Origin of the sequence: Arthrobacter sp. FW306-06-A, assembly GCF_021870055.1 — a bacterium.
In the GTDB taxonomy this organism is placed as follows: Bacteria; Actinomycetota; Actinomycetes; order Actinomycetales; family Micrococcaceae; genus Arthrobacter.
The window spans coordinates 4,488,064-4,530,269 of record NZ_CP084552.1 but is presented as its reverse complement, the minus strand read 5'-3'; the positions used below and the strand labels follow the sequence as shown (position 1 = coordinate 4,530,269).

The window sequence follows — 42,206 nt, the reverse complement described above, 5'->3', positions numbered from 1 at the left end:
CAATCGGTTCCCTCAAAACTTGCTTTGCCTGCATTGCCTGCAGCCAAGTCCGGAACCAGGGTCCTGGCCCAACTTCATCCACAGGGTTATGCACAACCCGTGGATAATCGGCTACTGGGACACTCTAGGGGATGAAAAGCCTAGAAGATAGCTGGCTATCCGGCTGTGGATAATTACACTGTTGTGGTTCTCCGGAAGGCCCTGTGAGCCACTTCATCCACAGGCTGTTGGGGATACTTAGGCACAGCTGGGGACAGCTCGGGAGGCAGCTTCCGGTTTGACTCCGGGCTGCGGATTGCCCTAACGTTGTGAAGTCCTTTGTGTCCGCTTTTTGGCCCCGTATGAACTTTCCAGTCGCAGTGCGCCTGGTCAGCTGGGGGAAGCGTGCATATACAAAACTTAGCGTCGGCCAGTTCTTCCCCATACTGATCGGGTGGGCGCACCTTTGATCCACTGGAGTAACTAACGTGAGCAAGCGGACTTTTCAGCCGAATAACCGCCGTCGAGCCAAGAAGCACGGCTTCCGCCTTCGTATGCGTACCCGTGCCGGCCGTGCCATCCTGGCAGCCCGTCGTGGCAAGGGCCGCACCGAACTGTCGGCCTAAATTACTGGCTCGTCGGTAGACATCCCCTTGCGAGTTTAAGGTGCTGGCCGCCCGCAACCGCCTGAGGACCTCAACCGATTTTTCAACAACTGTACGTTCCGGTGTCCGCAATGGGCGCCGGAACGTAGTGTTATATGCGGCAGCTATTGCTGCCGACGAACCCAGCCGGATCGGGTTCATTGTTTCCAAGAGTGTAGGGAACGCTGTAGTCAGGAACCTCGTTAAGAGGAGACTGAGAGAAGCAGCTGCTGCGTCGCTGCGCGAGCACGGTACGGGCCTCGCCATCGTGGTGCGGGCGCTTCCTGCGTCTGCCACTGCCAGCTGGGACCAGCTGCTGTCGGACTACAACGCTGCACTGGGATCTGCGCTGAACCGGCTGGCCGGCCGCCCTTCGCGGGCTGCCGCCAAAGGTTCGGCCGGTACAACACAGGAGGGGACAACGCGTGCCTAACGCCACTGCCGTCGTCGTCCGTTCCCACAGAGTGTTGGCCGCCGTCGGGAGGTTCCTCTGGAACCTGCCCCGGAACATCCTCATTCTCCTGCTGATCGCTTACCGCAAGGTGGTTTCTCCCTTGTATGGTCCGGTCTGCCGATTTTTCCCTTCATGCTCGGCGTATGCCCTTGAAGCGGTCACTGTCCACGGGGCAGTCAAGGGAAGCTGGCTCGCAGTCCGGCGCCTTGGTCATTGCCACCCATGGAACGCCGGCGGAGTGGACCACGTCCCCGCCGGCCGCCGGGAATGGCCGGAAGGCCAGACCCCCACAATTGTTGTGCTGAACAATCCGGACATTTACCTGGTTGCTCGGACTGATGAAGAAGGCCGCAGTGCGGCCTGACGAATAGGGATAAGTATGGACTTCTTTGGAACAATCATGGCCCCGTTCAAGTGGCTGGTTTCCATCATCATGATTGGATTCCACGATGGCTTGAGTGCTATCGGGATGCCCGCCGCGAATGGCTGGACCTGGACGCTGTCCATCATTGGGCTGGTGCTGGTGATCCGTGCCGCCCTGATCCCGGTGTTCGTCAAGCAGATCAAGGCCCAGCGCGGCATGCAGTTGCTGCAGCCGGACCTCAAGAAGCTCCAGGACAAATACAAAGGCAAGACTGACCAGTTGTCCCGGCAGGCCATGGCCCAGGAACAGATGGCCATGTACAAGAAGCACGGCACCAACCCGTTCTCCGCCTGCTTGCCCATGCTGATCCAGATGCCGTTCTTCTTCGCGCTGTTCCAGGTGCTGTCAGGAATCACGGCCGCACGCCAGACCGGTGCCGGCATCGGGGCGATGAGCCACGAACAAGTGGTGCAGTTCGACGAATCCAGCATTTTCGGTGCGCCCCTGTCTGCATCCCTGCTGCATGGCGGCGGCGGCAACCAGATGGCTGTCTGGATCCTGTCCATCGTGATGATTCTGGCCATGACGGCCTCGCAGTTCATCACCCAGAAGCAGATCATGGCCAAGAACATGTCCGAAGAAGCCATGGCCAGCCCGTTCATGCGCCAGCAGAAGATGATGCTGTACATCTTGCCGATTGTCTTCGGTGTGGGTGGCATCAACTTCCCCATCGGTGTCCTCATCTACTGGACCACCACCAACCTTTGGACCATGGGCCAGCAGTTCTTCGTCATCCGCCGCATGCCGACGCCGGGATCCCCCGCAGCCAAGGCCCTCGCCGAGCGCCGTGCCGCCAAGGGCCTGCCCGCACTTTCCGTCCTGAGCGGCAAGCGGGAAGAGGCAGCCGACGACGCCGCGGCCGCCGCAGTTGAGATTAAGGGACAGCGCGTCCAGCCCCAGCGCAAGAACAGGAAGAAGAAGTAATGTCTGCCGAGAGCACCGAGCACGCCTTTTCTGAAGAGATCGAAGATCAGGACGATTCCGTGAACCAGGATGCTTCCGCCGCCAAGGTTTCCGCCGCCAGCCGCCTCGAGGAAGAGGGGGACGTCGCTGCAGACTACTTGGAGGAACTGCTGGACATCGCCGATATCGACGGCGACATCGACATTGAAGTCCGCAACGGCCGCACCTACATCTCCATCGTGGCCGACGAGGAAGCCGAAGGGCTCGAAGGCCTGGTTGGCGAAGACGGTGAGGTCCTTGAAGCGCTCCAGGAGCTGACCCGACTGGCAGTCCTTTCAGCCACGGAAAACCGGTCCCGGCTTGTTTTGGACATCAACGGCTACCGGCAGGAGCGCACTGGCCACCTGCAGAAGATTGCCGAAGATGCTGCAGCGTCCGTAAAGGAAACCGGCAAGTCGGTGGCACTGGAACCGATGAGCGCCTACGAACGCAAGATCGTCCACGACGCCGTGGCCGACCTTGGCTTGGTCAGCGAGTCCGAGGGCGAAGGCGCCGACCGACACATCGTTGTATCCGCGGACTAGGGAAGCTGACCCGATAATCATGGTTGACATCACGGCAGCAGAACTCCGCGCTGCTGAGAAAATCTTCGGTGACCGGCTGGACCTGGCCAAGCGGTACGTGGAGCATCTGGCCACGTCCGGAACCGAGCGCGGCCTTATTGGGCCGCGGGAGGTTCCCAGGCTGTGGAGCCGGCACGTCCTCAATTGTGCGGTCATCGAAAGCGAAATTGCCCAGGGAAGCCATGTTGCCGATGTCGGAAGCGGCGCCGGACTGCCTGGACTATGCCTGGCCATCGCACGACCGGACCTTGAGCTGACGCTCATCGAACCGTTGGAACGCCGCGTGATCTGGCTCCAGGAAGTGGTGGATGACCTGGGACTGGACAATGTCACGGTTATGCGCACACGCGCGGAGCTGGCCGTAGGACAGGTTGAGGCTGACGTGGTAACCGCCCGTGCCGTTTCGGCCTTGACCAACCTGGCCGGCCTGACCATCCCGCTCCTCGGCGGCCACGGTGAAGTGGTGGCCATCAAGGGACGCAGCGCCGGGGAGGAAATCGAGAAGGCGGCCAAGACCATCCGTAAGCTGGGTGGCGTGGAGACCTCGGTGGTGACAGCAGGTGACAACCTCCTCGAGGAGCCCACTACCGTGGTCCGCATCGTGGTGAACAAGTCCCAAAAGAAGTCCTGACCCGGGCCCGCTGACGGCTGTCAGCAGGCAGGAGCGGCTAGGCTAGACAACGGCAGCAAAATTGGCTGAACGAGAGTGAGTGTGCCCCAGTGACCAGTAGTGAAGCCTCCGCACAACGGATCCCGCCGTTTGTGTCTTTGGGGTCGGCACGTTCTGTCGCTGGGTCCGGGCTTGCCGGTGTCGGCACGGCTCCTGCCCGGGGTGGAAATCATCCGAAAACGGGTGTCTCTGCAGCGTCTGGTAAGGCAGTTTCACGTGAAACAACCGGTGGCGGTCGGTCCAACGTCATTGACGCTATCGATGATTCCAGCCCCATCGCACGGGAGCTTGCCCATGAGACGAAGCGCCGTGAACGCCTAATGGGGCGCCAGCTCCCTCGCCCTGAAAAGACTCGGATCTTTACGGTGTCCAATCAGAAGGGCGGCGTGGGCAAGACCACCACCACGGTCAACATCGCAGCCGCCTTGGCAGCTGCGGGACTCAATGTGCTGGTCATCGATATCGATCCCCAGGGCAATGCCTCCACGGCTTTGGGCATCGAGCACCACGCTGACGTGGACAGCATCTATGACGTCCTGATCAACGATGTCCCTCTTGCCGACGTCGTAGCCCCGTGCCCGGATATTGGAAAACTCATCTGTGCGCCGGCCACGATCCACCTTGCAGGGGCCGAAATTGAGCTCGTGTCCCTTGTGGCCCGTGAGCAGCGGCTGCGCCGGGCCATTGATGTCTATGCCAAGGAACGCGAGAAGAGCGGCGAGGAGCGGCTGGACTATGTGTTCATCGACTGCCCGCCCAGCCTCGGCCTGCTGACCGTAAACGCTTTTTGTGCAGCCAGCGAGGTACTGATCCCCATTCAGTGCGAGTACTACGCGTTGGAGGGCCTGAGCCAGCTCCTGAAGAACATCGAGATGATCCAGAAGCACCTCAACGCGGACCTCGTTGTGTCAACCATCCTGCTCACCATGTATGACGGCCGTACCAACCTTGCTGCCCAGGTTGCCGCGGAGGTACGCCAGCACTTCCCCGAACAGGTTCTCTCCGCCGTGGTTCCGCGGTCTGTCCGGATCTCCGAAGCCCCCAGCTACCAGCAGACGGTCATGACGTACGATCCGTCCTCAAGTGGTGCCCTGTCCTATTTGGAAGCCGCCGCTGAAATAGCGGAACGCTAAAATCTTCAATACCGCAACGCACGGAGCGAGGCCCAGCCTGGCTCTACCACTGGAGGGATTTACCCATGAGCGAGAAGCGACGGGGCCTAGGCCGCGGTCTTGGCGCGCTGATTCCAAGTTCCGCCGCAACCAATGGTTCCGGTAACGGTGGGGCGGTATCGCGGCCTGTGGACTTGTTCTTTCCGGAGGGCCGCAGGAAGACAGAACCCACGGAGCAGCCAACAGCCGCAGCAGCGACCAGGACGCAGGAGGCGGAAACGCCTACTACCCCTCCGTCTTCGGTTAAGCCAGCTGCCTCCAAGGCTCCTGCCGGCAAGAGCAGCGATGATAAGAAGGCCCCTGCGGCTGCGCCCGCTCCGGCAAAGAAGGCTCCTGCCAGGAAGTCCCCCGCCGCGGCATCCAAGGCTGCTGCCGCTGAACCTTCTGCCATCGTGGAAGATCCGGAAGTGCCAAAACGGGACGACCCCCTAGGCCCTGAGGAGCCGGCTGAGACTGGTGCGGCCCCCGACTCCGGTGTTGAGCTGGTGGAAGTCCCCGGTGCCCGTTTCGCTGAAATCCCGGTCTCGGACATCCACCCGAACCGGAAGCAGCCCCGCAATGTCTTCGATGAAGACGACATGGCCGAATTGGTGCACTCGGTTCGTGAAATCGGCGTTCTCCAGCCAATCGTGGTTCGCACGTCAACCGAAACCGGTAGCGAACCCTACGAACTCGTCATGGGCGAACGCCGCTGGCGTGCAGTCCAGGCCGCAGGGCTGGACACCATTCCGGCGATCATCCGAGACACGACGGATGATGACCTTCTCCGTGACGCGCTTCTCGAAAACCTCCACCGCAGCCAGCTGAACCCGCTGGAAGAGGCGGCGGCGTACCAGCAGCTCTTGGAGGATTTTGGTACCACCCATGAGCAATTGGCGGATCGCATTGGCCGTTCCAGACCGCAGGTATCCAACACTCTTCGCCTGCTGAAGTTGCCGCCGTTGGTGCAGCGACGGGTTGCTGCCGGAGTGCTCTCCGCAGGTCACGCACGCGCCCTTTTGTCGCTTCCCGACGCTGCAGCAATGGAACGGCTGGCGCAGCGAATCGTTGCAGAGGGTATGTCTGTGCGAGCCACAGAAGAGGCGGTCACCCTGTACCAGGATCCTGCAAAGCCTGCCAAGAACAACATTCCCCGCCCCGGCGCCCGGCATGAGCGCTTGGACTACCTGGCGTCTTCGCTCTCCGACCGCCTGGACACCAACGTCAAGATCTCCCTTGGCGTAAGGAAAGGTAAGGTAAGCATCGAGTTTGCCAGCGTTGAGGACCTGAACCGCATCATGGATGTTTTGGCTCCTGGGTCCACCAACTAATCGCCACAGCAAAAGGGTCCGGTTCGTCGTGAACCGGGCCCTTTTCGTTGCTCCTCGAATCCCTGCTCGCTGGTGTTAGCGTCGGACCGCTGAGTGACCGCCGAGCCGCTTAAGGGTGCAAAGCATCTTCAGTTAGCGTGCTGTTTGCGTAGCCGCCGGTGTAGTTCAAAATTCTCAGTGGGTATTAGTCGGGGTATCCATCGGGAAGGCTGCTCGGTAGCGGCGGCAGTCAAGTCGCGGGGTGCTCGGCAGCAGTGAGGGTGGTTATCTCCTTCTTTGGGGAACCGTTGGCGGCCGCCCGCACCAGCGGGTGACATAGGGCGCAAAAATCCCATCAAAGGGGCGGCGTTCTCTTGCACGCGGGCAGCAAATGACGGGTATGAACATGCGATTCGTTACGGATAAACGCCGTATTCACGATTAGAAGATGTACGCGCGAGTTGTCGGTCTTACTCCCAAGGCCCAACGCCTTGTGTTTCACGTGAAACGATGCCAACGGGAGGCTTGCATACGCGCTAGTCCCTCATTCGCAGATACCACGCCCACAACGCCTTTGCTGACGCGCGACGGTTCAACGTTTGCCGCATGTGCTAGTCGACCGCGTTCGCGTGGCCGTCGCATGGAGCAGCGCCGGCCCCATCCGTGATGATTGAATCGTAGTGCGAGGGCGCAAGAATCTCGTGGCTGGCGGTCCATTCGCAAGTTCCATCCAGCGGAACAACTAAGCGAATAAGCGATACGGAGGCGAGTGGCTCTTGGTGGATACAGCCCCGCTGCCTCTTCATACAACCGGAGCACTAGGCGAAGTCGCACGCGAGAAGTCGTGCGCGCGGGATTCGAGGCGGGTTTATGGTCCAGGCTCGCATCTTGATCAGTGGCTTTGAGGAATCCACTCGGCAGCGTGCTCTTCGCAAACTGACTGCCCCAGTGGGAATCGACGTTGCTGCACTCAGCCCAGTCTGCTGCTCCGTAGCTGCCGACACGGCAAGTCCATCCAATGCGCTCTGACCTGCGCGCCTAGCTGCCGGGACTTCATTTTTATGCCTGTCCCCATTCCAGCGTTCCAGGCTGTCAGAGACATGCGGGTAACGCTTGCAGCAGACGTGGGCTTGCCGGCCCTGCAGTTGACGCGTCGGTTTCACGTGAAACATAAGGAGCACCCTACAAGCTTGGTTTGTTTTCATTGGCGGCGGGCTGGTTCACCGCTGCTAGGGGTACCCTTTCAGTTTCCAAGGCCCGTGTGAGGGCGACGAAGCGCTCCCCCAGGCACGGACACGCTGGCCGAACCTGTTTCACGTGAAACTCTTCCACCGCCGTTCCCGACCTCCTCGGTAGCCGTAGTCGCCGGCTACTGTGAGGGATGACATTGCGGCGCTGCCCGATCTCAGCGTGGGCCTGGACATCGGTTCGCCGCACTTGTGATGGAGCCGGATGTCCGTGGGAGGCACAGCAGACCGTCTCTGGCAATCGCCGTGTTTAGGAGTTTTGTGTAGCGATGGACGGTCACCATGTCCCTCTGGGTCACACTTTCGGTGTCTCTATTCGGTGGTCGCCCGGCACAGACCCGTGGTTGCCTCAGTCGGATGCAGGTACCGATGCCACCGTAGTAGAGGTCCTGCGTCTGCTCGAGGAAGAGCGGTCACGCCGTTCAAACCTTCCCCCTTCGGAAGGGCTGCCAGTACACACGATAGTGGGCCATCGCCTCAGCCATGTGGATCCCGAGGCACAGCGGGGATTCCTGTCCATACGCACTAGTTGCTGGAGTAGGGGGTCCACTTCAACCGGCATCTGCCAAACTTTTGGCCTGCGTGTCGAGCAAGACTTTCGGCTCCCTACTCCTTTTGCGACGCGTCGGGGCGTGGGTGGCTTCAAGTAATCAGCGGCGCGCCGACGCCCAACTCGTCCTAGTCTGTCGACTCACGAGCTTCCTGGGTTGGACTGGTATGAGTACAGGTCTAGAGGCTCTTCGTTATCAGACGCTCGCGTGCACGAGCCCCGCGTGGGCGGTAGATAGCGCTGTGGATAACTCTGTGGATAGGCTCACAGATGGATCGGGTCGCTCCAGGTCGCCCTGCGTCTCGGGAGGCGCTGCCCAGACGAATTCTCGTCTGTATGCTTCCAGCTTGCTTGCAAGACGTTCCTACGTTTCACGTGAAACAAAGGAAGTGGTCAGGCGTATAGGAGGCCGGAATACCTGCTGAGACGTATAGCAGTTGCTAAATCTCACCTAGCGGGTGCTGGAGCCGCTCTTGCGAACAGCACCGGCGGCTTCAAGGTTGGTAGTTGCCGTATTTGAGCAGCAGGCATCCACTGGACTGGCTTCCGCTAGCCGCACGTCTGCCAGCGATCGGCCCGCCTGAGCCTGTGGACAACGCTGTGGATACTGATCCGCGACCCTGTGGATAAGGCTGGGGAAAAAGCCAGCTGCGGCAGTCTGCCTTCGCCCCATCCTCCTCCCCCGTCCTGTCGCTAGTGACTGCAGTAGACGCTGTGTACTCGCGCATGTTGGCGCCGCTCATTCGGTGTCTCAATCTACATCGCATGGATCCCTACACGGCCCATAATCCGTGGGCGCTCCTAGGTGGCGACTAGCCATGAGGATGGCAAGAACCCCGAGAGGTTGGACTGGGTCGCATTCCACATCCCCTCCCTTGGAATCATCGCAGCCAGTTCGGTAATCAGTAGTGGCCGCGGCGGCTGGCATGCTTCGCCAGACATGTCGCTGCCCTTAAATACGAGGCCGCAAGCCGGAGGATTCCCAACCGTATCTGCGCCGACCAGAGCAGTCATCTATAGCTGAGCTGGGGTACGGTCAATCTGCATGTGAAGCAGCCCTGCCTCTACCTGAAGCTCATACGCCCGAAGGCTGCTCCACCCAAGCCGTTTCACGTGAAACAGCACATCAAAAGCGCTGCCTGTTTCACGTGAAACAAGCACCATCGCGGCGGCAAGCGCTGCTTGGAGTGGTCCCCCATGCTGAATGGCCGCTCTGGTGGGGCTGCTCCTCCATGCCTGGCAATCGCTCTGTTCGCCGGGTCTTCCTGTGGGCAGGATGCACGTGGGTGGGTGTGCGACCGGTGTATCTCTGCAGCTCCCTTGGTGTGGGCAATGTCGCCGCAAGCGCTTGCTACCGGACTGGCGTGGCTCGAGCTCATTGCAGGCTCCATCAACATCAAAACGGATCGGATCCGTGCCCTGTGAAGGGCCAGGGCCTCGGCTGTGGGGGCGCCCGGCTAGGGAGTGCCTACCATTCGCGCCGCTCACCACGGCTTGCTTGTGTGTAGGTATCGTGCGGCGGCTTGGACATAGTGCCTCTCAGTCTTCGAGCGAGGTCGCGTCGACAGTTGGACGAGGAACGTAGAACTACTGAAGCTGTTCCCGTAGGCGCGGTTCCAGCGGACGAGGAGGGCGGCTCGATAGACCCTAGTTGTCCGGCTGACGGTCAACGAGTCGGAACCGAGATGGCGATTCCTTGTACGGTAAGAGGCCAGTGTGCAGCCAGCGCGGAGTTCAAGCGTGGTGATGAGCCTAGTCTGCAACCCGCCCTAAAACTCCGCGCCCAGGATTTGAAAACCTGTGGAATGCCAAATGCAGCGACTGCCATAGAACAGTGCAATTCACAGCTGCTGCTCTTGAGTGGCGCGACGGTCTGTACGCGCAACGCATCTGGGTCAATTCTTGGGCCCGAGCCCACGGCCGCCCTTGAGTATCTAGTCGAGAGTATGTTGCCGTGGTATGTTCGCGTGTGCCCTCCCGCCATACGGGCTGTGGCTAGGCACTTGGTTTCACGTGAAACATCGGGTGACCGCGGCAGGCGGGACGGTGCGCAATCGAAGCGAGCTACTTACAGTTGATGCGATGGCTTCAGTACGTTCACGAGGCGCATATACCCGACTCGACCTGGATTTTGGTTTGTCGTGTAGATGGGGTCCCTAAAACCACAGGAACATGACGGTCATGTCGATGTCGTAGGCCCGGGTCGTTCAATTCAGAGGGCGCATCCCACTAGCACTCACCCTTGCAACCAACGGTGCACATCAGCCAGGGGCAAGGAGGCATGTTTCACGTGAAACAGGCACCCCTGGTAGCTACCGCCGCTGGCAGCGGCACCGCAGCGTATGAGGAGGGTACTCGACCCCGTACAAATAGAACCCAAACAGGCACCGAACGCCCTGCACATAAAAGAGTGGCCACCGCCTCCCGGCGATGGCCACTCCTACTGGAAACCCCTGTTCACCATGGGCGCTCTAGCCTAGGACAGGACGTTAGCAAATTCCTTCTCGAAAAACTGCTTCGGCTTTGCTCCGATGACGGTGCTCTTCACCTGGCCACCCTGGAAGAGGTAAACGGCAGGAATGGAGGTGATTCCGTACTCCGCAGCGATCGCGGGGTTGTCGTCAACGTTTACCTTGACGACGTCCACCTTTTCACCGTACTCGACGGAAATCTCATCCAGAATGGGGCCCAGCTTGCGGCAGGGGCCGCACCATTCCGCCCAGAAATCCACGATTACCGGCTTCTCGGCCGACAAAACGTCAGTGCCGAAACTTGCGTCAGTTACATCTTTAGCGTTGCTCATAACCTATCTTTCTCTTCGGATAACAGTGCGCGGATCAAACCGGCAGGTCTGCCAGGTAGTGTTCGACGTCGATTGCTGCGACACATCCGGAACCAGAAGCGGTAATCGCTTGGCGGTAGGTGGGATCCACAACGTCGCCGGCAGCAAATACGCCGGGAAGGCTTGTCTTGGAGCTTCGACCCTCTACTGCAATGGTCCCTTCCGCGGTCAGGTCGAGGACGTTCTTGACCAGGTCAGTTCGCGGGTCGTTGCCGATCGCCACGAAGACACCTGTAACGGCAAGCTCCGACTCCGTGCCGTCCAGCAAATTCTTCAACCGAAGACCGGTGACCTTGTCGGTTCCCAGCACGTCAGCAACAGTGCTGTTCCAGATGAAACTGATCTTTTCGTGGGCCAAGGCTCGGTCAGCCATGATTTTGGAAGCCTTGAGGGTGTCGCGACGGTGGACAACCGTGACCGATTTCGCAAACTTCGTAAGGAAGAGGGCTTCTTCCATGGCGGAGTCACCACCGCCGATGACAGCGATGTCCTGATTCTTGAAAAAGAAACCGTCACAGGTTGCACACCAGCTAACACCATGACCGGACAGCCGCTTCTCATTGGGCAGTCCCAGCTCCCGGTATGCAGAGCCGGTGGAGAGGATGACGGCCTTCGCCTTGAAGGTCTCCCCCGTGGCGATGGTGACCGTCTTGACCGGCCCCTCCAGCTCCAGCGCGGTTACATCCTCAAACTGGATCTCCGTCCCAAAGCGGGCGGCCTGCTTCTCGAAGTTCTCCATCAGGTCCGGGCCCATGATTCCCTCTGGGAAACCAGGATAGTTCTCCACGTCCGTGGTGTTCATTAGCTCGCCGCCGGCAGTAACCGACCCGGCCAACAACAGTGGCTTGAGGTCCGCCCTGGCGGTATAGACGGCCGCCGTATAGCCCGCCGGGCCCGAGCCCACAATGATGACGTCGCGAACATCCGACGCCGTCTTCTCTTCGATGGTCACTGGACCGTGAACCTCTTCCTTGTTCGACTCGCCTCCCTGTGGAGGCCGGCCACATGGCACAACTGCGTCCGCGTGCTGAATATTCCAGCGCCTGGGCAAGGCAAACCCCCGACAGCATGAGAGATAGTTGCAGTCAGGGCGCACTTTCCAGACTACATTCCCAGCCAGGCTGGTTCGCGCCCGGCAGCAACATGCGGAGTCGTAAAGCCGCCCAGGCTCCCGCCCTACTGGACCTTGATCTCAGCCAGCCGGAGGCCGTAGCCGTAACGGGTCTTGGGTGCCGCGAGCTTGGGCAGTGAGTTGATGGACACAATGACATACTGTGCCTGCACGGGCTCCGGGAGGGGCATGTTCAGGTCCGTGGACGTGAAGCTGTTGGTCCCAACCAGCTTGGCACCGTCCGTGGTGGGCTGGTCATTGGTGTACACGCTGATGTTGCCGCCCGATCCCCCAAGCTGGGAGAGCGTGATGGAGGAGACAGTGGACTGGCTCTTCAGCTTCACCACGAGGGGAACACCCTGCGGGGCCAGGCCGCCCCAGTTCTCCGTGGCGAACTCCATGTCGGACCAGTAGCTTGCGGCGTTGCCGTCGTACGCCTTGATCAAGTCGCGGTCGAAAGTGGCGGCAAAGTCGAAGTTACCCTGCCTGCTGACACTCTCGATGGCCGGCGGAACTACCGGTGGTTTTGAGGGAGCTGCCTGCGTTGCCGGCGCGGATGCCTGCGGTGCAGTGGTGCTCGCTGCCGGTGCGGCCGTTGGCTGGGCCTGTGGTTCGGAGGTGAATAGGCTGCCCAGGTTGGTGACGGCAAAAATCAGGCCAGCAATCAGAACCACGGCCAGCAAACCCCCAACCAGCCAACGCATGGAACGGGGCTGGTTCTGGGATTCATCCCGGTCATCGTCGTAGTCGTCCCGGTCAGCGAAGGAGACTCCCGCGGAAGCGGGTGCTGCCGCGCGGGCGAACAGGGCAGATTTGCTCTTGACCGGCCGCGGCTCCTGCTGTGCTTCGTCGGTGTCCTCGTAGCGGTCCTGGTCCCCCGCGTGTGTGTAGTCGTCGTCGGACCACAGGGAAACCTTTGGCTTGCGCTGCTCCGCGGCAGGGTGGGCCTGGGTGCTGCCGACGGCCGCCGTATCGTTCGGGCCCGTGTCTGTCTCCGCGGAACCAGCACGTTCAGACGGAGAAGGAGCACGATTGGTTACCGGCTGGGCGGCGGTGGCATCCGGGTCGACCCGGGAGGCTCCCAACCCCGTCTTTGATGCTGCGGCACCGGAAGCAGCGGCAGCACCAGCAACACCGGCGGCTGCACCCGCAGCAGCTCCGGCACCGCGGTGGCCGTTCGAGGCAGGCGGCTGAGAGGCAGGCTGCTGAGAGCCAGCCTGCTGCGGACCAGGTTGCTGTGCTGCGGGGCGAACGGAAGGCCGGGGCGGTACAGCGGGACCGGAACGGTAGGGATCAACCTGGCTGGGGTGCGAATCGGCGTAATTGATGTACCCGGCCTCGACGTGGTCTTCCTCGTCGTACGGCTCAGGCTCGTGGGACCGGGGCTGGCCAAAGATTTCACTGCCCAGGGTGTCCGTAAAGAAGGGCTCAACGTAGGGCGGATTCGAGGTAACCACCAGATCCAGCAGGTCGGCAGCGGACGTGTGGTTGGTGATGAGGTAGGTGGTGTCCTCGGTCACGCCAAGGTCCAGGACCTGCACGGTGCCAGGGCGTTCGCCGGTGGCCACTTCGCGGGCGCTCTGGGCAACCTGTTCGGTGTTTTCCGGTCCGGCAACCAGGATGCTGACCGGGCGGTTGAGGACCTGGTCCACACCGTCCAGCACCAGATCGTGGTCATGCGAGGCCAACACTGTGGCGGTGACCTTGTAGCGGCCGCCCAGTACTGATCCGACATCGATCGGGTTGGACACGTGTTCCTCCTAGACTGTCCGGGATTGCCGGCCTCTATGACGCAACCGCCGTTCAGGCGCCGCGCACGGCCAACCCTGAATGCAACTACCCCTGTACCTGTTCGATCCTAGCTGATCTGCCCCGGACGGCCGCGGAGAAGACGGGCTCCGGGGCACATTCGCGTTACTTTTTGCGCTTGCGCCGGCTGCTGAAATACGGGTTTTCGCCGGCTTTCCCCTGGTAGGTCCGGCGGCCGGGGAGCGGGATCCGTTCGCTGAGCAGGCCGCCCCGAGCCGTGCTTGGCTGGTCCTCGACCGGCAGGTAGCCGCCCTCGGCACCTTGCTGGCTGCCGCCGTCGTACGTTTCCTGGCGGCGGGAACCCCGCTCCGGATCGGGGCCCGCACGGAAGGAGACGGCATCGAACTCGCCGGAAATCCGGGGGATGAGGCCGGTGTCCACGGAGGTGGTGGCCCGTTCAGGACGGTGCCCGGAGGAACCTTCGGCAGGAGCGGACGACGGCGCGTCCCCGGCTTCCGGCGCAGGGGCCTGGCCGCCGCGGCCAAGCCGTCCCAGCAGGGGCCGGAGCATGTCGCTCAGCTCCGAGACGCGGAACAGCCGCAGCAGCAGGAAGTAGACGGCCAGCATGACCGGCCCTGCGATGGCTACCGTCACCAGCGCTTGGAGGCGCCCGCTCCACGCGAAACCGTCCGGGTTGTAGCTGCCCATCAGCCACAGGGCGCCGGCGCCGGCAATGGCCGAACCCAGGGCTGCGTACCCCATCCGGATGTACGAGTTGGCAATCCGCGGCCCGTCGAGGCTGCCCAGCATGCGCCGCAGGAAGAACGCGCTGATGACCACCGAGAGGATGTTGCCCACCATGTACAGGACGGCAATGGCATAGATGATCTGTCCCACCGGCAGGAACTGGATGACGAACGCACCGGCCACGTACACGACTGCGAGAAGCAGCTGCACGTAGAAAGGCGTGCGGGCGTCCTCGTTGGCGTAGAAGACGCGGGACATCATGAAGTTGGCGCTCATGAACGGCGTGCTGAGGGCCAGGATGGTGAGCGTCTGGGCCAGCATGACGCCGTCCTGGCGCAGGCCGCCGGAGAAAAACATGCCCAGCGGACCGGCCAGGGCGAACAGTGCCAGGGCACCGAAAACAGTGGCCACGGCCATAGTCCGCAGGCCGTGCGAGAGGGCGTCGCGCAGTTCCGCGCGGTTGCCGTCCTGCGACGCCCTGGTCATCCGGTTAAAGAGGACAGTGGCCAGGGACAGCGCGATGATTGAGTGCGGCAGCAGGTACAGCTGGCTGGCAACCTCGAGCACGGCATTGCCGGGAAGGGTGGAGGCGGACGGGTCCCCCGCCTCCTGCAGCCGGATGCGTTCGGCGCCGGGGATGGTGGCGATGCGCATGACGTACAGGAAGGCGAGCTGCCCGACGGCGGCCGTCAGGAGGGTCCAGACGCTCAGCCGGGCAGCGTGGCCCAGTCCCACGCCCCGCCACCCGAACCGGGGACGGAGACCCAGCTTCAACCGGAAAACTGGAACCAGCAGGATGGCGGTCTGGGACAGCACGCCGATAGTGGAGAACCCGGCCACCAGGAGCGTCTGGGTGGGCCCCCAGTTGTCCAGGGTGTGGGGGCTGACCTTGTTCGTGCCGAAGATCCAAATGAACATGCCCAACCCTGCGATCGACACCAGGTTGTTCAGGATAGGCGCCCACATGGCAGGTCCGAACGCGCCATTGGCGTTCAGGACCTGGGTGAGCAGGGCGTAGAGGCCATAAAAGAAGATCTGCGGCAGGCACCAGAAGGCGAACGCGACCGCCAGTGCCTTCTGCTGCGGCGAGTAGCCCTGGGTGGTCAGCTCAATGACCCCCGGGGCCGCCAGGGTGACCAGTGCCGTCAGGCCGAACAGGAGCAGGACAGCCAGCGTCAGCAGCCGGCTGATGTAATCCGCTCCCCTGTCCGGAGCCTTGCTCGCCTTGATGATCTGCGGAACCAGCACCGCATTGAACACGCCGCCGGCCACCAGCAGGAAAATCAGGTTGGGCAGGTTGTTGGCGTTGATGAACGTGTCATTGACCGTTGAGCCAAGGCCCAGGGCTGTTCCCAGCATCCAGGTCTTGCCGAAGCCCAGGAAACGCGACACCAGCGTGCCCGCAGCCATGATGGCGCTGGAACGCGTCTCGCTGGCTCCCGCTGCTGCGGGCTGGTCGATGTCCGGCGCAGCTGGCTCGGGGGGCACGCCGTCGGGTGCCGAATCATCGGGCCGGCCGGACCGGTCGGAAGGAAAGTTGGTAGCTGACATCGACTTCATCGTCTCACCCGCAGGCACTTAACACCGCAATGACGACGGCGGCGTCCGGGCTTAGAGGTGTCCCGGCAGGACTTCGCGGGCGAGGTCGGCGATGCGGCGTTCGTTGGGAAAGGACAGCTTCCGGGCCAGTTCCTGGATGGGCACCCAGGCGACGTCCACGGCTTCCTGGTCCGGATCGTTCTCGATGGTGAGCTCGCCGCCGGTGGCGCGCAGGAGGTAGTGGTGCACGGTCTTGTGCACCCGGTGTCCGCTGACGGTGAACCAATAGTCGATGCTGCCCAGGGGGGCCAGGATGATGCCCTCGATGCCGGTTTCCTCGGCAATTTCCCGGACCGCGGCCTCTTCGTTGTTTTCCTTGCCCTCCGGATGGCCCTTGGGCAGGCACCACTCGAGCCGGCCACCCCGGTTAAGGCGGGCGATGATCGCCACCCTCAGTTCGGCGTCGGACGTGTCCACCACGACGCCGCCGGCGGAGACTTCCTCCACCGTGGGCAAGGACGCCGGCGCCGATTGCTGGGCAGGGGCAACGTGCGCCCCGATTGCCGACGGCAACGGTGCGTTTGTCCTCCTGCCTGGAGCGCTCGGTACTGGATGGGCCATGGAGTCCACTCTAACGACTGTTGCCCTCCTGTGATGACCGGAACATGACACGAAGATGGACGGGATATGACGTACTTTTTGGCGGGGAAGGCGAATCAGCGCGGATCGTGACGCTTTTTTGGACTGCCGCCGCGCTGGTTTCTGCCAAGCTTAAGGAACTATGTCGCACGCACATCACAAGATTGATACCCACACCGTCGACTTCAAGGTGGATCCGGTGGTCCTGGAGCTCGGGCAGCGCTTCGTGGACGCCGGCCACGAGTTGTCCCTTGTGGGTGGTCCCGTGCGTGATCTGTTCCTTGGCCGGACCTCCCCCGACCTGGACTTCACCACCGACGCCACACCCGACCAGACCGTAGCCCTGATCAAGAAATGGGCTGACAATTTCTGGGAGATCGGCAAGGCCTTCGGCACCATCGGCATGCGCAAGGCCGGTTTCCAGATCGAGATCACCACCTATCGTGCGGAGGCCTACGATCCCGAGTCCCGCAAGCCCGTGGTGGCGTTCGGTTCCTCCCTGACGGATGATCTGCTGCGCCGCGACTTCACCATCAATGCCATGGCGCTGAAGCTGCCTTCCATGGAATTGGTGGATCCCTTCGGTGGCGTACGCGACCTGCACGCTTCCCTGCTGGCCACGCCCGGTTCTCCGGAGGCGTCCTTCTCCGATGACCCTCTGCGGATGATGCGGGCCGCCCGGTTCGCCGCGCAGCTGGGGGTCTCCGTCCGGGACGACGTCCGTGAGGCCATGGCCAACATGGCGGACCGGATCAAGATCATTTCCGCCGAACGGGTGCGCGACGAGCTGGTCAAGATGGTGTGTGGGGCGCGGCCGCGGACAGGCATCGACCTGCTGGTGGACACCGGGTTGGCCGAGCACGTGTTGCCGGAGGTTTCCGCCCTCCGCCTCGAATCCGACGAGCACCACCGGCACAAGGACGTCTACCAGCATTCCCTCCAGGTCCTGGAGCAGGCGGCCCGGCTTGAAACCGATGCGGAGGGCCCCGTGCCCGGGCCGGACTTCGTGCTGCGCTTTGCTGCATTAATGCACGACGTCGGCAAGCCGGCTACGCGACGCTTCGAACCGGGCGGAGCGGTGAGCTTCCGCCACCACGACATGGTGGGTGCCAAGCTCACCACCAAGAGGATGAAGGCGCTGCGGTTCGACAATGACACCACCAAGGCCGTGGCACGGCTGGTGGAACTTCACATGCGCTTCTATGGCTACGGCGACGCCGGCTGGAGCGACTCGGCCGTCCGGCGCTACGTGACCGATGCCGGTCCGCTGCTGGAGCGGCTGCACCGGCTGACCCGCTCCGACGTCACCACCCGCAACCAGCGCAAGGCCGACCGGCTGTCCTTTGCCTACGACGATCTGGAAGAACGGATCGCCGCACTCCGCGAACAGGAGTCCCTGGATGCGGTGCGCCCAGACCTGGACGGAGCCGCGATCATGGCGCTGCTGGGGCTCAAGCCGGGCCCCGTGGTGGGCCGCGCCTACAAGTTCCTCCTCAACGAGCGGATGGAACACGGACCGCTGCCCACCGAGGAAGCGGAGGCGCGCCTGCTCCGCTGGTGGGCCGAACAGCCTGAATCTGCACCTGCCGGACCGGGGGCAGAAGCCTCTTCCGCCGTCGTCGAACGTTCACCCGTTGAGGAGCCCAAGTGACTAATTCCGCCTTTGCCCCGCGCCCCCAGCTCTGGATCCTTCGCCACGGTGAGACCGAATGGTCAAAGAGCGGGCAGTACACGGGCCTGACCGACCTTCCCCTGACAGTGGAAGGCGAGCAGCAGGCCGTGGAGGCCCGCAAGGTGCTGGACGGCGTCGACTTCGACCTGGTGCTCACCTCTCCGCTGCGGCGCGCACGGCGGACGGCCGAACTGGCCGGATTCCCTGACGCCCGGCACGAGCCGCTCGCCGTGGAATGGAACTACGGCGACTACGAGGGCATCAGCTCGGACCTGATCCGCAAGGACAACCCCGATTACCTGATCTGGACACACGGCGTGCCCAACGGTGAAACGCTGGACGAGGTGGCCGCGCGGGCGGACAAGATCATTGGACGGATCCTGGAATCCGGGATGGACAACGTGCTGATCGTGGCACACGGCCATTTCTCCCGGATCCTCACCGCCCGTTGGCTGGAATTGCCACCCACGGAAGGCCGGCACTTTGTCCTGGGCACCGCCAAGGTCTGCACCCTGGGATGGGATAAAAAGACGCCCGCTATTGTGCGCTGGGGCCTCTAAATCTTCTTTTTGAATAAACTTCTTACCTTTTTACGGGAATTGCTGGCCTTTCGCTGATTCCTGGGGTAACTTTATTCCTGACCCCACGGTGATCTGCCCGGGTCCCAGACCGCAACGCAACCCACGCAGCGGACAGCAGAAAAGGAGGTTGGGATAATGATGACTTTGACTGGCGAATGGAATGCCCCCATCAATGCGTTCCCGGCCTTTGCTGATGACGCACGCATAGCTCCGGTCTACTCCGGTTCCCGCCGCCCAGCCGCCCTCGCGGGCTTGCTGCGGCGCCGCTAACCGGCACCTGCATCCGCTCACCCGCCAGGACTCCTTCCAAGGCTTCGGCCCTGGCTCTCGGCCTGCCCGGAATGCTGCGCTTCTTCGCTGACTTCCCGGAAAAGCTTTTGGCATAGCCCCCGCTCTTTCTTCGAATAGTCCCTGCTCGGAGAATTTTGCATCCGGCTTTGTGGTCTCACTTCAGCTTCGCCATAGTCAGGCACCCCTGGAATTGCGCTTTCTTGTGCGATTCCGATTAATTCCCTGGTGGAATTTATGCACCCTTTTTACTGCACTTTCCCGCGCACAAAAACAGCGCTAATTCGCCGTGCCCTTTTGCACCTAATGATCAACGAAAGGAGGTGGTTCCCTTGATGCGAATGATCATGGGACTCCTGTCCCGCCCCCTGCAGCGCCGCAGTTCCTTCAACAGCGCCCTGCTGGAGCAGCACCGGAACGATGTTTTCGTGCTCATGCACCAGCAGCTGGGCGGCCTGCGCTGACGGCCGGCCCCGATCCTGCCGGACACTGATCTCCTGGGACGGGGCCGGCGGTAAGCTCGATGCCATGCACGAGACCCAGCCGCCGGAGGATGAACGACGGCCCCGCATCGTGGTGCCCAGCCGCAGTGATGACGTGTTGCGGAATTTCACGGAGGTGCTCGGTGGCCCGCTGGGGACCAGGACAGCGCCCGGTGTGGTCTCCCCCGGCATCTTCACCGTTGAACGGGTGCTGATTGTCCTCACGGCGCTGGCAGCCTTGGTGGGAATCCTGCTGAAGGGATACTGCAGGGCCAACGGCTGGGAGACGCCCACACAGTTCTACGCCACCTGCTACTCGGACTTCCCGGAGCTGTTCCGGAACCGCGGCATGGCAGCGGGGATGTTCCCCATCCTGGGCAGCGGCAGCCAGTTCGAATACCCGGTGCTCATAGGACTCATCGCAGGGGTTACGGCCTGGTTGGTGCCGGGCGGAGACCCCAAAACCATGGCCCTTGCCTACTTCGACATCAACGCCGTGCTGCTGGCGGCAGTGGCCATGGTCACCGTGGTGGTGGTTGCCCGCATGCCAGGCAGGCGGCCCTGGGACGCGGCCATGGTGGCCGTGGCCCCGGGGATCGTGCTGGCCGGCACCATCAACTGGGATCTTTGGGCCGCCTGCCTGCTTGCCATGGGCATGTACCTCTTTGCCCGGAAGCGGCTTGTCCTTGCAGGGGTGCTGATCGGGCTGGCCACCGCCACCAAGCTGTATCCGGTGCTGGTACTCGGAGCCATCCTGCTGCTCGCCGTCCGGTCGGGCAGGTGGCGACCGTTGCTGGTAACCGGCGCCAGTGCAGCGGCCACGTGGGTGCTGGTTAATCTGCCGTTCGCGCTGATGAACCCTTCCGGCTGGGCCTATTTCTTCCAGTACAGTGCCGACCGGGGCGCCGGCTACAGCTCGGCATGGTTCGCCTACAACCTGGTGGCGGGCAGGCTGGGCTGGTCCGGGCTGGGCGCCGAAGGCGTCAGCATCCTGTCTGCCGGGTTCTTCGTGCTGGCCTGTGCCGGGATTGCCGCCGTCGCCCTGACCGCGCCCCGCCGTCCCCGCCTGGCCCAGCTGGCATTCCTGATCGTCGGGGCCTTCATCCTCACCAGCAAGGTCTATTCGCCGCAATACGTGGTGTGGTTGATCCCGCTCCTGGCCCTGGCCCGGCCGCGCTGGCGCGACTTCCTGATGTGGCAGGGCATCGAAGCCCTGCATTGGGCCGCGATCTGGATGTACCTTGGACAGGTGACCAGCGCAGGTTCCTCGCAACACAACCTGGACATGCCGTACTACGTCCTCGCCGTTGCCGTGCACATGGCCGCGGTGGCGTACCTCATGGCGCGCGTCACCTGGGACATCTACAACCCCGCATACGACCCCATCCGAAGGCACCACCTCGATGACCCGCACGGCGGGCCCTTCGCGGACGCACCGGACCGGTTCCGCTGGCGCATCCGGCGGCGCGCCGCTTCGGCCCTCCCTTCCAAAGCTTCACCCTCACTTTGAAAGAAGGTCCCATGGTTGATGTTGCGGTAGTAGGTTCCGGGCCCAATGGGCTCTCGGCGGCAGCGGTCATGGCACGTGCCGGGCTGTCGGTGGAGGTCTTCGAGGCAGCATCGACGATCGGCGGCGGCACGCGGACCACCGAGTTGATGCAGCCCGGCCACCTCCATGACGTCTGCTCCGCGGTGCATCCCATGGCCGTTGCATCCCCCTTTTTCCGCGCCTTCGAGCTGTCCCGGAGGGTTGACCTGATAACCCCGGACGTGTCCTTCGGGTCCCCGCTGGAGGGTGGCCGTGCTGCATTGGCCTACAAGTCCCTGGACAAGACCGCGGAAGCCCTGGGGCAGGACGGCCCGGCGTACCGGCGGCTGATGGAACCGCTGGTCCGCCATGTCGCTGACGTCATGGACTTCACCCAGAACCAGATCCTCCGGATCCCCCGGAACCCGCTCGTGGCCGGCATCTACGGGCTGCGGACCCTGGAACAGGGAACCGGCCTGTGGAACCTCCGGTTCAGGGAAGAACTTGCCCCGGCCCTGCTCAGCGGGGTGGCGGCCCACGCCATCTCACACCTGCCGTCCCTGGCCGCGTCCGGGGCCGGGCTCATGCTGGGCGCCCTGGGGCATGCGGGCGGATGGCCCATCCCCCGTGGCGGCTCGGCATCAATCGCGGCAGCACTGGCTGATGACATCCGCGCCCATGGCGGCGTGATTCACACCGGAACACCGATAGACCGGCTGGAGCAGCTTCCGGCGGCCCGGGCCACCCTGCTGGACGTGGCGCCGCGCGGTCTCCTGGACATTTCAGGGGAATCACTTCCGGGCCACTACCGGCGGGCACTGGACCGCTTCCGCTACGGCAACGGCTCCTGCAAGGTGGATTTCATCCTGTCCGGGCCGGTGCCATGGCAGGCCGAAGGACTTTCCGAATCCGGTACCGTCCACGTGGGCGGCACACGGGCCGAACTGGCGCGTTCAGAAAATGAGGTCAGCGCCGGACGCCACCCTGAACGGCCCTACGTGCTCGTGGCCCAACCGTCCCGTTTCGACCCGAGCCGGGCGCCCGCAGGCAGGCACATCCTCTGGACCTACTGCCATGTTCCCTCGGGCTCCACAAAGGACATGACCAACCAAATTGTGGCCCAGCTGGAACGGTTCGCTCCGGGCTTCCGCGACCTGGTGGTGGAATCACATGTCATCACCGCTGCGGAGCTGGCCGAGTACAACCGCAACTACATCGGGGGCGACTTCAGTGCCGGCGTCATGGATGTCCGGGGGCTTATCCAGAAGCCTGTGATATCCCCCGTCCCGTGGCGGACGCCGCTGCTGGGCGTCTACCTCTGCTCGTCGTCAACCCCACCGGGGCCGGGGGTGACAGGCATGCCGGGCATGCATGCGGCAAGGCAGGCCCTCAATGATGTCTTCAAGCTGCCGGTCCCTGACCTTGGCATCGCCTAGGTTCCAGGCATGGCCGGCGCTTGGTTGGGCCGTCCGCTGCTTACACAGTTGCGCAGCAGGCGGCCGGCCCGGGGGATAATGGCGCGATGGGGAAATCAACAAAACTTTCGCTTGCCGTAGCTGCGCTCATTCTCGGAACCTCGCTGGTGGCCTGCGACGACGGGAAGTCCGGGGCGGAAGCCGCCGCGCAACAACTGGCCGGCGCGGTCTCGGCGCTGGATGTGGGATCTGTGGCCTTTGAGGGCAAGGATGCTGCGGCAGCCAACGACCAGCTCCACCAGGTCTTCGCGGCCCTGGATCCGCAAAAGCCGCAGGTCCAGGCAGGCGGGCTTACGCTCGACGGCGACAAAGCATCCGCCCCACTGAATTACACGTGGAAGTTTGGCGACGCCGAGTGGAAGTACACCATCGCGGCAAACTTCAAGAAGTCCGGCGACAAGTGGCTCACTGTCTGGGACCCGGCCATGCTGGCACCCGGCCTGGCGGACAGCGAGATCGTGACCAAGGGCTCACAGTCGCCCAAACGCGCGGACATCCTTGGTGCCGGGGACGTCCCGCTGGTCACCTACCGTCCCGTGGTGAACGTGGGGATCGACAAGCCCCAGCTCGGTGGCGCGGACCCGGCCGATTCCGCCGGCAAGCTGGCCGCACTGGTGGGAGTGGATCCTGCCGCCTATGTACAGCAGGTCAAGGCTGCCGGTGAACAGGCCTTCGTTTCCGCGATCACCCTGCGGGAAGAAGGCCGGACCATCTCCGACCAGCAGATCCAGGCCATTCCGGGTGCCCGGGGGATACCGGCGTCGATTCCGCTGGCGCCGAGCCGGACGTTCGCCCGTGCCGTTCTTGGGTCGGTGGGTGAAGCATCCGCAGAGCAGATCGAGGCATCCAACGGTGCCCTTGTGGCAGGTGACGTGACCGGCGTCGGCGGTCTCCAGCAGCAGTACGATGAACAGCTCCGCGGCTCGGACGCTGTCGTCATCCGTGCACAGCGGGCCGACCTGACCCGCGAACAAATCCAGTCCGCCGGCACCGACCCCCGCCGCGTCCTCTTCCAAGTGGACCCCAAGCCCGGAACCCCGCTGAAAACCACCCTCGATCCGCGGCTGCAGACCCTGGCGGAAAGCACCCTGGAGGGCGTGAAACCGGCGTCGGCGATCGTTGCCCTGCGTCCCTCCACCGGCGCAGTCCTGGCAGCTGCATCCGGACCCGGCAGCAACGGCTACAACACCGCCATGCTGGGACAGTACGCGCCCGGCTCCATTTTCAAAATGGTGGACTCGCTCGCCATGTTCCGCAATGGGATGACGCCCGATTCCACCGTCCAGTGCACTCCCACCCTTACGGTGGACGGCCGCACGTTCAAGAACTCCGAGGGCTACCCCGAGACCTCCCTGGGCGCGGTAACGCTGCGGGACGCCTTTGCACACTCCTGCAACACGGCCTTCATCTCGCAGCGGGACTCGGTGTCACAGGGCCAGCTTGAAGCCGCCGCCACGTCCATGGGTGTCGCGGTGGAAGCGCCGAAGCTTGGTGCTGAAGCCTTCCTGGGTTCCGTACCCGGCCAGGCCCAGGGCACCGAGCACGCGGCCTCCATGATCGGACAGGGAAAGGTGCTGCTGTCCCCGCTGGCGGCGGCAATCATGGCCGGGTCCGTCGCCAAGGGCGCCCCGGTCTCGGCGCAGCTGGTCCTCAACGCCGACGCCGGTGCTCCCGCCGCCGGAACGACAGCAGGGTCCACCGCCCCCGCAGCAGAACCGACGGCCACAGCCACGGCCGAGGCGCCGTCCACGGCCTCTGACAAGCCCATCACCGCAGCGGAGGCGGCATCGCTCGCAGACATGATGCGCGCCGTCGTCACCTCCGGACACGCAGGATTCCTCTCCAGCGTCCCCGGTGCCCCGGTGGGGGCCAAGACGGGAACCGCCGAATTCGGCACCGAGAACCCGCCGAAGACCCACGCGTGGATCGTGGCCGTGCATGGCGACCTGGCAGTGGCCGTCTTCGTGGAGGACGGCGGCCTGGGTGCCACCACCTCTGGCCCGCTGCTGAAGCAGTTCCTCACCGCCGCCGGCTAGGGAGCGGCGTGGGAGGATTGACGGTGTGGCCCATATTGACGTTTCCGGCATCGACTACTTCCTCTCCGACGGCACCCAGCTCCTGAACGGGGTCACCTTCAAGGTCCCGGACGGCACCAAGACCGCCCTGATCGGGCCCAACGGCACCGGCAAGACCACGCTGTTCCGAATCATCGCGGGAGACCTGGTTCCGGACGAGGGCGTGGTGGGCCGTTCCGGGACCATGGGCATCATGCGACAGTTCGTGGGCCAGGTGCGGGACGGTTCCACGGTCCGGGACCTCCTGGTCTCCGCCGCTCCCCCGGCGCTGGCGGCGGCTGCGCGCGAGGTTGATGAGGCGGAGCTGGCCATGATGGAGCACGACGACGAACCCACCCAGATGCGGTACGCCCAGGCCATCGTGGACTGGGGGGACGCGGGCGGCTACGACGTCGAAACTGTCTGGGACGAGGTCTGTATGGCCGCGCTGGGACTGCCCTTTGACCGCGCGCAGCACCGTCCGGCGTCGACCCTTTCCGGTGGTGAGCAGAAACGGCTGGTACTGGAGGCGCTGTTTGCCGGCCCGGACGATCTCCTGCTCCTGGACGAGCCGGACAACTACCTGGACGTCCCCGGGAAGCGCTGGCTCGAGGAAAAACTGAACGAGTCCAGGAAGACGGTCTTCTTCATCAGCCACGACCGCGAACTGTTGAATAACGCTGCTGGACGCATCGTGACCTTGGAGCCGGGCATCAACGGGGCTGCGGCCTGGATCCACGGCGGCGGCTTCGGCTCCTATGTTGAGGCACGCGCAGACCGGAACGCGCGCTTCGAGGAACTGCGCAAACGCTGGGACGAGGAGCACATCAAGCTCAAGGAGCTCGTCAACATGTACAAGAACAAGGCCGCGTTCCGTTCCGACATGGCCAACCGCTACCACGCTGCCCAAACGCGGCTGGCGAAGTTCCTCGAAATTGGGCCGCCGGAGGCGCTGCCCATCGAGCAGAACGTCCAGATGCGGCTCAAGGGCGGGCGGACCGCCAAGCGCGCCATCGTGGCGGAGCGGCTGGAGCTGACCGGCCTCATGAAGCCGTTTTCCACTGAAGTATGGTTCGGTGACCGCGTGGGCGTCCTGGGCTCCAACGGTTCCGGCAAGTCCCACTTCCTGCGGCTGCTGGCCACCGGTGGCACTGACCCCGAACGGGAGCACCTGCCGGTTTCCGATGTGCAGATCGCTGAGGTGCCGCATGAAGGGACGGTGAAGCTGGGTGCGCGTATCCGGCCCGGCTTCTTTGCACAGACGCACGTCCGGCCCGACCTGCTGGGGAAGACTCTGCTGGAGATCCTGCACCGCGGCGACGAGCACCGTTCCGGGCTGGGCCGTGAGGCCGCCGCCGGCGCGCTGGACGGCTACGGCCTGGCGGGGCAGTCGGAGCAGAAGTACGAGTCCCTCTCCGGCGGCCAGCAGGCACGGTTCCAGATCCTGCTCCTGCAGCTCAGCGGTGCCACCCTGCTCCTGCTGGACGAGCCCACGGACAACCTGGACCTGCATTCGGCCGAGGCCCTGGAACGCGCCATTGACCACTTCGAGGGGACCGTCCTGGCTGTCACCCACGACCGCTGGTTCGCCCGGACCTTCGACCGGTTCCTGGTTTTCGGATCCGACGGAAAAGTCTACGAGTCCGCCGAGCCCGTGTGGGATGAGCAAAGGGTGGACCGCGTCCGCTGAGAGGTTGCTCCATCAGATATCGCTGTTCCACCCGCGGTTTGGCAGCCGCAACTGATAGAGCAACTCGAGAGTTGCTCTTTTGCAGTGATCAAGTGATCAGAGACTGTTAGCATTTGCTCATGAAGACCGATGAACGGCACCGCACAATTGCCGAAATCCTTCGGCAGCAGTCGGAAGCGAGCGTCGAACAGCTGATGCAGGCGTGCGGTGCCTCGGGCGCCACCATCCGGCGCGACCTTGAGATCCTCTCAGGCCACGGCGTCCTCCGCAGGTTCCACGGCGGTGCCAGGAGCCTGATCGGGCAGGGGCAAAATCCCGGCTACGGGCAGCGTGAGCTGGAGGACCGGGATGCCAAGACCCGTATAGGGGCTGCGGTGGCAGGCCTGCTGGCCGAACGGGAACACGTCTGGCTGGACAGCGGAAGCACGGCGACGGAGGTGGCGCGGGCCGTGTCAGGCAGGGCGCTGACCCTGATGCCCATGTCCCTGCAGGCCCTCAATGCGGCAACTGCGGGTGAGGGAAGTGCAGGCTCCCGGCCTGCACTGTTGCTGCCGGGCGGGAGCGTGGTGCCCGGAGAACTTTGTTTCCGTGGACCCCTGGCCGAGTCCAATATCCGGTCCCTCCGCTTTGATACCGCCGTGGTTACCCCCTGCGCAGTGCATCCCAACGACGGCCTGCTGGCCCACGACCTGGAAGATGCAGCAGTCAAGAAAGCAGGCCTGGAATCAGCTGCACGGGTGGTGGTAGCCGCCTCAGCGGCAAAGTGGCAGGCCCACGCACGGGTGCTCGTGGCCGGGCTGGACCGCGTGGACATCATCGTCACGGACAGGCAGTTCAGTGCGCAGGATAAGGCCGAACTCGAAAAATACTCTGTGGAAGTAGTGAGCGTATGAGCACCAGCACCGGCATGGAAGAGCACGCAGGATTGAAAGCCGCCGCCGCGGCCACGTTTGTGGTCTTCGGCATCAACGGGCTTGTCTTTGCCAGTTGGGCAGCCAGGATTCCCGCAGTCACCCAGACGCTGCAGATCACATCCGGCCAAATGGGCACCCTGCTGCTGTGCACGGCCATCGGCTCGCTGCTTGCGCTGCCCACCGCGGGACTGGTGGTGGGCAGGATCGGTACGGCCAACACCGTGCGTTTTGCCGGCCTGCTGGCCGCGGCGGCAGGCGTGGGTATCGCGATGTCGCTTTCGGCTGTTTCCATTCCCGGAACGGCGGTGTCCCTGTTCTTCTTCGGCATCGGCATTGGGCTGTGGGACGTGGCGCAGAATATTGAAGGGGCCGACGTGGAGCACAAGCTCCGCCGGACCATCATGCCGCAGTTCCACGCGGCCTTCAGCGGCGGCGCGTTCATAGGTGCCCTCGTCGGCGCGGGGCTGTCCACCCTGGGCGTGGACCTTCCGCTGCATCTTCTGGTGATCGCCGCCGTGGTGGTTGTGGTGGCCCTGGTGGTCCCACGCTATTTCCTCCCCCACCTGGTTACAGCCACCGTGGAGGGGGCCCCGAAGCCTGCCAAGGGGCAGTCCGCCTGGCGGGACAGCAGGACACTGCTGATCGGCGTGGTGGTCCTGGGCGCCACGCTCACGGAGGGTGCCGGAAACGACTGGATTGCCAAGGCATCGGTTGACGGACTTGCCACCTCAGAGTCCACCGGTGCCCTTATGTTCGCCCTGTTCGTGCTGGCCATGACCGCTATGCGATTCCTCGGTGGCCGTGTCATTGACAAGTACGGACGCGTCGCCGTGCTGCGCGCCAGCATGGCAGCGGCCGCCGCAGGGCTGGGGCTCTTCGTGCTGGCATCCAACATCTGGCTGGCGGGGATTGGTGCCGCGCTGTGGGGCGTGGGCGCCGCCCTCGCCTTCCCGATGGGAATGTCCGCCGCGTCCGACGACCCGCAACACTCAGCCGCCCGCGTCTCCGTTGTATCAACTTTGGGGTATATCTCGTTCCTGGCTGGACCGCCGCTGCTGGGCTATCTGGGGGACCTGACGGGGATCCACACGGCGCTGCTGGCGATCATGGCCCCCATCCTGGTTGCTCTCCTGCTCGCCGGAGCTGCCAGGCCCTTACAGGTGGAGCAGGCGACCGCCGCGCAGGACACCGATCAGGACAGCGTGCAGGAGTCCTCCAAGCACGAGTAGCCCTTGGGGTTAGGGTGATCACATGCAAATCAGCAGGCCACGGGGCCGGACCTGGATCAGCCGGCTCGATAAATACCTCTTGAGGCATGTTTCAGACCTGCCGGGCGGTAACCACGACGTCTTCTTCCGGCGGCTTTCCGCTGCCGCCAACCAAGGCAAACTCTGGATTGGCACGGCGGCTGTCATGGCGCTCTTCCCGGGCAAGACGAGGAGGGCTGCGCTGCATGGCCTGATTGCCCAGGGGGTAGCCTCGGCGGTGACCAACGTGGTGTTCAAGACGCTGCTCCCCCGGACCCGTCCGCTCCCTGAACATCTGCCGGTCTTCCGCTTCGTGCATCCGCAGCCCACCAGTTCTTCCATGCCGTCCGGCCATTCCGCATCCGCCGTGGCGTTCGCAGTGGGAGTGGGTTTGGTCCGCCCCGCCCTGGGCACCGCATTGGCACCGGCTGCCTTAGGTGTGGCCTATTCAAGGGTGCACACTGGGGCGCACTGGCCCTCCGATGTTCTGTTCGGCTCCGCCCTCGGTGCCGGCGCTGCCTTGGTGACCCGCCACTGGTGGCCGGTCCGCCCGCCCATCCCGCAGACCAACCGGGCTTGGACCAGTGCCCCCGAACTGCCTGGTGGTGAAGGCCTCAGCATCGTGGTCAACACCCTTGGCGGCTCCTTCAAAGAAGAGACCGCCGAGGCTTTGCAGGAAGTATTTCCCAAAGCTCATATAAATACCGTGCAGCCTGACGAGGACCTGGTGGAGCGGATCGCCGCTACTGCTGATTACCCTGGTACCCGCGCCCTGGGTGTTTGGGGCGGAGACGGGACCGTGGGCACGGCGGCCGCTGCCGCCGTCGACCGTTCTTTGCCCCTGCTGGTCCTCCCCGGTGGGACCTTGAACCACTTTGCCCGGGACGCGGGGACGGGCAGCCTGAAGGATGCCGTGCGGGCGGCAAGCAACGGTGAGGCCGCACTCGCAGACATCGGAGTGGTGACCGCAGAGCGGGGCCTGGCCGGGAACCCGGAGGTATCCGAGGTGGCAATGCTGAACACGTCGAGCATCGGCCTCTACCCGAACTTTGTCCGACGGCGCGAGCACCTGCAGCCCGCGCTCGGAAAACCGCTGGCCGGCGTCGTTGCCATGTTCCGGACCTTCGCCGCGGGTACGCCCACCACTCTCACCGTGGACGGGAAGCGGCACAAAGTGTGGATTGCCTACCTGGGGAGGGGCCGGTACTACCCGCGCGACCATGCGCCCCTGATCCGGCCCGTCATGGACGACGGTGTGCTGGATGTCCGGCTGATCACCGCCGATGAGTCCTTTGCAAGGCTGCGCCTGCTCTGGTCCGTGCTCACGGGCACCGTGGCAAGCTCCCGGATCACGCATCTCCGGGAGGCCACGGGGGTCAGGATCGACGCCGACGGTGCCCCCATGGCGCTGGCCGTGGACGGAGAGGCCCTGGCCGGAGTCCGAAGCGTGGCCTACAAGGTCCGGCCGAAGGCGCTGACGTACTACTCACCGCGCTCCTGAGGGGAGCGGGCGCGGGGAGGACCCTGATTCTCCCCTGAATCATCCCTGATACGAGGCAAAACGCTGCCCGCACCCCGGTAGCGTGGGGCAAGAACACCCAGCGAAAACCGTCCGCAGCCGCGTGCTGCCGTCCGAAGGATGAATCATGATCGAGGCAAACGGGCTGACCAAGGTCTATGGTGCCAAAACCGCCGTGGCCGGTGTCAGTTTCACCGTTAAGGCAGGGCAAGTCACCGGCTTTCTGGGCCCCAACGGGGCAGGAAAGTCCACCACCATGCGCATGATCATGGGATTGGACCGGCCCACATCCGGATCTGTTACGGTCAACGGCCTGCCATACGTCCGGCACAAGGCGCCACTGCGGCAGGTGGGTGCCCTCCTCGACGCCAAAGCCGTCCACACCAGCCGCAGCGCCTACAACCACCTGCTGGCCATGGCGGCCACGCACAGCATCCCCAAAGCGCGGGTGCATGAGGTGATCGAGATGACCGGGCTGGAGGCCGTGGCCCGCAAGAAGGCCGGCGGCTTTTCACTGGGCATGGGCCAGCGGCTGGGTATCGCCGCTGCCCTGCTGGGGGACCCGCAGACCCTCATCCTGGACGAACCGGTCAACGGCCTGGACCCCGAGGGGGTGGTGTGGGTGCGGAACCTGGTGCGGTACCTGGCCGGGCAGGGGCGCACAGTGTTTCTTTCGAGCCACCTGATGAGCGAGATGGCCCAGACTGCGGACCACCTGATAGTCATTGGCCGCGGCCGGGTGATTGCCGACGCACCCATCAAGGACATCATCACCGGCAAGGGCCAGTCACGGGTCCGCGTCCGTACCGACCAACCTGACCGGCTCCATCAGCTGCTGTCTGCGCGGGGTGCCTCCGTTGACGTGCCGGAGCGGGAACTGCTCGAAGTAACGGGCCTGGAGCCCAAAGCAATCGCCGCGACCGCCCTGGAAAACCAGGTCATGGTCTATGAACTCACCCCCCTTGTTGCCAGCCTTGAGGAGGCATACATGGAACTGACCAAGGACGACGTCGAATACCACTCCCTGCCCACTGTGGAGGTCAGCAAGTAATGAGTTCCACAACCACTGAGTCAACGTCCTCCCGCGAACCGGCACCGTCCCCCGCCGGACCAGCCTCCCGCAACGCCGGAAGGTCCCTTCCCGGTCCCACCTTCTTGCGGGTCCTCAACTCGGAGATCATCAAATTCCGCAGCTTGCTCTCCACCCTGATCCTGCTCGCCTCCACGGCGGTGGTCATGGTGGGATTCGGTGCGCTGTCGGCGTGGGGGACAGGACAGTTCACGAATGCCGCCACCCGTGATCCGCAGGCGGCCTCGAGGATGGCATCCCAGGGCGGAGACCTTGCCATCAGCGCCCCCACCTCCGGTATCGCCTTCGCGCAACTGATCCTCGGGTCCCTGGGTGTGCTCCTGATGAGTTCCGAGTTCACTACGGGCATGGCCCGGTCCACCTTCGCAGCCGTACCCAAGCGGATCCCCGCATTTGCCGCCAAGCTGGTGGTGGTGATGGTGACGTCGTTCGTGGTCACCGCCGTGTCCACCTGGGTGGCCGGGCTGGTTGCCGTGCCCATCCTGGACAACTACGGCCTGAAACTCGACCTGGCCAGCTCCCAGTCGGTGAAGCTCCTCCTGGTCAACAGCATCTACGTGGCCGCCGTCGCCGCCATCGGCATGGCCCTGGGCACGCTGCTGCGGAACTCCGCCGGTGGCATCATGAGCCTGGTGGGCATCTTCTTCGTGGCACCTCTTGCCTTCCAGCTCATCCCCGGGGACTTCTTCAAGGAAGCCCGGAAGTACCTGCCCGGCAACACCGTTGAGCCGCTGACGGCTGTGCAGCACGTTCCGGACACCCTCGAGGCGTGGCAGGCCGGACTGGTCCTGGGCGCCTGGGTGGTGGTTCCCGTCCTGCTGGCCGCCGTGCTGCTCAAACGCCGGGACGTCTGACCTCCGGGCTCCTGCTTCCGGCCATGCATCCGTAGCGGCGTGGTTTCCGGCACATGACAAATATGCCTGGGAGGAAACTTTTCTTGCTCGTGATGGTTCCTGCTTGGAGGGCCGTCCTGTTCGCCGGAGGCAGATCTGTTGAACTGCACAAAGCAGGGCGGATAATGGCGGACCTAGGGTGAAACGACGATGTGGTGCATCACACGGTCCGCCGGTGTCCACCAAGGCACGTCGCTCAACCCATGCTATTTCCCAACAGGACGGCGCTTCCATGCATGCTGACCAGCAACTTTCAAAGTCCCTGAAACCCAGGCACCTGTCCATGATCGCCATCGCCGGCGTGATTGGTGCAGGACTTTTCGTCGGCTCGGGGGCAGCCATCCAGCAGGCCGGCCCGGGCATCCTCGTGGCGTACGCGGCCGCCGGCCTGGTGGTCATCCTGGTGATGCGCATGCTGGGCGAGATGGCCGCAGCCAACCCCGAGACAGGCTCGTTCTCCACCTACGCCGACAAGGCACTGGGCCGCTGGGCAGGGTTCAGCATCGGCTGGCTCTACGCCTGGTTCTGGATCATCGTCCTGGGCATCGAAGCCACCGCAGGCGCTGCCATCATGCACCGCTGGGTGCCGGGCATCGACCAGTGGGTGTGGGCCCTTGTCCTCATGGTGCTGCTGACGCTGACCAACCTCGGTTCCGTGAAGTCCTACGGTGAGTTCGAGTTCTGGTTCGCGTCCATCAAGGTCGCTGCCATCGTCCTGTTCCTCCTCTTCGGCGCTGCCGCCATCCTCGGCCTCGTTCCGGGCGTCCCCGCACCGGGGCTGAGCAACCTGATCAACAACGGCGGCTTTATGCCCAATGGCCCGGGTGCGGTCCTGGCAGGCATCCTTGTGGTGGTCTTCTCCTTTTTCGGCGCTGAGATCGCCACCATCGCAGCCGGCGAATCCGAAAACCCTGTGGATGCCGTCAAGAAGGCAGTGAAATCCACGGTGTGGCGCATCCTGGTCTTCTACATCGGCTCCATCGCCGTGGTGGTCACCCTGCTTCCCTGGAACTCCGCCTCCGTGGCCAAGAGCCCGTACGTGGCGGTCATCGAACTCTTCGGCATCCCCGGCGCCGGAACCATCATGGACGTCGTAGTTCTTACTTCCGTCCTTTCCTGCCTGAACTCCGGTCTTTACACCGCCAGCCGCATGCTGTTCTCACTCTCTACCCGCGGTGACGCGCCGCGCTCATGGACCCGCATCTCCCGCCGGGGTGTTCCCGCCGCTGCCGTCCTTGCCTCCACTGTGGTCGGGTTCGTCACGGTCGGTCTGAACTACATCGCACCGGACACCGTGTTCCTCTTCCTGGTGAACACCTCGGGGGCCATTGCCCTGTTCGTATGGCTGGTCATCTCGGCGTCGCAGCTTGTCCTCCGCCGCCGCATGGGCGCCGCGGCCAAGGACCTGCAGCTGAAGATGTGGCTGTTCCCGTACCTCACCTGGGCAGCGATCATCAGCATCGTGGCCCTGCTCATCGGCATGGTGATCGTGGAGTCCACCCGGGAATCGCTGCTGCTCTCCCTGGCCCTGGCTGCCGTGGTCGTGGCGGTCGGTGTGCTCCGTTACCGTCGGCACGGCGCTGCCGCCGGCCAGCCGGACGCCGTGGAGGTCGAACCCGCAGCGGCACCTGCGGAGTAGGCGCGGCGCTAAACTCGGGACCATGCCTTTGCCTTCCTCTGCCGCAGACCACATCCAGGACCTTGGCGCCTATGTCAGCGCATCGCCGTCGAGCTTCCATGCTGCGCACGAGGGCGGCCGGCGGCTGGAGGAGGCCGGGTTCACCCGCCTGGATGAACTGCAGCCCTGGGAGGGCGGGCCGGGTCGGTTCTTCATCATCAGGGACGGCGCACTGATCGCGTGGGTGGTCCCCGAAGGTGCGGGGCCAACCACGGGGTTCAACATCCTCGGGGCGCACACCGATTCGCCGTCGTTCAAGCTCAAGCCCAAGCCCACCACCGGTGCCCACGGCTGGCTCCAGGCCGGAGTGGAAATCTACGGCGGACCGCTGCTGAATTCCTGGCTGGACCGCGAGCTCCGGCTCGCGGGCCGGCTGGTGATGCTCGACGGCGCAGAGCACCTCACGGCCACCGGCCCGCTGCTCCGCTTCCCGCAGCTGGCCATCCACCTTGACCGGGCCGTGAACGAGGGGCTCACCCTGGACAAGCAGCGGCATATGAACCCGGTGTGGGGGCTGGGGAATCCTACGGATTCGGACCTGCTGGGCGTGCTGGCAGGTTCGGTTGCCGGCTCCCCCGTCGATCCGGGACAGATCGGCGGGTACGACGTCGTCATCGCGGACACGCAGGAGCCTGCGGTTTTCGGCGGCAAGGGGGAGTTCTTCGCATCAGGGCGGCTGGACAACCTTTCAGCCACGCACGCCGGGCTTGCGGCGCTGGTTGCGCACGCGGGCTCCGGGGATGCCGGCGGCCCCATTGCCGTCCTGGCCGCGTTCGACCACGAGGAAATCGGCTCCAACTCCCGATCCGGTGCGTGCGGACCCATCCTTGAAGACGTGCTGGTGCGCATCTCTGACGGCCTCGGCGCGACGGTGGGCCAGCGGCGGCAGGCCCTGGCGGCGTCGTTCTGCCTCTCAGCCGACGCCGGGCACGCGGTGCACCCGAACTATCCGGAGCGGCACGATCCCGCCAACCATCCCGTGCTGAACGGCGGTCCGCTCCTGAAGATCAACGCCAACCAGCGCTACGCCACGGACGCGTACGGCGCCGCTTTCTGGGCACGGCTGTGCCGCGAAGCCGGCGTGCCCTACCAGGAGTTCGTGTCCAACAACGTGGTGCCCTGCGGCTCCACCATCGGCCCGCTCACCGCCACCCGGCTGGGCATCCGGACTGTGGACGTGGGCGTGCCGCTGCTGTCCATGCACTCAGCAAGGGAGCTGTGCGGGGTTGAGGACCCCCTGCGCCTGGCCACGGTGGCGGAGCTGTTCTTCGGGACGGCTGCGTAGTTTCCTAACGGATGAATCCCCGGTGATCGATCTCGTGGGCGGGTACCCCCACCCACGTTTCCCCGTCAGGGACGTTGCTGAGGACTGCGGCGCCCATTCCGATCGTCGCGTAGTCTCCCACTGAGGTCCTGTCCCGAACGCTGGAATTCAACCCCAGGTAGGCGCCCCTGCCAACCCTGACTCCGCCGCCCAGCGAAACGCCGGCGGCGAACGTGGCAAAGTCGGACACGTCGTCGTCGTACGAAAACGTCACCGCTGGCATGGCCACCACGTGCGACCCCAAGGTAACAGCGGCAGTGAGGGTGACATTCCGCAGCAAGATGCTGCCCCGCCCCACCCGGCACCCCTCGGGAAACTGGACGGTGGGATCCACCGCCGTGGCGTACCTGGAGTCGTTGATTCCCAGCGATGCAAGCCGCGCCACCACGGCCTCACGTTCCTTGCTGGCCATCACGCACACGAGCAAGAAGGCGTGTGTGTAGTTCGGAGCTTCACCAATGCTGCCCAGGACGGGGGCGCCGTCTACTGTCACACCCGCCATTTCCTTGTCATCGTCGAGCAGGCCGACGACGTCGTACTGCCCGCTGCTGCGAACCATCGCAAGGACTTCGCGGGCGAGGCCAGTTGCGGCAACCAGTATCAGTTCGCTCACGTGCCCACCGGGGATGCTGTTTTCCGGATGGCGTTGATGACGCGGTTGATGCTGGTGGCATCCAGTTCATGGAATACCGGCAGGACCAAAGTCCGCTCACTGAGCCGTTCAGTGTTATGAAGTCGCGTGTTGCCGGTATCCCGCCATCTGTAGGCGGGCTGCCGATGGGCGGCGTAGGCTCCCCGCCGCGCAGTCACCCCGGCCTCTGCCAGCCGTTCCAGCAATAATTCGCGCGTCGCCGGGAATGCGGGAAGGACTTCCATCCAGAGGGACTGGAAATTCGTCGTGCCATAGGGAGGATCAGTTACAAACCGCAGGCCATCCAGGCCTGACAAAGCGCCTGCATAAATGCCCGCAATCCACCGCCGGCGTTCCACCATGGCCGGAAGCCGCCGTAGCTGGCAGATCCCGATCGCTGCCTGCAGGTCGGTCATCTGGTAATCGAAGCCCACTTCCAGGCACACCTCCCGGGGAGGGACGAACTGCTCCGTGTTCGGCCGCGTCAGGTTGCTTGCATGCCCGCGCAGGGCCCGGGCGCGGGCGGCCCAGTCCGCCCGGCGGGTGGTGAGCATGCCGCCCTCACCAGTAGTGAGAATGTGATCGGGATGAAATGACCACACGGCAATGTCTGATCCAGTCCCAACGGGCTTTCCTCTATAAAGTGACCCCACCGCGCAGGCGGCATCCTCGATCAGTGTGATCTCGTGGCGGTTGCAAAGGTCCCGAATAGGGTCGAGATCCACAGGCACACCGGCTTGGTCCACTACGATCACCGCGCGCGTGTCCAGGGTCAGGGCGGCATGGATCGTTTCTGCAGTCACGTTCCCGGTGGCAGGGTCGACGTCACAGAACACAGGCCTTGCACCCACATAGGTGACGGCGTTCACTGTGGCTACGACGGAAAGGGACGGAACCACCACATCGTCGCCCGGGCCGATACCGGCCACCACCAAGGCGAGATGCAGGGCTGCGGTGCAACTCGACGTTGCGACGGCAAAGCGGGCGCTCTGGGCGGCTGCGAAAGCAGCCTCAAATTCCCTGACTTTCCTGCCTTGGGTAAGGCAACCGGAATGAACCACGTCGGCCAAGGCATCGGCTTCCTCTTGCCCGAGCCACGGCTTCACGACTTCTATCCTGGCAACTACTGACTCAGTAGCCACGGGACACCAACTTTCCTTGGAGGAGCAGGAGGAAGACAATGGCTGCCTCTACGTGGTCCACAAGATGCTCTGCGACCAGTCCCCGGAGAGATCGCCCGGGCCTTCCTGAAGCGGCGCAAGAACTCCGGACACTTGGCCATCAAGGCTCCTGCTCCGGGCGACGGCTTCCAGCACTGCCAGGACCCTCAGCCCGGGCAGGTGCGGTGCGTACCCGTCCCTTTGGCGTCGGATCCGGCTTGAAAACTCAGCCGCCAGCCGATCCATTGTCTGCTGCTCAATGGTCAACAGGGTGCCGTCTTCGCCCAGCAATTGGAGAAGGTCGGGTTCCGGGCAATATGGGGCCGTCAGTTTCTGCTGGGCGGACAGGCAGGGGTCAAAGACCCGCAGACGCTCCTTGTGCAGTTTGGCATCCCAAACCAGCGTGAGCCGGGTACCCGCTATCACCAGTTGGTGGCTTCTGGCCCGGCTGAGCCTGTTGACGTGGAGGTGGACAGGGGCATCATTGGGAAGCCTGAAATAGATGTGGCCCACACAGTCACGTCCGGTGCCCAAAGGGTCACCGCCGAAGGCTGAGACGTCCAGGGGAGCCAGGCCGTCCGGGAGTACCTGGTCCAGGATGGCAAAGTCGCCCGGCGCCAGATCCCAAAACACGTCCCGCTCTGTCTTCAGGAGGTTGGTTTCGGACAGGAGGGCTTCGACAAAAAGGATCTCGCCCAATGAACCGGTGTCCATCAGCTTTTGAATTTTCTGGATGGCCGGCTCAAAGGAATGGGGATGGTCGGCCATCAGGACAAGACCACCCGTTTTCGCTTGCGACACCATCTCCTGTCCGTGTGCCAGGCTGTCTGCGAGGGGCTCTTCCACCAGGACATGCTTGCCGGCCCGCAAGGCCGTCATGGCCGTTCCATGGAGGGCACCCAGCGGGGTGGCAATTGCGGCAGTATCTACGTCGACGCTGTCCAGCAGTTCATCTATCGTTTCGAAACAGGGGACAGCTCCGAGTTTCGCGGCGAGCCTGCGTGCCCGGTCAATGTCTACGTCGCATATTGCCGCCAATTCCCAGCCGGGGGAGGCCTGGAAGGTCCTGGCCAGAGCAGCGCCCCTGGATCCGGCGCCCACGACGGCCATTCCCAACTTGGCAGCCGACTGGTTGTCCAAGCCGAAATTGTGTGCCACGGCATTCATCTCGTCCTCTTCCTGCTTGAGCTGTCAGTAGGCGCCGGAAGGCTGAACAACGGCACGGAAAGTGCGCCACAGAATCAGCAGGTCCCCGGCGATCGACCAGTTTTCGACGTAGTACAGGTCCAGGCGCACGGCTTCATCCCATGAAAGGTCCGAGCGCCCGTTGATTTGCCAGAGCCCCGTAAGGCCGGGCTTGATCAGGAGGCGTCGGTGGGTATGCCGCTCGTACGCGCTGACCTCGCTGGCGAGGGGAGGGCGGGGCCCCACCAGGCTCATATCGCCCACCAGGACGTTCCACAGCTGCGGCAACTCATCCAGCGAATACTTGCGCATCCAACGGCCGCATTTGGTGACCCGTGGATCGTTGTGCATTTTGAAAAGTACGCCTGAGCCCTCGTTGTTCTTGGTCAAAGTTGCCAGGCGTTCCTCGGCATCCACCACCATCGACCGGAACTTGTACATTCCGAACGTCTTTCCATCCTTTCCGATGCGCTCTTGGCGGAACAGGACCGGGCCGGGGCTGTCTTTCCTGACGATGACGGCAAGGAGGAGCAGAATCGGTGCCAAGACCAGGAGTGCGGTGCCGGCAAGTGCCACATCCACCACCCGCTTAAGGATGTGCCTTCCGCCCGAGTACTGGGGGATGTCAACGTGCATGAGCGGCAGTCCCTCCACGGGGCGCCAATGGATACGGGGCCCTGCCACGTTGGTCAGGGTTGCTGCCAGCACCATCTCCGCCGAACACTCCTCCAGCTTCCACCCCAGCTCCCGGATGAACCTGTTCCCTCCCGGGAGAGGTCCGGCGATGATCACAGCATCCGCCGTGGCGAGCCTTGCCGTTCGCGGAATGTCATCCGTGGACGAAAGGACCGGGACCAGTCGGTCGTCTACCCGCAGCCGTGCCCCCCGCCGGGAACCCGGGAGGCAGACACCCAGGATTTCGTAGACGGGACCCGATTTCTTCTCGATCTGGTGGACCACATAGCGGACGTCCTCAGGTTCGCCGACAACGATGGCCCGCGACAGGTGCCGCCCCTTTGCCTTTTCCGTGGCAAGCCGGCGCCGGAACGCCCAGCGGTTGGCGGTGAGCGCAACGATTCCCACGGGGAGGGAAACGGTGGCCAGGGCGGCACCGCCTTGGATCGAAAAGATCACGGCGGCCAAAGCAAGGAAACCAAAGACGCGGAAGGTAGCCCCAGCTACACGCTTATACTCGTCAGCGCCGACCCCCAGGACCTTGGGATCGCGTGTCCGGTGAATCTCCAACGCGGCGATCCAAATCAAGGCCACTGCTGCCGTGGCTACGGCTCCAGCCTTGGACCCGTCACGGAACAATCCGCGGTTGGCCAGCTCGGAACCCAGCACGACGGAGCCTGCCACCAGGAGGCTGTCCGTAATCCTCAAAAGATTGATATGGGTTGCGATCCAGTCGGCAGACGATTCCCGTCCCTTGGCTGGTACGTCCACGAGGGCAACAGGCCCTGCCGATCCTGCGTAGATGCCACGGGGAGGATAGTCGCTTCCAAGGTTGCCGGCGTAGATAGGGCGGCCAGTCCTCTTGTAGGGGATTGTGTTCCGTTCCCGGGTAATAGGTACTTCTGCCATCGTGGCCCCTAACGGTTTGTTCACCTGTAATGTGACTCTGACGCAAAGCTAGCTGGGGAGAGCAGCATGCGCCGGGTTTCGGCAGGTTCCCTGTGGATCCTGCGACGGTGTGTTGTGGGAAATGCGGAGACTGCGGAGCCCTCGGACTTAAAGGACAGGCAGGACGTAGGGCTCCGGCTGGGACTTCGCTTTCCCCGCAGCAAGGGCAGTCAGCTGGGCCCGTGACTCGACGCCGAGTTTGCGGTAGATGGCGGTAAGACGCACTTCCACCGTCCGCACGGAAACGAACAGCGTGGCCGCTATTTCCTTATTGCGCATGCCCCTTGCGACCATATTTGCCAGGACCCGCTCATGGTCGGCGAGCAGGAGCAGGGCCGGGTTACCTTGCGGACCTGGTGCTTCCACCCTTTCATTGAGCAGGAGGGCATCCACCTGCTGAAGCCAGGCGTTGGCCCCGATTTCGTCGAATATGACCTTGGCCCGCATCATCTCGTCCCGCGCGTCCCGCAACCTTCCCAGCGCCTTTAGCCGTTCGGCGTAGGACAACATTGTCCTGGCACGCTCAAGCAGAGACTCATGCCGGTTCCGGTTCTCGAGCGCCTGGGCAAACAGCTGGAGGGACTGTTCGCCGTCTGCCAAAATGGCCCGGCTCCGTGCAACCGCTGCCATCAACCAGGGGGACCGAAGCCCTACGGAGCGGCTTTCCAGGCTTGCTAGGGCTTGGGTAGCCTCGCGGTGGCGTCCCAGTCGAACCAGGACCTCCACAAGATCCGCATCGCAGCGGAGCAAGGTGGGATTGTTGAACCGCACGCCGATCTCCGCAGCGCGCGAAAGCTGGGCAAGCGATTCGGCGAGGTCGCCTCGGAGCAACGCGAAGTGCCCCTGCCAGGAGGCAAGCTGGGCGGTGATGGCGGCATGGCTCTCAACGCCGGCGTGGCGCTGTGCTTCCTTCGCATGGGTCTGGGCCATTGGCTCATCACCCAGAGCGTGGGCCCGCCATGCCCGGAGGACATGGCGCATCCCGCGGTGGTAGTTGGAGTCGGGCTCGCGCAGTTCGAGCTCGTCAACCAGCTTCACGGCAGTCCGGACATTGCCCGCCCTGATTTCGTTGTCTGCCGCGGCGAAAAGGGCCGTTTCGCGCCAATTACAGTTGGCGTCTGCTGCGGAAGAACGCACCCGCGCGAAGATTTCCTGCGCCTCACTGTGCCTTTCCGCATAGCTGAGGGCGCGGCCATGGATCAGCAGGCCTGCAATGGTGTTGTCACCGTCCGGGGCATACTTGGGCTTTGCAGGCTCCGGCTCGCCGCCAATAATCTCGGTCAGCATCCTTGCGCGCTGCGTGATCTCAAGGCATTCTTCGGAAGCGGAATCCGCGAACTCCCGTGCGTGGCACAGGATGTCCCTCGCGTCTGCGAGTTCCCACCGTTCCGCATAATAGACGGCAGCCACAGCAAGCAAGTTGGCAGCAAAGGATGGATCGAACTGGCCGAATTCCTTCACGAGGCGCAGGACCATGGCAGAACGGATTGCTGCACCCTGGATGAAACCTATTTCGAATGAAAGCCCCGTCAGACGCAGGATGAGGGCCGGATTCCGCGTTATCCGCTGAGCCCACTCCAGATAGCGCCTGGAGTAAACAAACTCTCCGCGGTTGAACAAAAGCTCAGCCACAGTGGAAAGGCGGGCAGCGGTCTCAGCCTCCCAGGGGTTGATGCTCAGTGCCCGCTCGATGTATTCGACGGCGAAGGGGACTTCCCCGGCCCTTATCAGGTCGACCGCGTGGCGCAGCAAGCCAAAGGGTGTCTGCCGTTCCAGGGCGGTGAAGCTGAGGTGCCACCTTCGTGCGTAGGGATCTGTAGCTTCCGAAGCTTCCGCCAGTGCCGAGTGGCTGGCAGTGCGGACGGCAGGCGTCATCGATCCGAAGATGTACCCGCGGAGCAGTTGGTCGCGGATACCTACATAGGAGCCTGTCCGTTGCACGAGTCCGCGGCCCAGCAGCTCCTCCACCGCGGCCCAGACATTGGGGTTGACTTTCTCTATTGCGGAGATGTCGCTTCGGAACGATAGGGATAGGAGGTCCAGGACGCTGCGGGCCGCTGCCGTCAGTCCTCCTACGGCCAAGGCGAATTCGGCTTCGAAACTGCCCTTGCAGGGCAGGGGGACAGGGAGGGCAAACTTGCCCTCGGCCTGGCGTTCCAGCAACTGGTTGTAAAGTTCGACGGCGGCGAGCGGGTTCCCGCGGCTGGCTCCGGCGACTGCGTGGGCAGCGGCGTTGGTACCCTGACTGACCGGAAGGGCCTCGAGCATCTTGACTGTGTCGCTGTAGCTCAAGGGATGAAGGGTGAGGACGGGCAGGCCCGAAAATGGGCTGTCAGGAATCTCTTCCCGCAGGCAGACAATCAGTGCGATATCCGTCCCTGCAAGGCGGCGGGCGAGAAAGCCGATCACTGCCTGGCTGCTTGGGTCCAGTTGGTCTGCGTCGTCGATAACAATGACGGTCCTGGACGAAGAGCGCTGGTGCAGGCCCCTGAGCAGCAGGGCGGATATTGCCGGCGCGTCGAGGGTTCCAGGCGTATCGCGGAGGATTTGGTCTGCAATTCCGTTGAGAACGGGATCGTCCATCGCATTC

The 42,206-nt window shown here is 63.7% G+C and carries 33 protein-coding genes (1 of these 33 running past the window's edge); 23 read left to right on the top strand and 10 right to left on the bottom strand.

Going from position 1 to position 42,206, the window contains the following annotated elements; translation table 11 throughout:
- The first annotated feature begins 467 nt into the window (after nucleotides 1-467).
- From rpmH to LFT49_RS21095, 8 genes are all read left to right on the top strand, one after another.
- Nucleotides 468-605, top strand: coding sequence for a 50S ribosomal protein L34 (rpmH, locus tag LFT49_RS21130; protein ID WP_003800212.1), 138 nt, complete (start codon nucleotides 468-470; stop codon nucleotides 603-605).
- A 40-nt stretch (nucleotides 606-645) separates the two neighbouring features.
- On the top strand, nucleotides 646-1,056 hold the full coding sequence (gene rnpA, locus LFT49_RS21125; RefSeq protein ID WP_237429328.1) for a ribonuclease P protein component: 411 nt from the start codon (nucleotides 646-648) through the stop codon (nucleotides 1,054-1,056).
- Entirely contained in the window at nucleotides 1,049-1,441 is a 393-nt protein-coding gene (gene yidD / locus LFT49_RS21120; protein ID WP_237429327.1) for a membrane protein insertion efficiency factor YidD, read from the top strand. The genes rnpA and yidD overlap by 8 nt, the downstream gene beginning before the upstream one ends.
- Before the next feature lie 15 nt (nucleotides 1,442-1,456).
- On the top strand, nucleotides 1,457-2,425 hold the full coding sequence (yidC, locus tag LFT49_RS21115) for a membrane protein insertase YidC (RefSeq protein WP_236800385.1): 969 nt from the start codon (nucleotides 1,457-1,459) through the stop codon (nucleotides 2,423-2,425).
- Nucleotides 2,425-2,988 carry a Jag family protein gene (locus LFT49_RS21110; RefSeq protein WP_236800384.1) on the top strand — a complete coding sequence of 188 codons (564 nt, stop codon included), beginning with the start codon at nucleotides 2,425-2,427 and terminating at the stop codon, nucleotides 2,986-2,988. Before yidC ends, LFT49_RS21110 begins: the two co-directional genes overlap by 1 nt.
- 19 nt (nucleotides 2,989-3,007) lie before the next feature.
- Entirely contained in the window at nucleotides 3,008-3,658 is a 651-nt protein-coding gene (rsmG, locus tag LFT49_RS21105) for a 16S rRNA (guanine(527)-N(7))-methyltransferase RsmG (RefSeq protein WP_237429326.1), read from the top strand.
- An 89-nt stretch (nucleotides 3,659-3,747) separates the two neighbouring features.
- The gene (locus LFT49_RS21100) at nucleotides 3,748-4,830 is read left to right on the top strand and encodes a ParA family protein (RefSeq protein WP_237429325.1); all 1,083 of its coding nucleotides are present in this window, start codon (nucleotides 3,748-3,750) and stop codon (nucleotides 4,828-4,830) included.
- A gap of 65 nt (nucleotides 4,831-4,895) precedes the next feature.
- The gene (locus LFT49_RS21095; protein WP_237429324.1) at nucleotides 4,896-6,179 is read left to right on the top strand and encodes a ParB/RepB/Spo0J family partition protein; all 1,284 of its coding nucleotides are present in this window, start codon (nucleotides 4,896-4,898) and stop codon (nucleotides 6,177-6,179) included.
- 4,252 nt (nucleotides 6,180-10,431) lie between these two features.
- On the opposite strand, the gene trxA is transcribed toward LFT49_RS21095, so the two are convergent.
- From trxA to LFT49_RS21070, 5 genes are all read right to left on the bottom strand, one after another.
- Complete coding sequence (gene trxA / locus LFT49_RS21090) at nucleotides 10,432-10,758, bottom strand: thioredoxin (protein WP_237429323.1); 327 nt, start codon at nucleotides 10,756-10,758, stop codon at nucleotides 10,432-10,434.
- Between the two features lie 34 nt (nucleotides 10,759-10,792).
- Nucleotides 10,793-11,749, bottom strand: coding sequence for a thioredoxin-disulfide reductase (gene trxB / locus LFT49_RS21085; RefSeq protein ID WP_237429322.1), 957 nt, complete (start codon nucleotides 11,747-11,749; stop codon nucleotides 10,793-10,795).
- Between the two features lie 224 nt (nucleotides 11,750-11,973).
- Nucleotides 11,974-13,659 carry an ABC transporter substrate-binding protein gene (locus LFT49_RS21080; RefSeq protein WP_237429321.1) on the bottom strand — a complete coding sequence of 562 codons (1,686 nt, stop codon included), beginning with the start codon at nucleotides 13,657-13,659 and terminating at the stop codon, nucleotides 11,974-11,976.
- Between the two features lie 163 nt (nucleotides 13,660-13,822).
- The gene (gene murJ, locus LFT49_RS21075; RefSeq protein ID WP_236820892.1) at nucleotides 13,823-15,955 is read right to left on the bottom strand and encodes a murein biosynthesis integral membrane protein MurJ; all 2,133 of its coding nucleotides are present in this window, start codon (nucleotides 15,953-15,955) and stop codon (nucleotides 13,823-13,825) included.
- A gap of 60 nt (nucleotides 15,956-16,015) precedes the next feature.
- On the bottom strand, nucleotides 16,016-16,564 hold the full coding sequence (locus tag LFT49_RS21070) for an NUDIX hydrolase (RefSeq protein WP_236800376.1): 549 nt from the start codon (nucleotides 16,562-16,564) through the stop codon (nucleotides 16,016-16,018).
- Nucleotides 16,565-16,724: 160 nt separating this feature from the next.
- Between LFT49_RS21070 and LFT49_RS21065 the strand changes: the two genes are divergently transcribed.
- The 15 genes from LFT49_RS21065 to LFT49_RS21005 all read left to right on the top strand — a co-directional run bounded on the left by LFT49_RS21065 (nucleotide 16,725) and on the right by LFT49_RS21005 (nucleotide 34,978).
- The gene (locus tag LFT49_RS21065) at nucleotides 16,725-18,233 is read left to right on the top strand and encodes a CCA tRNA nucleotidyltransferase (RefSeq protein WP_236800375.1); all 1,509 of its coding nucleotides are present in this window, start codon (nucleotides 16,725-16,727) and stop codon (nucleotides 18,231-18,233) included.
- The gene (locus LFT49_RS21060) at nucleotides 18,230-18,814 is read left to right on the top strand and encodes a histidine phosphatase family protein (protein ID WP_236800374.1); all 585 of its coding nucleotides are present in this window, start codon (nucleotides 18,230-18,232) and stop codon (nucleotides 18,812-18,814) included. The genes LFT49_RS21065 and LFT49_RS21060 overlap by 4 nt, the downstream gene beginning before the upstream one ends.
- 156 nt (nucleotides 18,815-18,970) lie before the next feature.
- On the top strand, nucleotides 18,971-19,105 hold the full coding sequence (locus LFT49_RS22650; protein WP_272912533.1) for a hypothetical protein: 135 nt from the start codon (nucleotides 18,971-18,973) through the stop codon (nucleotides 19,103-19,105).
- 353 nt (nucleotides 19,106-19,458) lie between these two features.
- Complete coding sequence (locus LFT49_RS22645; protein WP_272910815.1) at nucleotides 19,459-19,587, top strand: hypothetical protein; 129 nt, start codon at nucleotides 19,459-19,461, stop codon at nucleotides 19,585-19,587.
- A 64-nt stretch (nucleotides 19,588-19,651) separates the two neighbouring features.
- Nucleotides 19,652-21,115: a glycosyltransferase family 87 protein gene (locus tag LFT49_RS21055; protein ID WP_237429320.1), complete on the top strand. Its 1,464-nt coding sequence runs from the start codon at nucleotides 19,652-19,654 to the stop codon at nucleotides 21,113-21,115.
- An 11-nt stretch (nucleotides 21,116-21,126) separates the two neighbouring features.
- Nucleotides 21,127-22,569: a phytoene desaturase family protein gene (locus LFT49_RS21050; RefSeq protein ID WP_237429319.1), complete on the top strand. Its 1,443-nt coding sequence runs from the start codon at nucleotides 21,127-21,129 to the stop codon at nucleotides 22,567-22,569.
- Nucleotides 22,570-22,655: 86 nt separating this feature from the next.
- Entirely contained in the window at nucleotides 22,656-24,644 is a 1,989-nt protein-coding gene (locus tag LFT49_RS21045) for a penicillin-binding transpeptidase domain-containing protein (protein WP_237429318.1), read from the top strand.
- Between the two features lie 25 nt (nucleotides 24,645-24,669).
- Entirely contained in the window at nucleotides 24,670-26,352 is a 1,683-nt protein-coding gene (locus tag LFT49_RS21040; protein ID WP_237429317.1) for an ABC-F family ATP-binding cassette domain-containing protein, read from the top strand.
- Between the two features lie 119 nt (nucleotides 26,353-26,471).
- Complete coding sequence (locus LFT49_RS21035) at nucleotides 26,472-27,245, top strand: DeoR/GlpR family DNA-binding transcription regulator (protein ID WP_237429316.1); 774 nt, start codon at nucleotides 26,472-26,474, stop codon at nucleotides 27,243-27,245.
- Nucleotides 27,242-28,495: an MFS transporter gene (locus LFT49_RS21030; protein WP_237429315.1), complete on the top strand. Its 1,254-nt coding sequence runs from the start codon at nucleotides 27,242-27,244 to the stop codon at nucleotides 28,493-28,495. The genes LFT49_RS21035 and LFT49_RS21030 overlap by 4 nt, the downstream gene beginning before the upstream one ends.
- Before the next feature lie 22 nt (nucleotides 28,496-28,517).
- The gene (locus LFT49_RS21025) at nucleotides 28,518-30,014 is read left to right on the top strand and encodes a bifunctional phosphatase PAP2/diacylglycerol kinase family protein (RefSeq protein WP_237429314.1); all 1,497 of its coding nucleotides are present in this window, start codon (nucleotides 28,518-28,520) and stop codon (nucleotides 30,012-30,014) included.
- Between the two features lie 145 nt (nucleotides 30,015-30,159).
- Nucleotides 30,160-31,083 carry an ABC transporter ATP-binding protein gene (locus LFT49_RS21020; RefSeq protein WP_237429313.1) on the top strand — a complete coding sequence of 308 codons (924 nt, stop codon included), beginning with the start codon at nucleotides 30,160-30,162 and terminating at the stop codon, nucleotides 31,081-31,083.
- Nucleotides 31,083-31,976: an ABC transporter permease gene (locus tag LFT49_RS21015; RefSeq protein WP_237429312.1), complete on the top strand. Its 894-nt coding sequence runs from the start codon at nucleotides 31,083-31,085 to the stop codon at nucleotides 31,974-31,976. Before LFT49_RS21020 ends, LFT49_RS21015 begins: the two co-directional genes overlap by 1 nt.
- 271 nt (nucleotides 31,977-32,247) lie before the next feature.
- Complete coding sequence (locus tag LFT49_RS21010) at nucleotides 32,248-33,654, top strand: amino acid permease (protein ID WP_236800364.1); 1,407 nt, start codon at nucleotides 32,248-32,250, stop codon at nucleotides 33,652-33,654.
- Between the two features lie 22 nt (nucleotides 33,655-33,676).
- The gene (locus LFT49_RS21005) at nucleotides 33,677-34,978 is read left to right on the top strand and encodes a M18 family aminopeptidase (RefSeq protein ID WP_236800363.1); all 1,302 of its coding nucleotides are present in this window, start codon (nucleotides 33,677-33,679) and stop codon (nucleotides 34,976-34,978) included.
- Nucleotides 34,979-34,982: 4 nt separating this feature from the next.
- Here the strand turns inward: LFT49_RS21005 and LFT49_RS21000 are convergent, their stop codons facing one another.
- From LFT49_RS21000 to LFT49_RS20980, 5 genes are all read right to left on the bottom strand, one after another.
- Nucleotides 34,983-35,630, bottom strand: a complete 648-nt coding sequence (locus LFT49_RS21000; RefSeq protein ID WP_236800362.1) for a PglD-related sugar-binding protein — start codon at nucleotides 35,628-35,630, stop codon at nucleotides 34,983-34,985.
- Nucleotides 35,627-36,790: a DegT/DnrJ/EryC1/StrS family aminotransferase gene (locus tag LFT49_RS20995; RefSeq protein WP_237429311.1), complete on the bottom strand. Its 1,164-nt coding sequence runs from the start codon at nucleotides 36,788-36,790 to the stop codon at nucleotides 35,627-35,629. Before LFT49_RS20995 ends, LFT49_RS21000 begins: the two co-directional genes overlap by 4 nt.
- Before the next feature lie 48 nt (nucleotides 36,791-36,838).
- On the bottom strand, nucleotides 36,839-37,948 hold the full coding sequence (locus LFT49_RS20990; protein ID WP_237429310.1) for a Gfo/Idh/MocA family protein: 1,110 nt from the start codon (nucleotides 37,946-37,948) through the stop codon (nucleotides 36,839-36,841).
- 51 nt (nucleotides 37,949-37,999) lie between these two features.
- Complete coding sequence (locus LFT49_RS20985; RefSeq protein WP_237429309.1) at nucleotides 38,000-39,577, bottom strand: sugar transferase; 1,578 nt, start codon at nucleotides 39,575-39,577, stop codon at nucleotides 38,000-38,002.
- A gap of 147 nt (nucleotides 39,578-39,724) precedes the next feature.
- Nucleotides 39,725-42,206, bottom strand: partial view of a LuxR family transcriptional regulator gene (locus LFT49_RS20980; RefSeq protein ID WP_237429308.1) — the 3' portion only. The gene runs 212 nt beyond the window's last position; 2,482 of the gene's 2,694 nt are visible here — the last part of the coding sequence; its start codon lies off the right edge, out of view; the stop codon is at nucleotides 39,725-39,727.

What these genes read in the sequence shown, in the direction of transcription:
- yidC (WP_236800385.1), top strand. Translation starts at nt 1,457, where the DNA reads ATGGACTTCTTTGGAACAATCATGGCCCCGTTCAAGTGGCTGGTTTCC.
- LFT49_RS21110 (WP_236800384.1), top strand. Translation starts at nt 2,425, where the DNA reads ATGTCTGCCGAGAGCACCGAGCACGCCTTTTCTGAAGAGATCGAAGAT.
- rsmG (WP_237429326.1), top strand. Translation starts at nt 3,008, where the DNA reads ATGGTTGACATCACGGCAGCAGAACTCCGCGCTGCTGAGAAAATCTTC.
- LFT49_RS21095 (WP_237429324.1), top strand. Translation starts at nt 4,896, where the DNA reads ATGAGCGAGAAGCGACGGGGCCTAGGCCGCGGTCTTGGCGCGCTGATT.
- trxA (WP_237429323.1), bottom strand. Translation starts at nt 10,758, where the DNA reads ATGAGCAACGCTAAAGATGTAACTGACGCAAGTTTCGGCACTGACGTT.
- murJ (WP_236820892.1), bottom strand. Translation starts at nt 15,955, where the DNA reads ATGTCAGCTACCAACTTTCCTTCCGACCGGTCCGGCCGGCCCGATGAT.
- LFT49_RS21070 (WP_236800376.1), bottom strand. Translation starts at nt 16,564, where the DNA reads ATGGCCCATCCAGTACCGAGCGCTCCAGGCAGGAGGACAAACGCACCG.
- LFT49_RS21065 (WP_236800375.1), top strand. Translation starts at nt 16,725, where the DNA reads ATGTCGCACGCACATCACAAGATTGATACCCACACCGTCGACTTCAAG.
- LFT49_RS22650 (WP_272912533.1), top strand. Translation starts at nt 18,971, where the DNA reads ATGATGACTTTGACTGGCGAATGGAATGCCCCCATCAATGCGTTCCCG.
- LFT49_RS22645 (WP_272910815.1), top strand. Translation starts at nt 19,459, where the DNA reads ATGCGAATGATCATGGGACTCCTGTCCCGCCCCCTGCAGCGCCGCAGT.
- LFT49_RS21055 (WP_237429320.1), top strand. Translation starts at nt 19,652, where the DNA reads ATGCACGAGACCCAGCCGCCGGAGGATGAACGACGGCCCCGCATCGTG.
- LFT49_RS21050 (WP_237429319.1), top strand. Translation starts at nt 21,127, where the DNA reads ATGGTTGATGTTGCGGTAGTAGGTTCCGGGCCCAATGGGCTCTCGGCG.
- LFT49_RS21045 (WP_237429318.1), top strand. Translation starts at nt 22,656, where the DNA reads ATGGGGAAATCAACAAAACTTTCGCTTGCCGTAGCTGCGCTCATTCTC.
- LFT49_RS21035 (WP_237429316.1), top strand. Translation starts at nt 26,472, where the DNA reads ATGAAGACCGATGAACGGCACCGCACAATTGCCGAAATCCTTCGGCAG.
- LFT49_RS21030 (WP_237429315.1), top strand. Translation starts at nt 27,242, where the DNA reads ATGAGCACCAGCACCGGCATGGAAGAGCACGCAGGATTGAAAGCCGCC.
- LFT49_RS21025 (WP_237429314.1), top strand. Translation starts at nt 28,518, where the DNA reads ATGCAAATCAGCAGGCCACGGGGCCGGACCTGGATCAGCCGGCTCGAT.
- LFT49_RS21020 (WP_237429313.1), top strand. Translation starts at nt 30,160, where the DNA reads ATGATCGAGGCAAACGGGCTGACCAAGGTCTATGGTGCCAAAACCGCC.
- LFT49_RS21015 (WP_237429312.1), top strand. Translation starts at nt 31,083, where the DNA reads ATGAGTTCCACAACCACTGAGTCAACGTCCTCCCGCGAACCGGCACCG.
- LFT49_RS21010 (WP_236800364.1), top strand. Translation starts at nt 32,248, where the DNA reads ATGCATGCTGACCAGCAACTTTCAAAGTCCCTGAAACCCAGGCACCTG.
- LFT49_RS21005 (WP_236800363.1), top strand. Translation starts at nt 33,677, where the DNA reads ATGCCTTTGCCTTCCTCTGCCGCAGACCACATCCAGGACCTTGGCGCC.
- LFT49_RS20985 (WP_237429309.1), bottom strand. Translation starts at nt 39,577, where the DNA reads ATGGCAGAAGTACCTATTACCCGGGAACGGAACACAATCCCCTACAAG.